General features: G+C 71.2%; 45 protein-coding genes, 1 pseudogene and 1 riboswitch (1 of these 47 running past the window's edge). Of the genes and pseudogenes, 17 read left to right on the top strand and 29 right to left on the bottom strand.

Features of this window, described 5'->3' with window-relative positions; translation table 11 throughout:
- The 6 genes from ACGFU6_RS24130 to ACGFU6_RS24105 all read right to left on the bottom strand — a co-directional run.
- Positions 1-378, bottom strand: the 5' end (the start) of a protein-coding gene (locus ACGFU6_RS24130) for an ABC transporter ATP-binding protein (RefSeq protein ID WP_393613742.1). The gene continues 1,485 nt to the left of window position 1, outside the view; 378 of the gene's 1,863 nt are visible here — the first part of the coding sequence; its start codon is at positions 376-378; its stop codon lies off the left edge, out of view.
- Between the two features lie 725 nt (positions 379-1,103).
- Positions 1,104-1,946 (bottom strand): SGNH/GDSL hydrolase family protein, encoded by an 843-nt coding sequence (locus ACGFU6_RS24125; RefSeq protein WP_393613741.1) that lies wholly within the window; start codon positions 1,944-1,946, stop codon positions 1,104-1,106.
- 118 nt (positions 1,947-2,064) lie between these two features.
- Positions 2,065-3,084, bottom strand: a complete 1,020-nt coding sequence (locus ACGFU6_RS24120; protein WP_393613739.1) for a hemolysin family protein — start codon at positions 3,082-3,084, stop codon at positions 2,065-2,067.
- Positions 3,081-4,418, bottom strand: coding sequence for a hemolysin family protein (locus ACGFU6_RS24115; RefSeq protein ID WP_393613737.1), 1,338 nt, complete (start codon positions 4,416-4,418; stop codon positions 3,081-3,083). Before ACGFU6_RS24115 ends, ACGFU6_RS24120 begins: the two co-directional genes overlap by 4 nt.
- A 205-nt stretch (positions 4,419-4,623) precedes the next feature.
- Complete coding sequence (locus ACGFU6_RS24110; RefSeq protein WP_393613736.1) at positions 4,624-5,049, bottom strand: GNAT family N-acetyltransferase; 426 nt, start codon at positions 5,047-5,049, stop codon at positions 4,624-4,626.
- A gap of 85 nt (positions 5,050-5,134) precedes the next feature.
- On the bottom strand, positions 5,135-6,415 hold the full coding sequence (locus tag ACGFU6_RS24105; RefSeq protein WP_393613734.1) for a cytochrome P450: 1,281 nt from the start codon (positions 6,413-6,415) through the stop codon (positions 5,135-5,137).
- 381 nt (positions 6,416-6,796) lie between these two features.
- On the opposite strand from ACGFU6_RS24105, the gene ACGFU6_RS24100 reads away from it, so the two are divergent.
- Both ACGFU6_RS24100 and ACGFU6_RS24095 read left to right on the top strand, forming a co-directional pair.
- Entirely contained in the window at positions 6,797-7,024 is a 228-nt protein-coding gene (locus tag ACGFU6_RS24100; protein ID WP_030921856.1) for a hypothetical protein, read from the top strand.
- Positions 7,021-7,392 (top strand): fic family toxin-antitoxin system, toxin component, encoded by a 372-nt coding sequence (locus ACGFU6_RS24095; RefSeq protein WP_363023666.1) that lies wholly within the window; start codon positions 7,021-7,023, stop codon positions 7,390-7,392. The genes ACGFU6_RS24100 and ACGFU6_RS24095 overlap by 4 nt, the downstream gene beginning before the upstream one ends.
- 87 nt (positions 7,393-7,479) lie before the next feature.
- On the opposite strand, the gene ACGFU6_RS24090 is transcribed toward ACGFU6_RS24095, so the two are convergent.
- From ACGFU6_RS24090 to bioB, 4 genes are all read right to left on the bottom strand, one after another.
- Positions 7,480-8,193, bottom strand: a complete 714-nt coding sequence (locus tag ACGFU6_RS24090; protein WP_393613733.1) for a class I SAM-dependent methyltransferase — start codon at positions 8,191-8,193, stop codon at positions 7,480-7,482.
- 116 nt (positions 8,194-8,309) lie between these two features.
- The gene (bioD, locus tag ACGFU6_RS24085; RefSeq protein ID WP_393613731.1) at positions 8,310-8,999 is read right to left on the bottom strand and encodes a dethiobiotin synthase; all 690 of its coding nucleotides are present in this window, start codon (positions 8,997-8,999) and stop codon (positions 8,310-8,312) included.
- 1 nt (position 9,000) lies between these two features.
- Positions 9,001-10,305: an adenosylmethionine--8-amino-7-oxononanoate transaminase gene (locus ACGFU6_RS24080; protein ID WP_393613730.1), complete on the bottom strand. Its 1,305-nt coding sequence runs from the start codon at positions 10,303-10,305 to the stop codon at positions 9,001-9,003.
- Positions 10,298-11,512 (bottom strand): biotin synthase BioB, encoded by a 1,215-nt coding sequence (gene bioB / locus ACGFU6_RS24075; protein ID WP_393613729.1) that lies wholly within the window; start codon positions 11,510-11,512, stop codon positions 10,298-10,300. Before bioB ends, ACGFU6_RS24080 begins: the two co-directional genes overlap by 8 nt.
- Before the next feature lie 142 nt (positions 11,513-11,654).
- Between bioB and ACGFU6_RS24070 the strand changes: the two genes are divergently transcribed.
- Entirely contained in the window at positions 11,655-12,797 is a 1,143-nt protein-coding gene (locus tag ACGFU6_RS24070; RefSeq protein WP_393613728.1) for an 8-amino-7-oxononanoate synthase, read from the top strand.
- Between the two features lie 16 nt (positions 12,798-12,813).
- Here the strand turns inward: ACGFU6_RS24070 and ACGFU6_RS24065 are convergent, their stop codons facing one another.
- Positions 12,814-13,020, bottom strand: a complete 207-nt coding sequence (locus ACGFU6_RS24065) for a DUF397 domain-containing protein (protein WP_393613727.1) — start codon at positions 13,018-13,020, stop codon at positions 12,814-12,816.
- A gap of 25 nt (positions 13,021-13,045) precedes the next feature.
- Positions 13,046-13,906: a helix-turn-helix domain-containing protein gene (locus tag ACGFU6_RS24060; RefSeq protein ID WP_393613726.1), complete on the bottom strand. Its 861-nt coding sequence runs from the start codon at positions 13,904-13,906 to the stop codon at positions 13,046-13,048.
- 235 nt (positions 13,907-14,141) lie between these two features.
- Here ACGFU6_RS24060 and ACGFU6_RS24055 point away from each other — a divergent pair, with 235 nt between their 5' ends.
- Entirely contained in the window at positions 14,142-14,573 is a 432-nt protein-coding gene (locus tag ACGFU6_RS24055) for an ATP-binding protein (protein ID WP_393613724.1), read from the top strand.
- Between the two features lie 25 nt (positions 14,574-14,598).
- Here the strand turns inward: ACGFU6_RS24055 and ACGFU6_RS24050 are convergent, their stop codons facing one another.
- A complete protein-coding gene (locus tag ACGFU6_RS24050; protein ID WP_393613722.1) occupies positions 14,599-15,543 on the bottom strand; it encodes a LysR family transcriptional regulator in 945 nt (314 codons plus the stop codon).
- Between the two features lie 72 nt (positions 15,544-15,615).
- Between ACGFU6_RS24050 and ACGFU6_RS24045 the strand changes: the two genes are divergently transcribed.
- Positions 15,616-16,272, top strand: coding sequence for a LysE family translocator (locus ACGFU6_RS24045; RefSeq protein WP_393613721.1), 657 nt, complete (start codon positions 15,616-15,618; stop codon positions 16,270-16,272).
- A 33-nt stretch (positions 16,273-16,305) separates the two neighbouring features.
- Here ACGFU6_RS24045 and ACGFU6_RS24040 read toward each other — a convergent pair whose 3' ends face one another.
- From ACGFU6_RS24040 to ACGFU6_RS24010, 7 genes are all read right to left on the bottom strand, one after another.
- Positions 16,306-16,779 (bottom strand): C40 family peptidase, encoded by a 474-nt coding sequence (locus ACGFU6_RS24040; protein WP_393613719.1) that lies wholly within the window; start codon positions 16,777-16,779, stop codon positions 16,306-16,308.
- Between the two features lie 3 nt (positions 16,780-16,782).
- Positions 16,783-16,979, bottom strand: a riboswitch (cyclic di-AMP (ydaO/yuaA leader).
- 304 nt (positions 16,980-17,283) lie between these two features.
- Entirely contained in the window at positions 17,284-17,595 is a 312-nt protein-coding gene (locus ACGFU6_RS24035) for a hypothetical protein (protein ID WP_393613717.1), read from the bottom strand.
- Between the two features lie 4 nt (positions 17,596-17,599).
- Entirely contained in the window at positions 17,600-18,235 is a 636-nt protein-coding gene (locus ACGFU6_RS24030; protein ID WP_393613716.1) for an ATP-dependent Clp protease proteolytic subunit, read from the bottom strand.
- Between the two features lie 285 nt (positions 18,236-18,520).
- Entirely contained in the window at positions 18,521-21,433 is a 2,913-nt protein-coding gene (locus ACGFU6_RS24025) for an AAA family ATPase (RefSeq protein ID WP_393613715.1), read from the bottom strand.
- A gap of 101 nt (positions 21,434-21,534) precedes the next feature.
- On the bottom strand, positions 21,535-21,768 hold the full coding sequence (locus tag ACGFU6_RS24020) for a hypothetical protein (protein WP_393613713.1): 234 nt from the start codon (positions 21,766-21,768) through the stop codon (positions 21,535-21,537).
- A 131-nt stretch (positions 21,769-21,899) separates the two neighbouring features.
- Entirely contained in the window at positions 21,900-24,998 is a 3,099-nt protein-coding gene (locus tag ACGFU6_RS24015; protein ID WP_393613712.1) for a type 2 lanthipeptide synthetase LanM family protein, read from the bottom strand.
- Positions 24,999-25,249: 251 nt separating this feature from the next.
- Complete coding sequence (locus ACGFU6_RS24010) at positions 25,250-25,990, bottom strand: Type 1 glutamine amidotransferase-like domain-containing protein (RefSeq protein ID WP_393613710.1); 741 nt, start codon at positions 25,988-25,990, stop codon at positions 25,250-25,252.
- A 249-nt stretch (positions 25,991-26,239) separates the two neighbouring features.
- Between ACGFU6_RS24010 and ACGFU6_RS24005 the strand changes: the two genes are divergently transcribed.
- Complete coding sequence (locus tag ACGFU6_RS24005) at positions 26,240-27,235, top strand: LuxR C-terminal-related transcriptional regulator (protein ID WP_393613708.1); 996 nt, start codon at positions 26,240-26,242, stop codon at positions 27,233-27,235.
- Between the two features lie 59 nt (positions 27,236-27,294).
- On the opposite strand, the gene ACGFU6_RS24000 is transcribed toward ACGFU6_RS24005, so the two are convergent.
- Positions 27,295-36,123 (bottom strand): amino acid adenylation domain-containing protein, encoded by an 8,829-nt coding sequence (locus tag ACGFU6_RS24000; protein ID WP_393613706.1) that lies wholly within the window; start codon positions 36,121-36,123, stop codon positions 27,295-27,297.
- Between the two features lie 402 nt (positions 36,124-36,525).
- Between ACGFU6_RS24000 and ACGFU6_RS23995 the strand changes: the two genes are divergently transcribed.
- The 6 genes from ACGFU6_RS23995 (at position 36,526) to sbnB (ending at position 42,661) form a co-directional block, all read left to right on the top strand.
- Entirely contained in the window at positions 36,526-36,996 is a 471-nt protein-coding gene (locus ACGFU6_RS23995; RefSeq protein ID WP_393613704.1) for a cobalamin B12-binding domain-containing protein, read from the top strand.
- On the top strand, positions 36,983-38,296 hold the full coding sequence (locus tag ACGFU6_RS23990; protein ID WP_393613702.1) for a methylaspartate mutase: 1,314 nt from the start codon (positions 36,983-36,985) through the stop codon (positions 38,294-38,296). The genes ACGFU6_RS23995 and ACGFU6_RS23990 overlap by 14 nt, the downstream gene beginning before the upstream one ends.
- Before the next feature lie 73 nt (positions 38,297-38,369).
- Positions 38,370-39,386, top strand: coding sequence for an asparagine synthetase A (locus ACGFU6_RS23985; protein ID WP_393613700.1), 1,017 nt, complete (start codon positions 38,370-38,372; stop codon positions 39,384-39,386).
- A complete protein-coding gene (locus ACGFU6_RS23980) occupies positions 39,383-40,603 on the top strand; it encodes a glutamate synthase-related protein (RefSeq protein ID WP_393613699.1) in 1,221 nt (406 codons plus the stop codon). Before ACGFU6_RS23985 ends, ACGFU6_RS23980 begins: the two co-directional genes overlap by 4 nt.
- The gene (gene sbnA / locus ACGFU6_RS23975) at positions 40,600-41,547 is read left to right on the top strand and encodes a 2,3-diaminopropionate biosynthesis protein SbnA (RefSeq protein ID WP_393613697.1); all 948 of its coding nucleotides are present in this window, start codon (positions 40,600-40,602) and stop codon (positions 41,545-41,547) included. Before ACGFU6_RS23980 ends, sbnA begins: the two co-directional genes overlap by 4 nt.
- Positions 41,548-41,653: 106 nt before the next feature.
- Complete coding sequence (sbnB, locus tag ACGFU6_RS23970) at positions 41,654-42,661, top strand: 2,3-diaminopropionate biosynthesis protein SbnB (RefSeq protein ID WP_393613695.1); 1,008 nt, start codon at positions 41,654-41,656, stop codon at positions 42,659-42,661.
- Between the two features lie 267 nt (positions 42,662-42,928).
- Here the strand turns inward: sbnB and ACGFU6_RS23965 are convergent, their stop codons facing one another.
- Both ACGFU6_RS23965 and ACGFU6_RS23960 read right to left on the bottom strand, forming a co-directional pair.
- Positions 42,929-43,132: a hypothetical protein gene (locus ACGFU6_RS23965; RefSeq protein WP_393613693.1), complete on the bottom strand. Its 204-nt coding sequence runs from the start codon at positions 43,130-43,132 to the stop codon at positions 42,929-42,931.
- A 33-nt stretch (positions 43,133-43,165) separates the two neighbouring features.
- Positions 43,166-43,807: a gamma carbonic anhydrase family protein gene (locus ACGFU6_RS23960; protein WP_393613691.1), complete on the bottom strand. Its 642-nt coding sequence runs from the start codon at positions 43,805-43,807 to the stop codon at positions 43,166-43,168.
- 514 nt (positions 43,808-44,321) lie between these two features.
- On the opposite strand from ACGFU6_RS23960, the gene ACGFU6_RS23955 reads away from it, so the two are divergent.
- Positions 44,322-44,543, top strand: a complete 222-nt coding sequence (locus tag ACGFU6_RS23955; protein ID WP_393613689.1) for a transposase family protein — start codon at positions 44,322-44,324, stop codon at positions 44,541-44,543.
- An 11-nt stretch (positions 44,544-44,554) separates the two neighbouring features.
- Here ACGFU6_RS23955 and ACGFU6_RS23950 read toward each other — a convergent pair whose 3' ends face one another.
- The 3 genes from ACGFU6_RS23950 to ACGFU6_RS23940 form a co-directional block, all read right to left on the bottom strand.
- On the bottom strand, positions 44,555-45,118 hold the full coding sequence (locus ACGFU6_RS23950) for a DinB family protein (RefSeq protein ID WP_393613688.1): 564 nt from the start codon (positions 45,116-45,118) through the stop codon (positions 44,555-44,557).
- Positions 45,119-45,347: 229 nt separating this feature from the next.
- Positions 45,348-45,683 carry a lysine transporter LysE gene (locus ACGFU6_RS23945; RefSeq protein WP_393613686.1) on the bottom strand — a complete coding sequence of 112 codons (336 nt, stop codon included), beginning with the start codon at positions 45,681-45,683 and terminating at the stop codon, positions 45,348-45,350.
- 100 nt (positions 45,684-45,783) lie between these two features.
- Positions 45,784-46,017 carry a hypothetical protein gene (locus tag ACGFU6_RS23940; RefSeq protein WP_393613684.1) on the bottom strand — a complete coding sequence of 78 codons (234 nt, stop codon included), beginning with the start codon at positions 46,015-46,017 and terminating at the stop codon, positions 45,784-45,786.
- Between the two features lie 424 nt (positions 46,018-46,441).
- Between ACGFU6_RS23940 and ACGFU6_RS23935 the strand changes: the two genes are divergently transcribed.
- From ACGFU6_RS23935 to ACGFU6_RS23920, 4 genes and pseudogenes are all read left to right on the top strand, one after another.
- Positions 46,442-46,663, top strand: a complete 222-nt coding sequence (locus ACGFU6_RS23935; protein WP_393613682.1) for a type II toxin-antitoxin system Phd/YefM family antitoxin — start codon at positions 46,442-46,444, stop codon at positions 46,661-46,663.
- The gene (locus ACGFU6_RS23930) at positions 46,660-46,971 is read left to right on the top strand and encodes a hypothetical protein (RefSeq protein ID WP_393613680.1); all 312 of its coding nucleotides are present in this window, start codon (positions 46,660-46,662) and stop codon (positions 46,969-46,971) included. Before ACGFU6_RS23935 ends, ACGFU6_RS23930 begins: the two co-directional genes overlap by 4 nt.
- Positions 46,968-47,435, top strand: a complete 468-nt coding sequence (locus tag ACGFU6_RS23925; protein WP_393613678.1) for a DUF6221 family protein — start codon at positions 46,968-46,970, stop codon at positions 47,433-47,435. The genes ACGFU6_RS23930 and ACGFU6_RS23925 overlap by 4 nt, the downstream gene beginning before the upstream one ends.
- Positions 47,436-47,604: 169 nt before the next feature.
- Positions 47,605-47,860 (top strand): annotated as a pseudogene (locus ACGFU6_RS23920) (transposase); the annotation flags it as partial.
- A gap of 12 nt (positions 47,861-47,872) precedes the next feature.
- Here ACGFU6_RS23920 and ACGFU6_RS23915 read toward each other — a convergent pair.
- From ACGFU6_RS23915 to ACGFU6_RS23905, 3 genes are all read right to left on the bottom strand, one after another.
- Positions 47,873-48,379 (bottom strand): hypothetical protein, encoded by a 507-nt coding sequence (locus ACGFU6_RS23915; protein ID WP_393613676.1) that lies wholly within the window; start codon positions 48,377-48,379, stop codon positions 47,873-47,875.
- A 173-nt stretch (positions 48,380-48,552) separates the two neighbouring features.
- Complete coding sequence (locus tag ACGFU6_RS23910) at positions 48,553-52,545, bottom strand: amino acid adenylation domain-containing protein (RefSeq protein WP_393613674.1); 3,993 nt, start codon at positions 52,543-52,545, stop codon at positions 48,553-48,555.
- On the bottom strand, positions 52,542-57,671 hold a 5,130-nt coding region (locus ACGFU6_RS23905; protein ID WP_393613672.1), incomplete at its 5' end, for an amino acid adenylation domain-containing protein. The genes ACGFU6_RS23910 and ACGFU6_RS23905, both read right to left, overlap by 4 nt.

Genomic DNA, 57,671 nt, shown 5'->3' with positions numbered 1-57,671 from the left:
CAGCATCTGCTCGGCCTCGCGCGACATCAGGGGGCTCAGCCGGGAGGAGAGCCAGCTGACGGTGATCCCCAGCAGGGCGCGCACCCCGGACGCGGTCGCCAGCAGGGCCACGGACGGCCAGGCCTGAAGAAGCCGGTGGTAGACGTCGCCGCCGGTCAGCAGGGCCGTGAGGGTGCCGCTGATCGCGATCAGGCCGAGGGCCTGCATCACGCCCGCTACCCACTGGCACAGCAGCAGGCCGAGGGTGGCCCGCCGGTCGACGCGCCAGGCGAGGGCGAGGGAGCGCCGGACCAGCTGGGGCAGGCGGCGGGCCATGTCACGCATCCGGATGGACCGCCCGGCCGCTTCGCGGCTGCCGGTCAGGTCCACGTACCGCATCTCCGGCGCGGGGGAGGCCTGCTCCGCAGCGGCGGCCGTCGCGTGCTCCGTCGACCCGGGCGGCGGGGGGTGGACGGAAGGGGGGTGGGGCGCGGTCCGGGGACGTGCCCGGTTGTTTCATCGGTCGGCTCACTCATGCCACCCACCCCGTATCCGGACAGGCTGAGCGGCGGGTGCGGTCGGTGCGGCCCACCGGCACGGTGGCAGGTCGCTGTTCGATTCCAGAGGGCTGATGCACGGGAGTGGGGGCGGGGATCACGGTGTTGCTCCATCCGAGCGGCGAGTGGCACTAGTGCTCTAAAAACGCGCCGGATCGGGCTCCGTCACGGCTCATTTTGTGAACGCATGTGCTGATCGGGCCGATTGGGCGGGCAGGGCGCGGCGGTGGGCCCTGAAATCAGTTCGACGCGGTCGCTCACTCCTCCGGGGGATTGCCGTGCCGCCCCCGGACTCGGTGCGGCGGCGTGCTGCGGCATGGCTGAGCGGGCCGTGGCGGGGGAGAGGCCGGCCCTGGAGTGATCTTCGTGCAGGCTGGCGTGCGCATCCCGTGCGCATTCCACGCGGTTCGGCCGGAAGGAGCGGCCGGCGACGCTCAGGAGTGCGGAGTGCGGAGTGGGGACGGGAAGTGGACGCGTACGCCTAGAGCCCGACAGCGCTGCGATGGTGTTGCTATGGCGTCGCGGTACGGCGTCGGCCGGCGGCCACCGCGCCGAGTCGCTGGACGGCTATTCGCCCGCGTCCAACCGGCGCCACGCGGCGACCGGGCCCGGGGCTGCGGCGTCGTCAGGGGTGACCCAGAAGGCCCGTCCGTGCTCGGCGCTGAACTGGGCTCCCGAGCGTCCGTCTCCCGAGGAGCGGCCGGTCAGGCGCCGTCCTATCCAGGGGAACAGGTGCTCGCGTGCGAAGCGGGCGTCGTCGACGCGCCGGGTGGCCCAACGCGGCGGGACGGCGGCGGGCAGCACTGTCTGCCAGTCGTTCTCGGCGGGCAGACCCAGCGTCTGCCACACCGCCTCGGCCACCCTGCGATGGCCCTCGGCGGTCAGGTGCAGCCGGTCGACGTCCCACATCCGGGGGTCGCCCAGGACCTGTGACCCGTACAGATCGACGACCTCCGCGCCGTGCCGGGCGGCCAGATCGTCGATCAGGGAGAACAGCTCCTCCATCCGGGGCCGGAACCGTTCCATCACGGGTCCGTTGCGCCCCGGGCTGCGCATCAGCACCAGCTTCTTGCACGACGGTGCGAGGCGTTCGACGGCCTCTTCCAGCCGCCCCCGGACCATGCCCATGTCGCACTTGGGGCGCAGGGTGTCGTTGAGCCCGCCGACCAGCGTCACCACGTCCGCCCGCAGCGCCGCGGCGACGTCCACCTGCTCGTCGACGATCTGGCCGATGAGCTTGCCGCGTACGGCGAGGTTGGCGTACCGGAATCCGGGGGTCCGGGCCGCGAGCCGGGTGGCGAGGACGTCCGCCCAGCCCCGGTACGAACCGTCCGGCAGTCGGTCCGACATGCCCTCGGTGAACGAGTCGCCGATCGCGACGAGACTGGTGTAGGTGGCATTCAATTCCATGACGATGTGATGATATCGCGCAGCCGGCCCGCCCTGCGCGAGTGCGAGGCGGGGCAGGCCGGGCCCGGGCCTTCCGGGCCCGGTCCCGGCTCGGGGTCCGAGCCGGGACCGGGGCGGGTCAGCGGGCCTGCGGCCGTCCCACGAGCTCCCGGAGCACGTCCTCCATCGTCACCATCCCGGCCAGCCGGTCGTCCTCGTCGACGACCGCCGCGAGGTGCGTACGGCTGCGCCGCAGCGCGGTCAGCACGTCGTCGAGGGGCGTGGAGGCCCGTACCCGGGCGATCGGCCGCATCGCCGTCACCGGGAACGGCTCGTCGCGCGGAGTGACGTCGAGGGCGTCCTTCACATGGAGGTAGCCCAGGATCCGCTGTTCGCTGTCCATCACCGGGAAACGCGAGAACCCGGTCTCGGACGAGAGCCGCTCCAGCTCCTCCGGGCTCGTACCGACCCTCGTGTACATCACCCGGTCCACCGGGAGCACCACATCGCGCACGGGCCGGCGGCCCAGCTCCAGCGCGTGGTGCAGCCGCTCCGCCGCCCGGTCGTCGACCAGGCCCGCATCCCCGGCGTCCTTCACCAGACGGGCCAGCTCGTCGTCCGAGAACGTGGCGGACACCTCGTCCTTGGTCTCCACCCGCAACAGCTTCAGCAGGGCGTTGGCGAAGGCGTTGATCGCGAAGATCACCGGACGCAGTGCCCGTGCCAGCGCCACCAGCGGCGGACCCAGCACCAGCGCGGTCCGCACGGGCTCGGCGAGCGCGATGTTCTTCGGCACCATTTCGCCCAGCAGCATGTGCAGGTACGTTGCCACGGACAGCGCGATCACGAACGAGATCGGGTGGACCAGTCCGTGCGGCATGCCCACGGCGTCGAAGACCGGCTCCAGCAGATGCGCGATGGCCGGTTCGGCGACGATGCCGAGGACCAGGGTGCAGAGCGTGATGCCCAGCTGGGCCGCGGCGAGCAGCGCGGAGACGTGTTCGAGCCCCCAGATGACGCTGCGCGCACGCCGGTTCCCGTCCTCCGCCTGCGGCTCGATCTGACTGCGCCGTACGGAGATGAGGGCGAATTCCGCACCGACGAAGAAGGCGTTCACGACCAGGGTCATCAGGCCGATGAAAAGCTGTACGGCGGTCATCGATCGTCCTCCGACGGCTCGTCGGAGCCGGGCAGCGGCGCGTGCAGCAGCGCCCGTGCGGCGCGGCGCCCCGAGGCGTCCACCACATCGAGCCGCCAGCCGGCGAACTCGACCGAGTCACCCACGGCGGGGATCCGGCCCACCTCCGAGGCGATCAGCCCGGCGAGGGTCTCGTACGGTCCGTCCGGCACGCGCAGTCCGATCCTTTCCAGCTGGTCGGTCCTGGCCGCGCCGTCGGCCGACCACAGGGTGCGCCCGTCGGCGTCCTCGCCGGCGGGCGCGAGGTCCGGCGTCTCGTGCGGGTCGTGCTCGTCCCGCACCTCGCCGACGACCTCCTCGACGATGTCCTCCAGCGTCACCACACCGGCCGTGCCGCCGTACTCGTCGATGACGACCGCCATCGCGAGCTTGCCGGAGAGGCGGTCGAGCAGCCGGTCCACGGTGAGCGTCTCCGGTACGAGCAGCGGCTCGCGCAGCATGTCGCCGATCCGCTTACGGGGCCGCTGCTCGGCGGGGATCGCCAGCACGTCCTTGATGTGTGCCACTCCGACGACGGTGTCGAGGCTGCCCCGGTACACGGGGAACCGGGACAGGCCGGTCGCCCGGGTGGCGTTCGCTACGTCCTCGGCGGTGGCCCGCACCTCCAGCGCGGTGACCTGGACCCGCGGGGTCATCACGTTCTCCGCGGTGAGCTCCGCGAGGTTGAGGGTGCGGACGAAGAGTTCGGCGGTGTCCGCCTCCAGGGCGCCGGCCTTGGCGGAGTGCCGGGCCAGGGCCACCAGCTCCTGGGGGCTGCGGGCCGTCGCCAGCTCCTCGGCGGGTTCGAGCCCGACCCGGCGCACGATCCGGTTGGCGGTGTTGTTGAGGTGGCTGATGAAGGGCCGGAAGAGGGCGGTGAAGACCCGCTGCGGGGTGGCCACGGCCTTCGCGACCGCCAGCGGTGAGGAGATCGCCCAGTTCTTCGGGACGAGCTCGCCGACGACCATCAGGAACACGGTGGACAGGGCCGTACCGATGACGAGCGCCATGGACGACGACACGCCGGGGGACAGCCCGACGGCCTCGATGGGCCCCCGGATGAGTTTCGCGATCGAGGGTTCGGAGAGCATGCCGACCACCAGGTTGGTGACGGTGATGCCCAGCTGGGCCCCGGAGAGCTGGAAGGTGAGGCTGCGTACGGCCTTCATGGCGCTCGACGCGCCACGTTCACCCTGCTCGACAGCCCGTTCGAGCTGGCCGCGTTCGACGGTGGTCAGGGAGAACTCCGCCGCGACGAAGGCGCCGCAGGCAAGGGAGAGCAGTACCGCCACGAGCAGCAGAAGCACTTCGGTCATCGGTTCACCTCCGTCCCATGATCGGGCAGGGACGGGGGGATCGCTCGGTATCGGCGATGTCGGCTACTGGGAGGCTCGCCCATGGATGGACGCTCACACCTTTCGTATGGATCGGCAGGGGGATGCCCATAGTAAAGGATCGGCAAAGTCGCTCGTGGGTCTGTGGCCCTCTACCCCTGAAAGCTTCCGAAGCTCCCCAGTGGCTCTACCCCCGCAGCGGCTTCACCCAGCGCCGCCAGTGGTCCTCGCGCTGATAGCCGGCCGCGTCCCAGGTGTGGTGCGCGCGCTCGTTGGCCTCCAGCACCATGGCATCGACGCGCCGCCCGCCGAGGCCGGCGAACCGCTGCTCGGCCGAGGCCATCAGGGCGGTGGCTATGCCTTGCCTGCGGCAGTCGGGGGCGACGGCCAGCCGGTAGGCGGAGCACCGCCACCCGTCGAATCCGGCGATGACGGTTCCGATCAGAACCCCGTCACGCTCCGCGAGGAGCAGGGCCTCGGGGTCATGTGCGACGAGCCGCGCCACCCCGTCGTGGTCGTCGCTGATGCTCGTACCTTCTGCCGCCGTACGCCAGAACTTCAGTACGGCGTCGATGTCCGTGGGGGTGGCACACCGGATGTGGAGATCGCTCATCCGGTGAGCCAAGCAGAACGGCGCTCTGCGCCGCCAGTGAATAGCCACCCCTGCCGCGCGGTGCGGGCGGGCACCCGCACCGGCCTCAGCGCAGGTGTACCGGCAGGGACTCGATGCCGTAGACGATCGACAGCTTGCGGAAGGCGAGGTCCTGCGGCGGCACGGCGAGCCGCATACCGGGAAACCGCCGTGCCAGCGCCGGGTAGGCCGACCGCAGCTCCATCCGCGCCAGTTCGGCGCCTATGCACCGGTGGATGCCGTGGCCGAAGGCGAGGTGCCCCGGGGCGGTGGCGCGGTCCAGGTCGAAGCGGCCGTCGTCCATGACGTACGACTCGTCCCGGTTGGCGCCGCTCAGCGAGCAGAGGACCATGTCCCCGCGCGGAATGACGACCCCGGCTATCTCGATGTCCTGGCGTGCGAACCGCGGGAAGGCCATCTGCACGGCGGAGAGGTAGCGCAGCACCTCTTCGACGAACGGCGCTGTCGTCGTGTCGTCCTTGCGCAGCCGGGTGAGGACGTCCTCGTTCCGCAGCAGGACGAGCGAGCCGAGGGCGATCGTGCTGGCCGTCGTCTCGAACCCGCCGGTGAGTACGCCGTCGGCGAGGCCCGCGAGTTCCTCGTCGTCGACGCTGTCGCCGTGCTCGCGCACGATCATGCCGAGCAGGCCGTCGCCCGGCTTGGCACGCTGCGCCCTGACGACCTCCCTGAAGTAGTCCAGGGACGCGGACATGGCGCCGAAGGGTGCTGTCGTCCCCCCGAAGAGGTCGAAGCGGTCCATCGCCAGCTGCTGGAAGTCGTTGCGGTCCTCGTAGGGCACGCCGAGCAGTTCGCAGATCGTGAGGGAGGGGATGGGCAGCGCGAACTCGTGCACCAGATCGACCGGGCCCCGCACGGCCTCCATCGCGGCCAGCCGTTCCCCGACGATGGCGTCGATCCTCGGGGCCAGCCGGCGCAGCCGGCGCATGGTGAACTCGGGTGTGAGGATGCGGCGCAGTCGGGTGTGCACGGGCGGATCGCTGAACCCCAGTCCGCCGGGACTCTGCTCCGCGGCTATCCCGGCGTTCGTGGCGAGGTGGGCGAAGTCCGTGCTGAACCCTTCGGCGGAGCCGAGCACGGCCTTCGACTCCTCGTATCCGGTGACCACCCAGGCGTCCATGCCGAACGGCAGCGAGACCCTGGACACCGGCGCGGAGGCCCGCGCCCCGGCCAGTTCCCGGACCGGATCCAGGCCGTCCCTGCGCAGCAGCATCAGGAGATCCTCGGGCAGCAGCCTGATCGTGGAGGAACCGATTCCGTGCTTCTGAATCCTGGCCAGGTAGCTGCGGCCGAACCTGGCGGTGATACGAGAACGGAACGTCGTACTCAATGTGCACTCCATGAGTAGTCGCGGGATCTGGACGGCCGGGCACATGATCCGACGCCGGGATGTGGCCGGGCGAATCGGCGTCGCCTGCCTGACCTGGAATTATGACTACTTGTTCGAACGATGGGGCGATCGGGTGGGGTATCCGTCGGTTATCTACCGACGGTAGGTGCGCCGGGGCGCCGACGCCTGTGCCCGGCCCGGCCGCCGGGACGGGCCCGACGGCCTGCGCGGATGCGCCGGGCGGCCGGCGTACGGGCCTGCCGCCGGAGCCCCGCCCGCCGGGAGACGGCCCCGGTGGCGCGGTCCGGGCAGAGCGCGGTCCGTAAGCGTCCGCGCCGGTTCCTCTTGCCGACGCTAGCGATCCCGCGCTAGCGTGATGGGGTGCCCAAGACTCAGCTGAACGTACGAGTGGACGAGGCCACCGCCGAGGCCGCGCGGCAGCGCGCGCTCCAGAGGGGGATGAGCGTGAACCGCTACATAGAGGAGCTCGTCAAACAGGATGCCGGCGAAGTAGGACATACCTTCGTCGAAGCAGCCGCCGACTTCATGAAGCAGTACGAATCGGTGTTCGCCGAGGAGTTCGGCCCGGAGCGCAAAGGCACCCGTTGAATCTCCGGATCCATCTTTCCTGGCTGCTCATGGTCGCGGAGCACAAGACGCCCGGCGACCCGCAGGTCACCGACTGGGGCGCACTCGTCGCCGCTGTCGCCCGTCACGAGGCGGAGATCTTCGGCAGCCCCGTCTACAGCGACCCGCACTCAAGAGCCGCATCACTGCTGCAGTTGCTGTTGCACGTGCCCGCGCTGGAACGGTCCAACGCGATGTTCGCCTCCGCCGTGGCCTATGGCTATCTCGTCGCATCGGGACTGAAGGTCATCACCTCGCCCGAGCAGGTGCGTGATCTGGCGCTACTGGTCAAGGAGGGCAAGGCGGACGTGCGGGCGATCGCCGACGAACTGCGCCAGTGGAGCCTGTGATCGGCTGACCGCCCCGCCGGCGGCATGGCGCCGGGTCGCGCAGCCACGGGCCCGCGATCCGGTACGGACGACCCGCACGGACACCGGTCAGCAGTCAGCCGACCGTACCGGTTCCTCTTCCTCCGCTTGCGCCGCCCAGGGCCGTCGCGCCACCCCGACCACGCACGCCGAGGTGGGCAGCCGGACACCGGTCTCGGGAATGCGGATGTCCCGGTGCGACTCCACCACGAACCCGGCCGCCTCGATCGCGGCCAGCGCGTCACGCGACGTGTGACAGCCACCGGCGAGCAGCGGCCACACGGTCCGGTCCAGCACCCGCTGCGCGGCGGCCATGCCTCTGGTTGAGGCCCGCACGTGTTCGAAGAAGCGCAGCTCGCCGCCGGGTCGCAGCACCCTCCGGACCTCCGCGAGCGACCGCCGCACGTCCCGCACGGTGCACAGCACCAGCGAGAGGACGGCGGCGTCGAACTGCCCGTCCCCCACCGGCAGTGCCTCCGCCGTGCCCGGCATGACATCCACCGTGACGGCGGCCCCGAGCGCTGACCGCACCGCCAGCTGCCGCAGTGTGCCCTCCGGTTCGACCGCCACCACTTCGCGGACCGTGGACGGGTAGTGGGCGAAGTTGAGACCGTTGCCCGCCCCGACCTCGATGACCCGGCCCGAGAGACCGGACAGCAGCTCCGCCCGCACCGGAGCGATACCCGCCGTGGTCTCCGCGGCCACGCTCATCCGGGCGTAGTAGCGGGCGAAGACGGGATGGTGCACCACGTCCCTGGGCGTCTTCGTGCTCCGCAACCGCATGACGTACCTCCTCGGTGTGCCGGTCGTCCCCCCGTATGACGGACTTCCCCGGTCGGCCTCCCGCTACCCCGATTCTGCCCCGGACCCCGGTGGTCCGTCCCACTCCGCCCGGCCGGTCAGCCCGGCGGACGGACCCCGCCCAGCTCGGCGGCCAGCCAGCCACCGGCCCGCGCACGGAACTCCGCAGGCCGCAGCGCGCCCGCACCCGCCGGGATCACGCCCAGCAGCGGTGCACCCGCGGCCACCGGGAGATCCGTCAGATTGCAGCGCTCCGCCAGATCCGGCTCGGCGGGCATGCTGCCGACCACCACCCCGAGGCATTCGAGCCCACGGGCACGCAGCGCCTCCGAGGTCAGCGCCGTGGAGTTGAGCGTGCCGAGCCCGGCGGGCGTCACCACCAGGACCGGCGCCGACAGCAGCCGTGCCGCGTCCGCCAGGGTGGCCCCCTCGTCGTCGAACCGTACGAGCAGCCCGCCCGCGCCCTCGACCAGGACCAGATCGTGCTCGGCCGCCAGCTTCCCGGCCGCCTCCGCGACCTCGTACGGGCGCACCGGCGGGAGGCCGGCCCGTCTGGCGGCCGTGGCGGGCGCCAACGGCTCGGGGAACCGGGCCAGTTCCACGGCGGTCACATGGCCGCCCGCCAGTCGGACGACCTCGGCGGCATCGCCCGGCTCACCGGGCGCCAGGCCTGTCTGGGCCGGTTTGAGCACGGCCACCCGGCGCCCGGCCGCGGCCGCCGCCACGGCTGCGGTCACGATCGTCTTGCCGATCTCCGTGCCCGTGCCCGTCACTACCAGGACGCTCATCTCAACCCTCCCGCGCCGCCGCGCACACCGCGCGGCAGATCCGTTCCACATCGTCGTCGCCGGTCACGTACGGCGGCATGGTGTAGACGAGATCGCGGAACGGCCGCAGCCACACGCCCTCGCGCACCGCCGCCCGCGTCGCCGCCGCCATGTCCACCTCGTGGTCGAGCTGGACGACGCCGATGGCACCGAGCACCCGCACGTCCCGGACCCCGGGCAGTTCTGCGGCGGCGGCCAGACCGTCGCGCAGCCCCGCCTCGATCCGCTTGACCTCCTGCTCCCAGTCCTGGCCGAGCAGCAGGTCGATGGAGGCACAGGCGACCGCCGAGGCGAGCGGGTTACCCATGAACGTGGGGCCGTGGGCGAGCACCGGCACCTCGCCGCGCGAGATGCCCTCGGCCACCTCGCTCGTGCAGAGCGTCGCGGCCATCGTCAGATAGCCGCCGGTCAGGGCCTTGCCCACGCACATCACATCGGGCGAGACCCCGGCGTGTCCAGCGGCGAAGAGCTTGCCCGTGCGGCCGAATCCGGTGGCGATCTCGTCGAACACCAGCAGCACACCGTTGGCGTCGCACGCCTCACGCAGCACGCGCAGATATCCCGGCGAGTGGAACCGCATCCCGCCGGCCCCCTGCACCACCGGCTCCACGATCACCGCGGCGAGCTCATCGGCGTGGTGCGCGATCAGTTCCCGCAGATGCGTCACGTACGCGGCGTCCGGCTCCGCGTCGAAACCGGCGGGGGGTTCGTCCGCGAAGACCTGTCGCGGCAGCGCTCCCGACCACAGTTCGTGCATGCCGCCCTCGGGGTCGCACACCGACATGGGCTGCCAGGTGTCGCCGTGGTACCCCCCGCGCCAGGTCAGCAGCCGCTGTTTGGCGGGCCGCCCGGCCGAACGCCAGTACTGGAGGCACATCTTCACGGCGACCTCGACCGAGACCGAGCCGGAGTCCGCGAGGAACACGTGCCGCAGCGGCTCGGGGGTGATCTCGACCAGCCGGGCCGCCAGCCGCACGGCGGGCTCATGGGTGAGCCCGCCGAACATCACATGGCTCATCCGGTCCAGCTGGCCCCGGGCCGCCTCGTTGAGTACCGGATGGTTGTAGCCGTGCACCGCCGACCACCAGGACGACATGCCGTCGACCAGCTCGCGCTGCCCGTGGGCCGGTTCGGCGAGCCGGAGCCGTACTCCGGACGCGGACTCCACGACCAGCGGCTCCTGACGGCCCGGCATCGGGCTGTAGGGGTGCCAGACGTGGGCCCGGTCCAGGTCGCGCAGAGCGGCGGGGGAGAGCGGCTCAGGCATTGGGTGCGAGATCCGTTCCCGCGCCGCGACGGCGGACCGACACCAGGTCCGTGCGTGCCGCCGGGACCTCAGCGGACTCGACGGCGTCCGTCTCCGCCCCGGGCCCTTGACCACACGGCGCACACGCGCCGGAGTGCGAACCGCACGCGTCCGACTGCGGACCGCACCCGCCGGAGTGTGAACCACAGCCGTCGCCCGCGTCGGCGCGGTGCCGGGGGAGCGTGGTCGTGCCCGCCCCCTCGACCTCGAAACCGGCGTCGGCGATCATGTCGAGGTCGGTCTGTCCTGCCTGGCCCTCGCTCGTCAGATAGTCGCCCAGGAAGATCGAGTTGACCAGGTGCAGGGCGAGCGGCTGCATCGAACGCAGATGCACCTCGCGCCCGCCCGCGAGCCGTACCTCGACATCCGGGCAGACGAACCGCACCATCGCCAGGATCCGCAGGCAGCGCTGCGGAGTCAGGTTCCACTCCTTGGCGAGCGGGGTCCCCTCGAACGGGATCAGGAAGTTGACCGGCACCGAGTCGGGGTCGAGCTCGCGCAGCGCGAAGACGACATCGACCAGATCGGAGTCGCTCTCACCCATGCCGGCGATCAGCCCCGAACAGGCGGAGAGTCCGGCCGCCTGCGCCTGGTGCACCGTATCCACGCGGTCCGCGTAGGTGTGGGTGGTCGTGATCTCCCCGTACGTCCCCTCGGACGTGTTCAGGTTGTGGTTGTACGCATCGGCCCCCGCCGATCGCAGCCGGCCGGCCTGACCGTCGGAGAGCAGGCCGAGACAGGCGCAGACCTCGACGCCCTCGTGTTGCTCCTTGATCGCTTCGATGGTCTGCGAGACCCGGTCGACGTCCCGGTCGGTGGGACCCCGGCCACTGGCCACCAGGCAGACGCGCTTGGCACCGCCCGCCACCCCGGCGGCGGCCGCCTTCGACGCCTCGTCGGGCTTCAGCCAGGTGTACTTGAGGATCTCGGCCTTGGAGCCCAGCCGCTGCGAGCAGTACGAGCAGTCCTCCGGGCAGAGACCCGACTTCAGATTGACCAGATAGTTGAGTTTCACGCGCCGCCCGAACCACTGGCGGCGCACCTTTCCGGCCGCGGCCACCACGTCGAGCAGATCGTCGTCCGGCGTGGCCAGTACGGCGAGCGCTTCTTCACGGGTCGGCAGCTCGCGCCGCAGCCCCTTCTCCGCCAGCGTGTTCAGGAGGTCCATGGTTGATGATCCTGACGCACGGCACGCCTCCGAGCCAAGGAAGAACCGGACAACAGAGCGGCATCAGGGTGTGTGCATGGCCACACCCTGTCCGGCTTCGCCCCCGGTTAAGGTCTGTGAGTTGCCTACAAAGGGACTGCACATGCCCTTCGCCCCGTTCGACTGGATGGACGACGAGGCCCGCCGCCGCGCGGACACCGGACTCGTCCGTACGCTCCGGCCCCGGCCCGCGGAATCGGACCTGCTGGATCTCGCCAGCAACGACTACCTCGGCCTGACCAGACACCCGGAAGTGACCGGGGCGGCGGCCGACGCCGCCCGTCGCTGGGGTGCCGGGGCCACCGGCTCCCGGCTGGTGACCGGTTCCACCGCGCTGCACGCCGAGCTCGAACAGGAACTGGCCGAATTCTGCGGTTTCGAGGCGGCCCTCGTGCTGTCCTCCGGCTACGCGGCCAACCTGGCCGCCCTCACCGCACTCACCGGCCGGGGCGCCCTGATCGTGTCGGACGCGGGCAACCACGCCTCGATCGTCGACGGCTGCCGGCTCTCCCGTGCCGAGACCGCCGTCGTGCCGCACGCCGACCCCGAGGCCGTGCGCAAGACCCTGCACGCGCACGGCGGAAGGGCGCTGGCGGTCACCGACTCGGTCTTCTCCGTCGACGGCGACGCCGCTCCGCTGGCCGCGCTGGCCGAGGTCTGCCGTGACGGGGGCGCCGGGCTGCTCGTCGACGACGCGCACGGTCTGGGCGTCCTCGGCGAAGGCGGACGCGGCGCGCTCGCGGCCACCGGCCTCGCGGGCACGGAGGGCGTGGTCGGCACGCTCACCCTCTCCAAGTCCCTGGGCAGCCAGGGCGGCGCGGTCCTCGGCTCCGCCCGGGTCATCGACCACTTGGTCAACACCGCCCGCACGTTCATCTTCGACACCGGCCTCGCCCCGGCCGCCGCCGGTGCCGCACTCGGCAGCCTGCGGCTGCTGCGCCGCGAACCGGAACGAGCGGGCCGGGCCCGCACGGTCGCCACCGCACTGTACGAACAGCTCACCGAGGCCGGTCTGATCGCCGTACGGCCCGACGCGGCCGTGGTCTCGGTACGCGCGCCCTCGGCCGACGCCGCGGTCCGCTGGGCGGCCGACTGCCGTGCGGCGGGTATGGCGGTCGGGTGCTTCCGGCCGCCCTCGGTACCGGACGGCATCTCCCGGCTCCGCCTGACGGCCCGCGCCGATCTGACGGACGAGCAGATCGCAACCGCGGTCGCGACCGTACGGCGGACCGCCCCCGAAGCCTGAGCGGTCCGCCGTCGGGTCAGCGGGCCGGGTCGGCGCTCAGCCCGGTGACGAAGGAGGTCCACGCCGCAGTCGTGAACTGCAGCGGTGGCCTGGACACATCCTTGGAGTCGCGAACGGCGAGCCGCCCGCCGCCGAACGCGGCGGTTTCCACGCAGTTGTTCATTCCGGTGCTGCGGCTGCTGCGCCGCCAACGTAACGCGTGCTGTGCGAGGCAATCCGACATGACGCCCCCCTCGGGCAGTCCGTAGTTACTGACCGCCGCGGTCGATCGTGGCGATCAGGTCCAACGAGTGCTCCGGCGACAGCGCGTGCGCCTGCAGAGTGCGGAAGGCCGAGCTGTACGCCTCGAGGTCTTCTTTCCGCTCCAGATAGAGGCTACTCGTCAAGTGGTCAAGAACGACCACATCTAGATCAGAAGTGCTCGGAAAAGAGAAGATTACGAAAGGTCCGGTGAGGCCGACATAGCCGCCGACCGAGAACGGCAGCAACTGAAGGTCCACATGCGGAAGCTGGGCCAGCCGGACGAGATGGCGAAGCTGCTCCCGCATGACCCGCCGGCCGCCGACCGCGCGCCTCAGCACCGCCTCGTCGAGCACCGCGCTCAGCCTCAGCGGCGGCTCGCTCCGCAGCACGCCCTGCCGGGCGAGCCGCACCTCCACCAGCGAGTCCAACTGGCCGGAAGGCAGGCCGTCGAGCGCCGAGCGGGTCACCGCGCGGGCGTAGTCGGCGGTCTGCAACAGGCCCGGCACCACCGACGTCTCCAGGGTGCGGGCGGTGCGAGCCTGTGACTCCAGGCTGATGAAGTCGCGGTACTGGGGCGGGATGAGGCCGCGATAGGCGTGCCACCAGCCCGCGCCCCCACCGCCCGCCGAGCCGGCGAGCGTCTCCAGGACCTCGCGCAACTGCGGGTCTTCAACGGTGTACGCGTCCAGCAGCCGGGTGACGTCCACCGGCCGCACCCCACTGACACCCGTCTCGATCCGGCTCACCTTCGACTGGTGCCAGCCGAGCAGTTGCGCGGCGTCCCGGCTGGTGAGTCCGGACGCGTGGCGCAGACTCCGCAGCTCCTCCCCGAGCTTGCGGCGTCGCACCGCAGGGCCGTGCTGCATGTGGTGCCTCCCTCCCGCTGCGCGCCGGCCACTTCCCGTGCCGGCCACTGCGTACCGAGCGGACAGTGTGCCGCGCCCGCACGGTATCCAGCGAAGAGTTCACCGCTTTGAGCGACAGATATATGCATATCTTGGTGGATCGCCGTCGCAGAGGGCAGCATCAGTGGCAATCTGGCGCGAAGCACAGCACGGACCGATCGCGGGTCGGTTCCGGGCGGGAAAGGGGCGGCCGGCCATGGCGGACCATCAAGAGGCGAGCGTCACTCTGCCGAGCGAGCCGGTTTCGGTCTCCGCGGCCCGCAGGTACGTGGCCCGGGTATTGGCCGAATGGGGACTGCCGGACGGGAGCGACGCCGCCGACACCGTCCGGCTGATCGTCTCGGAGCTCACGACCAACGCCGTCCAGCACACGTTCGGCCAGTCGCCCACCTTCACCGTCGACCTCCGCCTTGAGCGCGAGGAGCAACTGCACCTCGGAGTGACGGACAGTCACCCCCGCTGGCCCCAGCGACTGCCGGCCGCCGTTCAGCAGGACAACGGGCGCGGCATGGTGATCATCCGTTCACTGGCCAAGGAGTACGGTGGCCGGCTGACCGTCACACCCACCGCCGATGGCGGCAAGACCGTCTGGATCGCGCTCCCCTGGAGCGTCCCCGTCCAGACCTGACCGGTCCCGCAGCCGGTCGCCCGGGTCACTGGGATGCGGCGGTCCGGTTCCCCGGGGGCGCGGCGGCCGCCCGGCCGAACCCGCTCCGCAACAGGGCCCGAAGAGTTGCCGCCGCCGCGCTCGACCGGTCACCGCGGTGCACCACCGAAATGGTCCGCCGGAACGCCGCCGGCTCCAGCCTCCGCACCGACAACGGCGTCGGGGACATGGCCGCGACCATCTCCGGTACCACCGCGATCCCGATGCCCGCGCTGACCAGTGCGCACACCAGGGCGTAGCCGGGCGACTCACAGACCACCGCGGGCAGTGCGCCCGCCTCGGCCAGTGCGTTCTCCACCCCGCGCCGAGGCGGATGGGTGGGGGCGCTGCTGATCAGCGGCCGGCCCGCGAGGTCCGTCACCGGGAGCCGCCCGCTGCCGTCGGCCAGGACCTGACCGACCGCGGTGATCAGCACCAGCTCCTCGACCAGCAGCGGCTCGGCGCTGAGCCCCGAGGGGAGCGGCGCCGTGGCGGCCGGTTCGTACGCGTGGGTCAGCGCGAGGTCGACCTCGCCGCCGGCCACGGCCGCCACCCCGCCGGGCGGCTCGTACTCCGTGACGATCAGCTCCACGTCCGGGTGCGCCCGGCGGAAGGCGCTCAGCACGGGAGGCAGCAGATGGATGCCGGCCGTGGTGAAGGTGCCGACCCGCAGGCGCCCGCCGGAGAGCCCGGCCAGCCGCGCCAGCTCGTGGCGCGCCTGGTCCATCTCGTCCAGGACCCGTCTGGCCCGGCCGGCGAGCAGCTCGCCCGCAGCGGTCAGCCGGGCGCCCCGGTGGTGCCGTACCAGCAGTGCGGCACCGGCCTCCCGCTCCAGCTTGGCGAGCTGCTGGGAGAGCGCGGGGGCGGTGTAGCCCAGGCGGACGGCGGCCCGGGTGATCGAACCGGCCTCGGCGACCGCCACCAGCGCCGCCAGCCGTGTCGGGTCGTACATTAAGCGTTCCTTTTGGCAGACCCACAAGATTGCAAGTACATGCTAAAGGCTGTTCGGGTCCAGGGTGGAGCCATGGATGCCCAGCTGACCGCCTTCCTCGGAGTCGCGGCCGTCATGGTCGCGCTTCCCGGAGCGGATTTCACCGTCGTCGTACGCAACGCTCTCGCCTCGCGGTCGGCGGGGGTGGCGACCGCGCTCGGCGTGGCCGGGGGACTGCTCGTCCACACCGCGCTCGCCGTCGCCGGGCTGGCCGCCGTGCTGGTGGCGGTGCCGGTGCTGTTCCGCACGGTGCAGCTCCTGGGCGGGGCGTACGTGCTCTACCTGGGCGTCAGCGCACTGCGCTCGGCCCGAAAGGGGCGGGCGAACGCCACCGGGACCACGGCGGACCACCCGGACGGCAAGGCGGACGCGGAGGCTGCCGTCGGGACCCGGCGCGCACTGCGCCAGGGCTTCCTGACCAACGCGCTGAACCCCAAGGCCCCGGTGCTCTTCCTCAGCCTGCTTCCGCAGTTCGTCCCGGCCGGGGCCGCCCCGCTGCCCAGGACGCTGCTGCTCGCCGCGATCGTCGTGCTGCTGGCCCTGATCTGGTTCCCGGCCGTGGCGCTCCTGGTGGACCGGCTGGGCCGGTGGCTGCGCCGGCCGCGTACCGCCCGCGCGATCGAGGGCGGCAGCGGCGCGGCACTCACCGTGCTGGGGGCTGTGCTGGTGACCGGCACCCTGCTGCACTGACGGGAGCCATGCGTCCGGTGGGGTGCGGCGGCGTCAGCCGACCCGGCCGTAGTAGACGCTCTTCGTCCAGATCCTCTCCAGCCGCACCACGGCGCCGGTCTTCGGCGAGTGCCAGATCTTGCCGCTGCCTGCGTAGATGCCCACGTGGAAGATGCTGCGGCCCGAATGGAAGAAGACCAGATCGCCGCGTTGCCGCTTCGACGCCGAGATGTGGCGGGTCTTGTTGTACTGCTGCTGGGCCGTGCGCGGGAGCTTCTTGCCCGCCTTCTTGAACGAGTAGAGCGTCAGCCCGGAGCAGTCGAAACGGCTGGGGCCGGTGGCGCCCCACCGGTAGGGCGATCCCTTCTTCGACGCGGCGATGTTGAGCGCCTTCATCGAATGAGTCGCGGCCTGGGCGTCGGTCACGGCGCCGGGGACGAACAGCGTGCCGCCGACGGCGGCGAGCGTCATGATCGAGGCCGTCGTGGCCCGAGCGAGGAGAGACGGGACATGAACCTGCGCAGTCATGCGCAACCCTTCGTCAGCCGCCTGTGAAGGATGACCTGTCGGGTTCGGGCCGGCGAAGTCGCCCGGCCGCACAAGGCGGCTTCACCCCGAGGGACGACCGGAAGTCCGGTCGGCCCGTTGTGCTTGGGTCCTCCACTCCTGCCGATCCACTCCTGTCGACCAGGCATCCGGACAGCGGCAGGACTCGGCGTCCGCCCGGACCGCCCCGCCGCGGTGGCGGGGGCTTGTCGTCCCAGGGATCTTGACTCACCGAACGCCGGATTTCCGAGGTGAAACGGTGATATGTGAGGCTCGTCACGACTGACCCGTTCGGGTGGACAGGGGCCTTGCGGGGAGTCGCAGCACTTCTCCAGCCGTTGCGGTATCAGGGGTGGAACGGCGGATTTCACCCATGGCCCACCTCGAAAGCGCAAGTTGACCCGTCCCTCGTGCGAGGTAACACCTGCGCCGAACGAGCGAGAGAAATTGATCCACCCGTCGGGCGTGTCGGTGCGGGGGAGTTGATCAACTCGGCGGGTCGGGTGGCACGGTGAGCCGCCCGGCTCGGCGCTCGCCGTCCAGCACCCGTAACGCCCGCGTCAACGTGTCGGAGTGGATCTGCGTCTCGCCCCGCTCGTGCATCAGCGCGAGCGCCTCCCGCAGCGCCACCGCGTGCGAGGCGAGAGCCTGCGCGGCGCGCAGGGCCCCATAGGTACTGTCCGCGCGGGCCGGGTTGATCCGGCCCAGCTGGTCGACGACCTCCAGATAGCGGTCGATGAACTCGCCCTCCGCTCGGGTGAGGGCGGGCAGTGGCGGGAAATCCGGTGGCTGCGCCATCGGTTCACCTCGTGACGGGCGGCAGCGCCGCGGGCCCGCGGTTCTGCACGATGTGGTCGACCAGCCCATACGCCTTGGCGCCCTCGGCGTCGAGGATCAGGTCGCGCTCGGTGTCGGCGGTGATCTCCTCGGCGGGGCGGCCGGTGTGACGGGCCAGCATGCCCGTCAGCGTCTCGCGCATCCGCAGCAGTTCCCGCGCCTCGATCTCCAGGTCGGACGGCTGTCCCTGCACGGGCTCGGCGAGTTCGGGCTGCTGCACCACGACCCGTGCGCCGGGCAGTGCGTGCCGGCGGCCGGGAGCTCCCGCGGCCAGCAGCACGGCCGCGCCGGCGCCGGCCTGGCCGAGGCAGAAGGTCTCCACCTCGCAGGTCAGGTACGCCATCGTGTCGTACACCGCCGTCATGGCCCCGAACGAGCCGCCGGGCGAGTTGATGTAGAGCTGGATGGGCCGGTCGGGTGCGTCGTACTCCAGGTACATGAACTGTGCGACCAGGTCGCTGGCGGCGATGTCGTCGACCGGGGTGCCCAGGAAGACGACTCGTTCGGCGAGGAGCTTGGAGTAGGGGTCAAGCGTGCGGGTCCCCTGGGACGTGCGCTCGGTGAACTCGGGCAGTACGTGGCGTGCGGCGGGGCGGTGCATGGCGAGGACCTCTCCTCCGGGGCGCGCGGGGGCCCCGGAGGGGCGCCGCGCACACGTCTGTGAAAAACGTACAGGACGTACAGAACGTTCTGATGGGAGCATGGCCCAGTGATCCACTGAAGTCCAGGGCCGGAGGCTGTTGTTGCTGTTCGCCCTGCGTGGACATCCCGCGGATCCGTCACGCGGTTCTGATGGGCAGGCTGCTTGGACGAAGGGGAGTGGGGTGGTCCGGGATGACGCTCTCGAATCCCGGCCGCACCCGGGCGAATCAGGCCAAAGCCGGTATCACGGCTTCGTCAGCCGGGTCGACCACGCACACAGGTCCGCACGGTCGGCCGCGCCCGTCTTGTTCATCAGGCTGGCGATGTGCTTCTCGACCGTGCGGGGGGAGATGAACAGCCGGTCGGCGATGTCCTTGTTGCTCAGCCGGTCGGCGAGTAGCACGAACGCCTCGTACTCGCGCACGGTGACGCCGAGGGCCCGCAGTTGCTCGGGGATACCGTCCGTGCCGCTGCGGTGCTGGTGCACGGGGGCGCCCAGCCTTCGCAGGGCGGCGCGGCAGGCGTTGGTGACGGCGGGCACCCCCTGCTCGTGGAAGTGGTGCTCGGCCCGCCTGAGCCAGGCGACCGGCTCGCCCCAGCCGTCCTCGTGCGCGGCGTCCGCGACCAGCCGCAGGCCCAGGTGCAGGGCGGCCGGGTACACGGCGGCATCGCGCAGCGCGGCACCGATGCGCTCGGCCGCCCGTTCGCCCTGCCCCTGGCGGCCGAGCAGGACGGCGTCCGCGAGCGCGACGAACTGGCGGTTCCAGCGCATCTGTCCGACCGCCGTGGCGGCGACGCGCTCCTGCCTGGCGCGGTCCGCGTCGCCGGCCAGCACGTCCAGCAGCAGCCCCACCCCGTGCGTGCCGCTGAGGTGGTAGGTGGTGGGGTTGTGCCGCTCCAGCGCCGACACCGCCCCGAGCTCCGCCCGTGCCAGGTCCCGGTCCTCCTCCATCAGGGCGCAGAAGGCGCGGGCCATGCCCAGCGTGAGGGGCTCCTCCTGCGAGCCGGCCCCCTCCCATTCGGCGAAGGAGTCGAGGGCGGCCTGCATCGCCCGCCGGTCGCCCTGGTGCGCCTCCAGCGAGGCCAGTGACATCAGGAGGTACCGGACGGCGGGGGCGAGCCCGAGCCGGCGCACGACCGCCAGACCCTCGGTGGCGGCCTCCCGCGTCGCGTCGCGGGCGCCCCGCATCACCCCGTCCAGGACCAGGATGCCGTCCACGGTGTGGACGATGCTGATCGAGCCCAGTCGCAGGGCCTCCTCCCGGGCGGACAGCAGCCCGCTGGTGTCGCCCTCCGCCAGCCAGTCATTGCCGCCGATACGGGTCGCCGCGTACATCCGCCGCAGCGGGAGCTGGTGCCGTTCCGCCGTCGACAGGGCCTTTTCGAGCATGGCCCTGGATTCGGACGGGTCCCGTTCGCGGGCCACGGTCGCCAGCAGCTCCCACGCCTGGCAGGCGACCGAGGGGAGCGCGAAACGGTCGGCGGCGGCGGCCGCCGAGCGGGCGAGCTGCTCCGCGTGCTGGATGCGGTCGGTGCCCGGGGTGTCCAGGGCGAGATAGGCGGCGGTGACGTCGACGGCCGCTGTCGCGGCACCGTCCGGGCTCGACCCCAGTACCTCACGGGCCCGGTCGATCTGCCGGTTCCCGTCGCTCCAGCGCCCCGCCGTGTGCGCCACCTTGGCCAGCCGGGTGTGCAGGACCGCCAGACGTGACGCGCCGAGCCCCGCGCTGTCCAGGGCGTGCAGATGCTCGACCAGGCCCAGGGCCCGGTCGAAGTCACCGGACTCGGCCAGCGCGGGCAGCAGGTGCTCCAGCGCACCCGCCCGCTCCTGCGGGTCGCCGGCCCGCGCCAGCAGGGTTTCGGCCTGGCTGAGCAAGGTCACCGCCGAACCGAGCGCGCCCGCCGCCAGGGCCCGCCGCCCCGCCTCCGTGAACAGCTTGCCGGCCGCCGCGTCCTCGCCGGCCTCGGACCGCAGCCCCGCCGCGAGAGCGCACCACTCGCCGGGCAACTGCGGGTGCAGCTTCTCCACCGCCTCCGCGCCCTGACGTGCCAGTTCCGAACGCTGACTGGGCGTCAGCTGTGTGAACAGAGCTTCCACGGTGGGCGAATGACGAAAGGAGTACCAGTCGGGAGCGGGCTCGTCCGGGACCACCAGGCGAGCGGCGACGCCTGCGTGCAGATGGCTGAGGAGTTCCCGGTCGTCGACTCCCGTCATCCGCTGGAGCACGGTCAGCGGGAACCGTCTGCCCAGTACGGCCGCCGCCGACAGCAGGGTCAGGCCCTCCGCACCCAGGCGGTCGATGCGGCGCAGAATTCCCCGGGCCAGGGCGGAGGAGACATCGCCGCGCGGATCACCGACCGTTCGCCAGCCTTCCGGGCCCTGCACCAGGGTCCCCGCGCTGATCATGGACTGGAGTAACTCCTCGACCAGGTACGGGCTGCCCGCGCTGCCCTCCCACAGCCGCTCCAGTACCGGCGTGGGCACTTCCTCCGTGGAGGTGCCCAACTGGCCCGCCACCAGTTCGCGTACCTGGGGGCGGGTCAGCGGTGGCAGTTCCACGACCGAGGCCGCGCCGCGCCGGCGGGCCGACTGGGCGAGGTCCAGGGCGTCGCTGAAGTCCGTGCGGACGGTGGCGAGCAGCAGGACCGGGCTGTACTCCAGGTTGTCCACGAGATATTCCAGGACGCCCAGTGTCTCGGGATCGGCGTCGTGCAGGTCCTCCAGCACCAGGAGCCGGCCCCGGCCGTGATCGGTGGCCATGAGCAGGCGCAGCACGGCCTCGCCCAGGATCACCATGGAACTGCTGTCGCCCGCCCCGGTGTTCCAGTCGGGTATCAGCCTTCCCAGCACTGGTCTGTACGGCCCGAGCGGCAGTTCGTCCAGTGGTTCACCGGTGCGGAACAGCGACATCAGCGCCTCGGTCAGCGGCCGGAAGGGCACCACTGGGCCGGTGGTGCTGCTGCGTCCCCGCAGGACGCCCATCCCTAACCCGAGCGCACTGCCCACGGCCTCGGCCGCCAGCCGGGACTTGCCGGCCCCGGCCTCGCCCACCAGGAAGACCACTCCGCCGCGCCCCTGCTGGGCATCCGACAACGCGCGCCCGAGCAGACCCAGTTGGGCATCTCGGCCGATGAGGGAAGGTGCTTGGGAACGCATGATCTCGAAGCATAAATCAGAAATTCCGGAACCGTGGTGTGCCGTTCGGATTTCGATTCCGCTTGTCCGGTCGAGACCGCCCGGGATCGGCCACGGGCTGGCTACTGGGGCGCGGAGACCGAGGTGTCGATCGAGCTCAGCGTGATGACGATGCCGCTGGTGAGCACCATTCCGGCCAGGATGCGGGCACGCGCGCAGGCACGGTTGCGGCCCGAGAGGGTGATGCCGCCGGCCACGTCCTGCTCCTCGACGGCAGACGGGAGTGCCTCGGTGTCCGCCGCGTTGGCGGCGTTGGTGGCGGAGACGGACGCGGCGTGGCTGGAGTGCTGGTTCATGGGGAGAGTTCCTTCGTGTGGGAGTGCGTGGGTGAGGGGTTGAGCGGAGACGACGGGAGAGACAGGAGGAGCGGAGGGAAAACGGAGGGAGTTGAGGGGAGCCGGGGACCGGCTGACCGGGGTGCTCGTTGTCAGCAGAGGGGCAAGGGGCTCGGACAGTAGTGCTCCAGCAGGAGCGCGGACGGGACACGGGCGGGGGAGCAGAGGCGGAGCAGTCCGTAGCCGATGCCGGCGAGGCCCGTCAGCATTCCGGGAGAGGACACCTGGTCGGGGGTGGCGCAGCGGTGCTGCTGCGCCTCGACGGTCGCGAGTACCCGGCCGGCGGTGCGGGGCAGAGCGGCGGACGCCGTGGCGTCCCCCCGGCCGGCCAGGACCGTCAGGGCCTCCAGTGCTCCGAAGGCGCCGTGGCCCGCGCTCAGGTCGGGGCCGTGGCCGAGGGCGGCCAGCCGGGCGGCGAGGTCGCCTCGGACCGGCAGGTGCGCGGTGGCCGCGGCGATCCCGGGCAGGCCGGTGGTCCACGAGGGGCCGTGCGCGGCTTCGGGTCCGGCGCCGGCCGAGCGCAGCAGCCCGGCCGCCACCTCCGGGTGCCCCTTTCCGTCCGCCCGGTGATCCGCGTGGCGCCACAGCGCCCAGCCGATGCCGGCGGCGCCCTCGGCGAACTCCGCGGTGCCACCGCCCCGCGCGGCGGCGGGGGCCAGGGCGTCGGCCACCGCGTCGGCCAGCTCCAGGGACCGGTGGAGGCCCGTCGCGTCGTGTGCGGCGACCGCTGCCGCCAGGGCGCCGGCCGCGCCGTCCGCGAACCCGGGGTCCGCGCAGCCCGTCACGGCGTGGCCGAGTGCGGTGAGCGCGTCGGGCAGCGAGTCCGCGAGGTCGGCGTCCAGGAGCGCCGACAGCCGAACCAGGCCGTAGAGGATGCCGCCGATCCCGTTGTACGCTCCCGGCCCCACCGCGGCGCACAGGTCGGGGTCGGCGGCCAGCATCTTCAGCAGGGCCGGCAGCGGCCGTACCGCCTCGTGGGCGAGTGCCGTGTAGCGGTCGGCGCCCGCGAGCAGTCCGGCCTGGGCCAGGAAGAGCGCGACTCCGGTGTATCCCTGGGCGAGTCCGGCGCCCATCGGCAGGACCGACCAGTGCCCGCCCGGCATGCGTTCCAGGCCGATCCAGTTGGTGCGGCCGCCGGACCGCACCGCGCGGGCGGCGATCTCGTCGGCGATCCCGCAGGCCGCGGCGAGCAGCCGGGACGGTTCCGGCACCACTGCCGGCATGGGCGCCGGGACCAGCTCGGAGCGCGGCCGGACCAACGCGGAGCCCGCCTCGCGTGCGGCCAGCGCGGCCGAGACGATCCATTCCTGGTCCCGGCAGTCGACCTCGTCCATCCGGGCGATCTTGGCGCGGACCGCGTTCAGGCTCGGCACCGGCAGTACGTCCGCGACCCAGGTCCCACCGGCCGTCCGCACCGCCGAGCCGGACGGCCGGTGGACGAAGAGGGGGATGTCCCCACGCCACAGGTCCTCGGTCTCGTGCTCCACCAGCCGGCCGCGTGCCGGGTCGTGAGCCGACTCGGTCCACAGCACCGCGAACGCGGCGTCCCGGGCGAGCGCGTCGCCGAGCAGCGCCGGGTGGGTGGATTCCTCCAGCAGGGTCGAGTACAGCCGGGTGGAGCGGACGATCAGGCGTGCGGGGCTGTCGGCGTGCCGGGCCAACAGGCCGCCGGGCTGTGTGAGTTCCCCGCCGTGTGCGCGGATCGCGGCGTACGTGGTGCGGAAGCCGTCCAACAGCGCGGCACGGTGATCGGCGCCCTGGAGGCGCTGCCCGCCGGGCAGTGGCTGGTTCTGCGCGGCCGGACTGACCACCGGGCCCCGAACAGCGCGCATGGTGTCCAGTCCGCTGTCCTCCCAGCGCAGTCCCTCGCTCGGGTACGTGCCTTCCTCGGTGCGGCCCAGCGCGGAGATGTCCAGCGCGCCGTGCTCACCGATCAGCAGGTAGGGCAGCAGGCACGTCCGGTACACGGAGGCCTGGAGGGCGTCGGCCGCCGGGTCGGCCTCGGCGGTGGTGGCCTGCGGCAGCCCGGTGTGCAGCAGGGTTTCGGCGTCCACCAGGACCGGCTGGCCGCCTGCGGCGATGAGGTTCTCGTAGTGCATGTCCGCGCCGTCCACCGCGTACAGCAGAGCCAGCAGCGCGCCCTGGCGCCGGTAGAAGGCGTCCGCCTCGGTCACCGAGGCGCACAACCGGTGCTCGATGAATTCCAGCCAGCCGTGCTCCAGCCGCCGCACCGTGCGCGGGGTGCGCAGTTCGAGTCCCTCGACCCGGCCGGTGAGCCAGTGGGCCAGGTCGTCCAGCAGTGCGTGCTGCCCCAGCGGACGCGGCTTGTAGACCACCCGTGATCCGTCCGCGAACTCCAGCACCGCCACCGAGCGCCCGCCGCAGTGGGCGTCGCCTCGGCCCAGTTCGACGCGGGTGAGCGGGCCGGGGTCGCGTCCGTCGAGCAGAGCGCTCAGCAGTTCCTCGCGGTCGGTGTGCAGCCGCAGGCCCAGTTCGGCGACCGCGTCGGCCGCGTCCAGCGCCGTCCGGGCCAGCATCCGGGCCAGCACCGGATAGGCGGTGAACAGCGTCCGCAGGCCGTCCGCACCGCTGTTGGCGGCGAGGAAGGAGGCGAAGCGGTCACGGGGCGTGGCCCCGGCGAGCCGTCCCGCGCGCCGGGCACCGTCCAGCTCGCGGACGAGTGTGCGGGCCGCCTGCCTGGTCATCCGGCTCAGCAGCGATTGCTCGAACGAGGCGTGCAGGACCGCCCGTTCCGCAGGGGGAAGCGGTGCCAGCCGCTCGTCGAGAACGTCCGAGGCCGGTGCCATCAGCGGTGCCACAACCTGAGCGAACACCTCGGGCCCGGTGGCGTCCCCGCTCGTCGCCGGCCGGCCGGCGACGTGGGCACGGCCCAGGGCCTCTTCGACGTAACCGGCCCAGCGCGGCGTACCGGCGCGGTCCGCCAGCTGCTCCGGAGCCTCCCCGGCGAGGGCCCACACGGCGAGTTCGTCGAGGCCCAGGTGGGCCAGCCGCGCCGCGAAGCCCGCCGAGTCCCCGACGGCCCACGGGGCGCGGCCGGAGGTGACGGTGGTGGATGACGCCGCAGGACGGCCTGGGGCGCCGACGCGCTCGGCGAGGGAGAGCGCTGGGGCCCACCAGGCGAGCGGCAGGTCCGCGCTTCGGGGCATCGTGGGTGCGGCTGATTCGGTCACAGGAGGAACGTCCCAGATACCGCATGGCCTCCACATGGGGGAGTGTCCCCCATGTTCTCCGATCGCCCCCGCCGCTAGTGGGGGGCGGGGGCCGGCGAACCCGTTCGCGCACGGCCCGTATTACCCGCGACAGCGGCGGAACCCGCAGGTCACCGCCCGTACCCCTGGTGCCCGTGCTTCGCACGGCCCGCCGGCACACCCGTCCGGGGGTACCGCCCCCACCTCCTACGGAATCGCCCGCACGGAAGGGGTCAGTACCGGGTCGGCGGCAGCAGACGCGGCTCCAGACGCTCCTCCCGCACCCCGTCGCCCTCGCACGTCACCACGTAGGCCCCCTTGCCCGCAGACTCCGTGACCGCCTCCACGAGCCGGGTGTCGTGATAGACGAGCCCCACTCCGTCGTCGGTGCAGTGCGCCGTCGGAAAGGTGCCGTCCGCGACCAGCCGGTGGATCAGCGGCCGGCGGCCCGGATCGGAGTCGTAATGGACACCGTTGCCGTACGGCAGGAAGCCGAGCGCGTCCGCCACCGGCCGCAGTTCCGGTCCGTACGAGTCGGTCGCGCCGCCCTCGAACCAGCAGATCGACCCGGCGCTCACCCCGCTCAGCACCACCCCCGCCCGCCAGGCCCGCCGCAGCGCCCGGTCCAGGCCGTGCACCCGCCACACCGCCAGGAGATTCGCCACCGACCCGCCCATGACCCACACGACGTCGTGGTCGAGGAGGGCGCCCTCCACGTCGTCCACGTTCGGCATGGGGAACAGGTGCAGCGGCGTCAGGTCGAAGCCCGCCACCCTGGCCGCCTCGTGCATGCGCGCGCTGACGTGCTCCGCGTCCCCCACCGCCGTGCCCAGGTACAGGATGCGCGGACGGCGGCCGTGCACCCCCGAGAGGTCGACCGCGTGATGGACCAGGGAGTCGAACAGCACCCGCGCGCGGGCACCGGCGCGATGCCCTCCGGAGGTGGCCAGGACAGTCGGCTGGGAGGCAGGCATGCGCGCGATCGTAGCCCCGCCGGGCCCCGCGCGGCGCCCCGGCCGCCCCGAACGCAGGTCATGGGGAGCGTCCGCCACAACGTGGGTGGTCCGCCCGCATCCGCCGCCGCCCGGCCCCCGCTCTACTGGGACCAGGCCGACGGAGTCCCGCAGCGGCACGGGACCGTTCCGCCCCGGCCCGTCGAGCGTCGTCCGATTCGACTCGTGACCAACAGGTGCCGTACGGCCGAGACAACAGGAGTGAAGGACATGCGGACCTCTCTGGGTATCGACCCCCTCGCACGGAGTGTCTATCTCGCCATGGTCGACCTGCCCGGGGCCGGAGTCGCCGAGCTGGCAAAGCAGTTGGAGGAGGCCGAGGACACGGTCAGGGAACGGCTGGAACGGCTGTCCGCCCTGCTGCTCCTGGTCCCGGGCGACACCGCCACCGGCTGGCGGCCGGTCGACCCGGGGGTGGGGCTGGCCGCGATGCTCGCCAGACAGCAGGACGAACTCGCCCGCCACCGGCTCCAGGTGGAGGACAGCCGGCTCGAAGTGACCCGGTTGCTGTCCGAGCACGCCCTCGGCGGCCGGGACAGCAAGCCCGGCGTCGAATGGCTGGCCGGTGCGGACGACGTGTGGCGGCGCGTCGCGGAACTCGCCGAGGGGTGCCGGCAGGAGTGGCTGACCGTCGGCCCCACCGAGCGGCTCGCCGCGCCCCTGGCCGAGTCCGCCCGGCCGGTCGACGAGATCCTGCGCCGGCGCGGTACCCCGGCCCGCACCATCGTCCTGGAGAGCGTCCGCAACGACCCCGAGGTGATGGGCCGGGTACGGGGCAACGACGAGCGGATCGGCTCGATCCGCACGCTGCCGTCGCTGCCCGCGTGGATGATCCTCTGCGACCGCACCCACGCCGTGGTCCCGGTCGTCAGCGCCCGGTCCGTCGTCGGCGCCATGGTGTGCGGCGTCGGGTCGGTCACCGAGGCGTTCGCCGCCCTGTTCACCCGCCTCTGGCAGGAGGCGCTGCCGCTCGCCGAGGCGCGCCCCCGGACCCGGGGCGGTCTCTCCCTCCAGGAACAGCACGTGCTGCGGCTCTGGGCCCAGGGACTCACCGACGCCGCCGCCGCCCGAAGGATGGACGTCTCGCTGCGCACGGTCCGCCGGCTCTCCGAGAAGCTGACCGACCGCTTCGGTGCGCAGAGCCGCTTCCAGCTCGGCGCCCTGGCCATCGCCCAGGGCGGCATCCAGGCCGAGGACATGGTCTGAGGCCTGCGCCGCGTGACCGTACGCCCCCACCGCTGCCGCAGCGGCGGGGGCGTACTCCGTCATCCCGCCGGGGCGAACTGTGCGTTGATCGCCGCCATCATCAGGTCCGCGATGTGCTGCGCCAGTCCGGCGGGGGTCGGGTGGTCGAACACCGCCCGTACCGGTACGTCGACCCGCAAGGCCTTGCGCAGCCGCGACGCGACCTGTGTGGCGAGCAGCGAATGCCCGCCCAGCTGGAAGAAGTTGTCGTGGACGCCGACGCGTTCGATGCCCAGGAGCTCCGTCCAGACCGCCGTGATGTGCCGCTCGACGGTATTGCGCGGCGCCGTGTACGACGTTCCGAGGTCCGGCCGGCTGCCGTCCGGGACCGGCAGCGCCGCCCGGTCCACCTTGCCGTTCGCGGTCAGCGGCAGCCGCTCCAGCACCATGAACGCCGCCGGGATCATGTAGTCGGGCAGCCGGCACCCCAGGTGCGCGTGCAGATCCGCGACGCTCGGCGCGCCCCCTCCCGCGGCCACCAGGTAGGCCACCAGCCGCTTGTCGCCCACCGTGTCCTCGCGGACGGTCACGGCGACCTCGCCGACACCCGGATGGGTGAGCAGACTGGCCTCGATCTCGCCCAGTTCGATGCGGTTGCCGCGGATCTTGACCTGGTGGTCGATCCTGCGCAGGAACTCCAGCTGCCCGTCCGCCCGCCACCGGACCAGGTCGCCGGTCCGGTACACCCGCCCGCCGACCTCCTCCGCCCCGAAGGTGACGAAGCGCTCCTGCGTGAGGTCCGGGCGCCCGAGGTATCCGCGCGCCACCTGCACCCCGCCGACGAGGAGTTCACCGGGAACACCGACCGGCTGCGGTGTGCCGTGCTGGTTCACCACGAAGCACCGGGTGTTGGCGACCGGCCTGCCGATCGGCGGGACCGCGTCCCCGGGGACGCACACGGTGGAGGTGGCGACGACCGTGGTCTCCGTGGGGCCGTAGTTGTTGACCACGCGGAACGGCAGCCGGGCGCGCGGCGGCATGCGCAGCCGGTCGCCGCCGGTCAGCACGTAGTCGAGGGTGCTGTCCGGTGCCCAGTCGAGCGCCGACAGCGACTCCAGCATGGGTGTGGACAGGAACGTGGCGTGGATGCCGCGCTCGCCCAGCCAGTCCCGCAGCAGCTGCGGGGCGAGCCGGACCTTCTCGGTGGCGACGCAGCAGGTCGCTCCCCTGGTGAGGCCGAGCCACAGCTCCCACGCCGCCGCGTCGAACGCGATCCCCGCGAGGAGCGCGATCCGCTGGCCGGGCTCGAGGCCGTACTCGGCCGCCGTCCAGTGGACCAGGTTGACCAGGCCGCGGTGCTCGACCTGGACGCCCTTGGGGCGGCCGGTGGAGCCGCTGGTGTAGATGAGATAAGCCAGGTTGTCCGGGGCCGCGGCCGGCTCCGGGTCGGTGACCGCTTCGCCGTCCAGCGGGCCCCCTTCCGCATCGCACTCGTCGAGCAGCAGCAGCGGTACGCCGGGCGGGAGCCGGTCCGCGTACGCGGCGTGGGTGAGCACGACCGGGGTCCCTGTGTCCCGCACCATGTACGCCAGCCGCTCGACCGGGTACTCCGGGTCCAGCGGCACGTACGCCGCCCCGGACTTCAGCACCGCCAGCTCCGCAGTCACCAGATCGGCCCCCCGGCCCAGGCACACCGCCACCGGCATGTCCGGCCGGGCTCCGTACCGGGCCCGCAGATGGTGGGCGATCCGGTTGGCGCGCGCGTTCAGCTCGCCGTAGGTCAGTTCGGCCCCCGGCCACTCGACGGCCACGGTGTACGGCTGCCGGGCCGCCCGCTCCTCGAAGAGGCCGTGCACGGTGGCCGTGTCGGGAGAGGCGGCGGCGGTGTCGTTCCACTCGATGACTGACGTCCGCCGCTCGGCCGGGGTGAGCACGCACAGCTGCGACAGCCGGGCCCCGGGGGCGCCGGCGACCGCATCGAGCAGCGTGCCCAGGTGACCGGCCAACCGCTCGACGGTGTCCCGTTCGAAGAGGTCGGTGCGGTACTCCAGCGTCCCGCGCAGGCGGCCGTCCGGAGCTTCGGACATCATCAGGCTCAGGTCGAACTTGGCGTCCGGCAGCGTCACGGCGAACGGCTCCACCTCAAGACCCGGCAGGCCCCAGGTGTGAGTGTCCGGCGTGTTCTGCAGCGCGAACAGGACCTGGAACAGCGGGTTTCGCGATGGGTCACGGTCCGGTGCCAGCTCCTCCACCAGGCGTTCGAAGGGGAGATCCTGGTGGTCGTACGCGCCGAGCGCGGCTTCCTTGACCCGGCCGACGAGCTCGGTGAACGCGGGATCGCCGGACAGGTCGGTGCGCATCACGAGGGTGTTGACGAAGAAGCCGATCAGCTCCTCGGTCTCGGCCCGGTTGCGGCCGGCGATCGGGCTGCCGACCGCGATGTCGTCCTGCATGGTGTATTTGGCCAGAAGCACCTGGAACGCGGCCAGGAGGACCATGTACAGGCTCGCGTCGTTCGCCGTCGCCGCCGACCGCAACCGAGTGGCGACGCCCACCGGTACCTCGAACGCCACGGTCGAGCCGCCTTCGGGCGGCCCCGCCGGACGGTGGTGGTCGCTCGGCAGCTCCAGGGGTTCCAGCCCGGTGAGCCGGTCCCGCCAGTAAGCGAGTTGCTCCTCCAGCAGGCCACCGGTCAGCCGCTCCCGTTGCCACACGGCGAAGTCTGCGTACTGGACGGGCAGTTCGGGCAGCCCGGCCGGCGCCACCCCTATTGCGGCCGCCCGGTACCTCTCGCGCAGCTCCCGCGCCATGACGCCCTCCGACCACCCGTCGGCCGCGATGTGGTGCACCGTCAGCAGGAGGAAGGCCTCGTCGTCGGCGAGCCGCACGAGACGGGCGCGCAGCAGCGGGCCCGCTGCGAGATCGAACGGCTCGCCCGCCTCGGCCTCCGCGAACCTCCTTGCCTCGGCGCCGCGTTCCGCCGGATCCAGGATGTGGCGCAGATCGTGGACGGTCGCCCTTACCGGCGTCGGGGGGTCGATGACCTGCCCCGGCTCACCGTCCCGGGGGACGAACCGGGTCCGCAGGATCTCGTGCCGCGCCACCATTGCGGTCAGCGCCGTGTCCAGCGCCGTCACATCCAGTACGCCGCGCACATGCAGCGCGAACGGTACGACGTACTCGGCGCGGCCCGGCTCCAGCTGGTCCAGGAACCACAGCCGCTGCTGGGCGTAGCTCAGCGGCAGCGGACCTCCGGTCCGGGGGGCGGGCATGATGCGCTCCGCCTCATCCGGGTCGAGCTCCGCCACGAGGGCCGCCAGCGCGGCGAGGGTCGGCGCCGCGAACACGGCCCGCACCGGCACCTCCACGCCGAGTGCCGCCCGCAGTCGCGAGGTGACCTGGGTGGCGAGCAGCGAATGGCCCCCCAGCTCGAAGAAGTTGTCGTCGACGCCGGTGATCTCCGTGTTCAGCACCTGTGACCAGGCAGTCGCCACGGCGCGTTCGGCCGGTGTGCGCGGCGCGGTCCTCTCCGCCGCGGGGCGGGGCCGGGGGGCGGGCAGCGCACGCCGGTCCACCTTGCCGTTCGCGGTGAGCGGCAGCCGGTCCAGCACCACGAAGGCGGACGGCACCATGTAGTCGGGCAGTTCGCGGCGCAGCCTGGCGCGCAGTCCCTCGGCGGCCGGTGCCGGCCCGGCCGGTACGACGTACGCCACCAGGCGCTTGTCGCCCGGGGCGTCCTCACGCAGGACGACGGTGGCGGCCGTGACCTCCGCGCCGGCCAGCAGCACCGATTCGATCTCGCCCGGTTCGATGCGGTGGCCGCGCAGTTTCACCTGGTCGTCGAGGCGTCCCAGGAACTCCAGCTGCCCGTCGGGCAGCCACCGCACCCGGTCCCCGGTGCGGTACACCCGCCGGGGCGTGCCGTCGATGTCGAGGGTGGCGAACCGCTCCGCCGTCTGCTGCGGCAACCCCTGGTACCCGCGCGCCAGCCCGGCTCCGCCGACCAGGAGTTCTCCCGGGACCCCGATCGGCACCGGCCGGTCGTGCCGGTCGACGACATGGACGACCGTGTTGCGTACCGGCCGGCCGATCGGCGGCACCGCAACCCCTGGTACCACCTCGGCGGAGGTCGTGACCACCGTCGACTCGGTCGGCCCGTAGTTGTTGACGACGCGGAACGGCAGCCGCAGCCCTGGCGGCAGGCGCAGCGCGTCACCCCCGGTGAGGACGTACGCCAGTGAGGTCGCCGCCGGCCAGTCGAGCGCGGCCAGCGCCTCCAGCATGGGTGTGGAGAGGAACGTGCCGTGCACCCGTCGTCCGGCCAGCCAGCGCTTCAGCAGCTCAGGGGTGCGCCGCACCGCGTCGTCGGGCACGCACACGGTGGCGCCGGCCGCCAGCGCGGGCCACAGCTCCCACGCCGCCGCGTCGAAGCCGAGCCCCGCGAGGTGCGCGACCCGGCGGCCCGGCGCCGTGCCGAAGCTCTCCACCGTCCAGTGGACCAGGTTGACCAGGCTCCGGTGCTCGATCTGCACGCCCTTGGGGCGGCCGGTGGAGCCGCTGGTGTAGATCAGGTACGCCAGGTCGTCCGGGGCGGCGGCGGGTTCCGGGTCGTGGGGTGCCAGGTGCTGGACGAGCGGCCAGTCCCGGTCGGTGAGGAAGCGGTGGGGCGTGCGGGGCAGCCGGTCCGTGTGCGCGGCGCCGGTCACCACATGCGCCGCTCCGGAGTCCTCGATCATGAACGCGAGGCGGTCGGCCGGCAGTTCCGGGTCCAGGGGCACATACGCGGCCCCCGACTTCAGCGCCGCGAGCAGCGCGGTGATCTGGTCGGGCCCGCGCTCCAGGCAGACGGCGACCGCCCGGCCGGGCCCGGCCCCGAGCGACCGCAGGTGCCGGGCCAGCCGGTTGGCACGCTCGTTCAGCTCCCGGTACGTCAGCTCCCCGGCCCCCGACAGCACAGCTGCCGTACCGGGCAGCAGCGCGGCGCGCTCCTCGACGAGGCGGTGCGCCGTCGTGGCGGCGCCGGGGGAGAGGGCCGAGGCCCCGGACCACTCGCCCAGCACCCGCCGTCGCTCGGCGCCTGCCAGTACCTCCAGCTCCGACAGCCGCTGCTCCTGGCCCGTGACCGCCGCTTCGAGCAGCGTGGTGAAGTGACCGGCCAGCCGCTTCGCCGTCGCGCGCTCGAACAGGTCCGCGGCGAACACGAGATTTCCGTCGAGCGAACCGTCGGGCCGCTCGGTCAGGAACAGTGTCAGATCAAACTTGGCCTCCTCCGCCCGCACCGCGAACGGCTCGACCTGAAGGCCCGGCAGTCCCCAGGAGTTCCCGTCCGGCGTGTTCTGAAGCACGAACATGCTCTGGAACAACGGGGTGCGCGACAGGTCCCGCTCCGGTGCCAGTTCTTCCACCAGCCGCTCGAACGGCAGCTCCTGGTGGTCGAACGCGCCGAGTGCGGTGTCCCTGACCCGGTCGAGCAGTTCACCGAAGGCGGGGTCGCCGGACAGGTCGGTGCGCAGCACGAGGGTGTTGACGAAGAAGCCGATCAGCTCCTCCGTCTCGGTCCGGCCGCGACCGGCGACCGGGCTGCCGACCGCGATGTCCTCCTGCCCGCTGTACTTGGCCATGAGCAGCTGGAACACCGCCAGCAGGGACATGAAGAGGCTGGCGCCGTGCCCCGCCGCAGTACGCCGGGCCGCTTCGACCACGTCGGCGGGCACGGTGAAGGCGACCGCGTCACCTCGGCCCGACCGCTCGGCGGGGCGGCGGTGGTCGGCCGGCAGCTCCAGCGGCTGCAGACCGGCGAGCCGCTCGCGCCAGTACGCCGCCTGCCCGTCCAGCGCCGGGCCGTCCAGGGCCGCCCGCTGCCAGGCCGCGAAGTCCGCGTACTGGAGCTCCAGCGGCAGGAGTCCGGCTTCACGGCCTGCGGCCGCCGCCCCGTACAGCTCCCGCAGCTCCCGGGCCAGGACGCCCTCCGACCAGCCGTCGGAGACGATGTGGTGCAGCGCGATCAGCAGCAGCCACTCCTCGTCGGCGACCCGTACCGCCAGCGCTCGCAGCAGCGGCCCCGCCGCCAGGTCGAACGGCGTTCCCGCCGCCTCGCGCAGGATGCCGAGCGCCGCGTCTTCGCCGGAGCCCCGAGCGTCGTGCACCTCCACGGCCACGTCTCGCGGCGCCTCGACGAGCTGGACCGGGCGGCCCGTGCCGTCCGCGACGAACCGGGTCCGCAGGACCTCGTGCCGGGCCACCAGTGCGGTCAGCGCGGCCCCGAACACCTCCGGTGCGAAGGGGCCCGTGACCCGCAGCCCGGCCGGGACGACGTATTCGGCCCGTCCCGGCTCCAACTGGTCCAGGAACCAGAGCCGTTGCTGGGCGAACGACAGCGGCAGCGGCCCGGCCGACCGGTCCGCGCGCGGTATCGCCGTCACCGTGCCCGGGGTGAGCGCGTCGACGGCCCTCGCCAGCAGTGCGGGGGTCGGCGCCTCGAACAGGGTGCGGTGCGGCACGTCCACGCCCAGGTCCCGGCGCAGCCGGGAAGCGACCCGGGCGGCCAGCAGGGAGTGCCCGCCCAGCTCGAAGAAGTCGTCGTCGGCGCCCACCGGGTCCACGCCCAGCACCTCGGCCCAGATGCCGGTGACCGCCAGCTGTGTCGGTGTGCCGGGCGCCTTGTACGCGACGGAGAGCTCCGGGCGGTCGCCCTGCGGCGCCGGCAGAGCCTTGCGGTTCACCTTGCCGTTCGGCGTCAGCGGGAGCCGCTCCAGCGTCACGTACCGGCCGGGCACCATGTGCTCCGGCAGCACCCGCGCCAGGGCCCGGCGCAGACCGGAGGCCGCAGGACCGGCGCCGTCCGCCGCCACCAGATACGCCACCAGGCGCTTGTCGCCCGGGACGTCCTCGCGGACCACGACCGTCGCCGCCGCCACGTCCGGCCGGGCGAGCAGGGCGTTCTCGATCTCGCCGAGCTCCACCCGGTGGCCGCGCAGCTTGACCTGGTCGTCGATCCGGCCGAGGTAGACGAGGCGACCGTCCGGCAGCCACTTCACCAGGTCCCCGGTGCGGTACACCCGGGCGTCCGGGTCCGCCGAGAACGGGTGGGGCACGAACCGCTCCGCCGTCAGATCGGGCCGCCCCAGATAGCCGAGGGCCACGTTCACCCCGCCGATCAGCAACTCGCCCGGCACGCCCACCGGCTGGACCTCGCCGTGCGCGCCGACCACGAAGACCTCGGTGTTGTCGATCGCGCGGCCCATCGGCACGTGGTCCGCCGCGGGGTCCACCGACACCGTCCGGCTGACCACGTTGCCCACGGTCGCCTCGGTCGGCCCGTACTCGTTGACGACGGCCGTGTCGTCCACGCCGCTCACCAGCATCCGGTGCGTCAACGCCGGAGTCAGGTCCTCGCCGCCCGCCACCACCGTCGCGATGCCGTGCCGCAGCCCGTCCCGCTCAAGCCGGGCTGCCAGCAGCTCCAGGTGGGAGGGCGTCGCCTTGAGGAAACTGATCCGCGCGCCGCCCGCCAAGAGATCCACGGCCGCGTCGAACACCGTCTGCCCGGGACCCGGGCTCGGAACCGTCAGCCGCAGCCCCTGCACCAGCGGGAGGAAGAGCGCGGTGACCGTCAGGTCGAAGGCCGCCGACGAGCACAGCAGCGAGCCGGTCCCGGCCCCGGGCGCGGCCGGGTAGTTGCGGTCGCACCAGTGCAGGTAGTTGACGACGCCCCGGTGCGCCACCCGGACGCCCTTGGGGCGGCCCGTCGAGCCCGAGGTGTAGATGACGTAGGCCAGGTCGTCGGCGCGCGCCTCGACCGGCGGGGCCGATCCGTCGCCCTGCGGCCAGCCGCTGTCGGTGAGCAGCAGTTCGGGGCCCGCCGCGAACAGGGAGGCGTGCGCGGACTGGGTGACCACCACCGGCGCCGCACTGTCACCGACCATGTAACGCAGCCGCTCGGCCGGATAGGACGGGTCCAACGGCACATACGCCGCGCCGGACTTGAGGACCCCGAGCAGGGCGCACACCAGATCGGCGCCGTGGTCCAGGCACACCGCGACCAGTGCGCCGGGCCCGACGCCCCGCTCGCCGAGGTGGCGGGCGAGCCGGTTCGCCCGTTCGTCCAGCGCACGGTAGGTCAGCAGATGCCCGTCATGCTCCAGGGCGACCGCGTCCGGGTGCCGCGTGGCGCTCTCCTGGATCAGCCGGTGGACGGTGGACGTGTCCGGGAACGCGGAGCGCGGGCCGTTCCACTCGGTGAGGATCCGCGTCCGCTCGGCCGCCGTGAGCATCTCCAGCGCGGACTGCCGCGCGCCCGGTGCCTCGGCGGCGGACCGGGCGAGGACACCGAAGTGGTCCGTCAGACGTTCCGCCGTGGCCCGGTCGAACAGGTCCGTGCGGTAGCCCAGGACACCATGCACCGCGTCGCCGTCGGCGGCGAGCTCCAGAGTCACCTGCGCCGCGGGCGCGAACACGGCCGGAGCCCCGCCCGCCGGGTGCCACGCGAAACCCGGGGCGCCGTCCAGCGCACCGCCGGCCGCCGCCGCGAGCTGCGCGAACGGCAGCCCGCGCCGCGCACGCAGGGCCGCCGCGACATGTGCCAGCGCGTCCTCGAACAGCGGGTCGCCGTCCGGACCCCGTACGGCCCGTGTCCGTCCGTCGTCACCCCGCACGACCACCGGGACATCGGCCCGGCCGCTGTGCCGTGCGATCAGGGCCTGGAACACCGTCAGCAGGGCAGCCGGGAGATCCGTCCCCCGCTCGTGCGCCGTGGCGGACAGCGCCCGTGCCGTCATGGCCGGTACGTCGAAGAGGACCCGGTCCAAGGGGCCGGGCCCGTCGTCCGACGGCCGCCGGTCCGCCGGCAGCTCAAGCGGCTCCAGGCCCTCCAGCGCGTGTCGCCACTCCTCCACCTGGTGATCAGCCACCGTTCACTCCCCATCATCGTCAGCACGTTGTCAGCGGTACAAGCGGTACAAGCGGCGGTCGCAGCAGAAGCGGCACAAGCGGTGTGAGCGGTGTGAGCGGTTCGGTGCCGAGGACGTCCGCGCTCAGCACGTTAGGACGCGTGCGCGGGCGCCCCCAGTGGGCACAAGTGACGCCCCGGCGGCTGGCCACAAGTGCCCAGTGCCGCCAGGGATCACCGCTGACCACGATGGACGACGTCACCCGCCGACAGCCCGGACGTCCGGAGCCGACTCCCCGAAGTGCCGCCTAACACCCGTAACAAGCAAGGGACTTCGGGAACCCGACCAGGACCGGGCACGCCCCGGATGACCGGCCCGATCGCAGCGATCGCGGCCCCTACGGCGTCGAGAGGAAAGCCGGTCTTGTACCAGCGTCATCAGCCCCCGGAGAGCCCGCCCCGCGCGGTCCTTAGCACCATCCCCTCGGACGCGCACACCTGGAACCTGCTGTTCCTCCACCTCCTGCTGGAGGAACAGGGATGGGAGGTCACCAACCTCGGAGCCTGCGTCCCGGTCGACACCCTGGTCACCGAGTCCGCCGCACAGCCCCCCGGCCTCGTCGTCGTGAGCACCGTCAACGGCCACGGCGCCGAGGAGGCCCCGGCCTTGGCCCGCGCACTGCGTGCCGTGCCCGCCCTGGCCCGGGTACCGCTCGTCATCGGCGGCAAGCTCGACACCGAGGGTTCCGTCGCCCCCGACGCCCATCCCGCGCTCACCGAGGCCGGCTTCGACGCCGTCCTGACCGGGCCGAACGCCGTACCCCGCCTGCTCGCCCTGCTCGACTCCCTCTCGCAGCGCGGGCACGGAAGGGCCTACGCCGATGCCGTCCGCTGACTCCGCCACCGGCAGCGCGACACCGCGCCCCGGCCCCGTCCAGGGCGGGGTCTTCCACCGCTTCATGGCCGACGCCGCCCGCTCCGGCACACTCGTCGTCCAGCCCCGCATGGGGTTCGCCGACCCCGCCAGGATGCGCGCCGGACTCCTCGCCACCCGTGGCGCCGCCGCCACCACCGTCGGCACCCTCACCCTCGACAGCTTCACCCGCGTAGGCGACTACGCCGCCGCCGCCCGCGCCGCCGCCCGGGGACACCCGCTCAACGGATACCCGCTCGTGAGCATGCCCCTCACCACCACCACCGGGCTGCTCGACGGCGTCCGGGGCGAGGACTTCCCCGTCCAGGTACGGCACGGCTCCGCGCAGCCCGGCCGCATCGTCGAGGCACTGATCGACGCCGGACTCGACGCCACCGAGGGCGGCCCCGTCTCCTACTGCCTGCCCTACGGGCGCACCCCGCTGGCCACCTCCGTGCGGGCATGGCGCGAGGCCTGCCGCACGCTCGCCGCACTCCGGACCTCCGGCATCGAACCGCACCTGGAGAGCTTCGGCGGCTGCATGCTGGGCCAGCTCTGCCCGCCCTCGCTGCTCATCGCCCTCTCCGTGCTGGAAGGCATGTTCTTCCGGCAGCACGGCCTGCGCAGCGTCTCCCTGAGCTACGCCCAGCAGACCAGCGCCGAGCAGGACGAGGAAGCCGTCCACGCGCTGCGCGCCCTGGCCGCCGACCACCTCCCGGACACCTCGTGGCACGTGGTCGTCTACGCCTACATGGGCGTCTACCCGGAGACCAGGTCCGGCGCGCTCGCCCTCGTCGCGGACGCCGCCCGCCTGGCGGCAAGGACCGGAGCCGCACGCCTCATCGTCAAGACGGCCGCCGAGGCCGCCCGCATTCCGTCGGTCGCCGAGAACGTCACGGCACTGGAGACGGCCACCGACGCCGCGCGGTCCGTGCGGCGCTCCGGGCCACCGCCGTCCACCGGCATCGAGGAGGAGGCCCGCGCCCTGGTGGAGGCCGTCCTCGGCCTGCACGACGACATCGGCCAGGCCCTGATCCGGGCCTTCGCCCGTGGCTACCTCGACGTCCCCTTCTGCCTGCACCCCGACAACGCGGGCCGCACCCGCAGCGTCATCTCCGAACAGGGCCGGCTGGAGTGGTCCCGCACCGGCTCCCTGCCGCTCGGCCCCACCACAGCCGTGCACAGCTCCCGCCGCCTGACCTCGTCGGGACTGATGTACGCGCTCCAGCACGTCAAGACCCGCTACGACGCGCCCGCCGGCCCGCTCGCCCGAGCGAACTGACCGCGCGTCACCCTTCCCCCTCCGGTGCCCCTCCCGGGCCGGTGAACCGTACGTCGACCGGACAAGGACCGACATGACACTCCAGATCGATCACTCCCTCACGTTCCCCGCCGCCCCCGCCCTGCCCTCGCCGCTGGAACACCTGCGTGACCCGCGCACCAGGGCGGCCCTGCGCGTCCAGCAGGCCCTGGTCGCGGGCGCCCGCGCCTACCTGCGCGCCGGCGACGCGGTGGAAATGGCCCACCCGATCATCGGACCCGTCACCGACCCCGGCTCACGTGGCGCCAAGCAGGTCGACGTCGACTTCTACGGTCACCGCTACAAGCTGATGACCAGTGCCATCCTCTACAAGCAGGCGTCCCTGCTGGCGTACGACCGCATCTTCCTCATCGCGCCCAACGTCCGCCTGGAACCCGTGGAGACCAGCACGACCAACCGTCACCTCGCCGAGTTCCGGCAGATCGACGTCGAGTACGCGGGCGCCACCCGCGACGACGCCATGGACACCGCCGAGGGTCTCGTCCGCCACGCGGTCACCACCGTCGCCGACGAGTGCGGCGCCGAACTCGCCGTACTGGGACGCGATCCCGACACCCTGCGCCGGTTCGTCGCCCGCCCGTTCGCCCGCGTGCCGCACGGCGAGGTCGTCGAACGGCTGCGCCGCGACGGCTACCCGCAGGCCGAGGGAACGGAGATCGAGTGGGAGGCGGAGGAGCGCATCTCCCGCCAGGCCGATGCCCCGTTCTTCGTCGTCGGATACCCCAAGGGCTCGCGCGGCTTCTACGACAAGGAGAGCCCGGCCGAGCCCGGCACCCTCCTCAACTTCGACCTGATCGCCCCCGAGTCCTGCGGTGAACTGTGCAGCGGCAGCGAGCGCGAGAGCGAGTACGCCGCCCTCGTCACCCGGATGCGCGAGACCGGCGAGAACCCCGCCAAGTACGCCTGGTACCTCGATGTCGCCCGGCACGGCATCCCCCGGAGCGCGGGCTTCGGCATCGGCCTGGAACGGCTCACCCGCTGGGTCGCCGGCCTCGACTCCGTCTGGCAGGCCACCGCCTTCCCGAAGCTCGCGGGGGTGGTGTCCCCGTGACGTACCTGACCGCACCCGGCCTGCCCGAAGACACCATCCGCGCCCGTGCCCGCGACGGGGCCGCCGCCGTGTTCCCGCCCCTCGACAGCTACGGCACCGCCGTCTTCGGCGGGACGCGCGAGCAGGGCGACGAGATCGACGCCCTGCGCCTCGCGCCGCCCGTCTTCATGCCCGGCCGCCTCGCCAAGCTCATCGACCTCGGGCGCGAGCCCCTCTACTCCGACGTGAACCTCGCCACCGGCCTCGGCGGCTTCGACGCCCCGCTGCCGGTGTACGTCTCCGCCCTCGGCTCCACCCGTGTCGCCGGCACCAGCCTCGCCCTCAGCCGCCAGGCCGGGCGCCTCGGCATCCCCATGGTCATCGGCGAGAACGTCGCCCCGATGAACGGCTTCCGCAGCAGCGGCGACGACCACCGCAAGGGCCTGCTGGAACGCATCCTGGCCTACTGCGAGGAACTGCCCGACGGAGTCGGCGGCCTCTGTGTCCAGCAGAGCACCGAGGACGCCGACTCCGAGGTCTGGAACCACGTCTACAGCGACTCCGCCGTCTCCGGACTCCTCGCCTCGGGCCGCCTCGGCTTCGAGATGAAGGTCGGTCAGGGCGCCAAGCCAGGGCTCGGCGGCCTCACCATGGTCAGCGAGGCGGTCGCCGCCGACCTCGAAGGACAGTACGCAATCGAACGCCTCACCGACGGCGGACCGGTCCTGCGCTGCTCAAGCCCCGGCACCTTCACCGACGAGATCTTCCGCCGGCAGATCCAGCTCATGCGCAACAACTACCCGCGCGCCCGCTGCTGGGTGAAGCTCTTCCCCGGCCGGGACGTCGGCCGCGCCGCGCGCATCGCCTGGGACGCGGGTGCCCACGCCGTCACCGTCGACGGGGCCGAGGGCGGCACCGGGTGGGCCCCCACCGGCTTCCTGGGGCATGTGGGACTGCCGCTGGCCGAATGCCTGCGCCGCGTCGAACCCGCCGGCCGCACCCTGCTCGCCAGCGGCCGCGTCTGGGACGGAATCCGCGCCGTGAAACTGCTCGCCCTCGGCGCCCGCGCGGTCGGTCTCGGCCGCGCCGCGCTGGTGGCCGCCGACGAGGACCCCGTACACGGGCTCGAACGCCTCCTGGAAGCCATGGCCCTGGAGATGCGCATGGCCGTCAGCTCCCTCGGCAGGTACGCGGCGGACGAAACCGGCCCCGAGGACCTGTGGAGGCCCGAGTCATGATCTACGAGCACACCTACGAGATGGTCACCGACGACATCTTCGTCCGCCTGCCACGGATGGCACCGGGTTGCGAGGTCTTCCTCAAGATCGAGGGGCTCAACCCGGCCGGCTCCGTCAAGCTCAAGACGGCACTGAGCCTGGTCGAGGACGCCGAGCACCGCGGCGTACTCACCCCCGGCGCCCGCGTCATCGAATCGTCCTCCGGAAACCTCGGCATCGCCCTCAGCTCCATCTGCGCCACCAAGGGATACGCCTTCACCTGCGTGGTCGACCCCAACACCAACGCGACCAGCATGGACCACATGCGCGCCCTCGGCGCCGAGGTCGTCGTCGTGGACACTGTGGACGCCAACGGCGGCTTCCTCCAGTCCCGCATCGCCCACATCCGGCGCCGTGTCGAGGCCGACCCCGCCATGGTGTGGCTCAACCAGTACGCCAACCCCGCCAACCCGCACGCGCACTACGCGCAGACCGCGAGCACCTTGCTCAAGGAGCTCCAGCACATCGACTACCTGTTCGTCGGCGCGGGCTCCACCGGCACGTTCGTCGGCTGCTCCCGGTATCTGCGCGAGTTCTCCCCGGAGACCCGGATCGTTGCCGTGGACGCCGTCGGCTCGGTCATCTTCGGCGCACCGCCCGGACCGCGCCTCATCCCCGGAATCGGCGCCAGTCGCATCCCCGAGCTCTTCGAGCCGGGTCTCGCCGACGACGTCGTGTTCGTCGCCGAGGAGGACGCGGTCCACGAGTGCCGACTGCTGGCCCGCACCCACGGCCTCCTGGTCGGCGGCTCCACCGGCTCCGTCCTGGCCGCGATCCGCCGGTACGCCGACGGGTTTCCCGCCGGCTCCCGTATCGCCGCGATCTCACCCGACCTGGGCGAGCGCTATCTCGGCACGGTCTACAACGACGCCTGGGTGAAGGAACACCTCGGCGCCCTCGCGTGAGCACAACCGCAACCGCAGCCACAACCGCATCCGTAGTGACAGCCGCAGCAACAACCGCAGCCACCGCCCCGCGGGGCCCCGCGCCCGCCCGCGAAAGGGAACGCCCATGCCCGCATTTCATGTGATTGACGGTGCCGTCGCCCGAGACGTCATCACTTCCGCACCGTCCGAGATCCTGGAGATCGTGCGGGACACCTACCTCCAGCACAGCCGCGGCGACACCGTGAACCCCGACAGCTACTTCCTGCGCTTCCCCGAGAACCCCGGCGCCCGCATCATCGCCCTCCCCGCCCACCTGGGCGGCGAGGCACCGGTCTCCGGTCTGAAGTGGATCGCCAGCTACCCGGAGAACGTGCGGCACAACCTGCCCCGCGCCTCGGCGGTCCTGCTCCTCAACGACGCCGAGACCGGCTACCCGTTCGCCTGCCTGGAGGCGTCCCGCATCAGCGCCGCCCGTACCGCGGCCTCCGCCGCACTCGCCGTGGAGACCCTGGCCCCCGACGACGCGCCCCGCACCGTGCTCTTCGTCGGCGCCGGCGTCATCGGCCGTACGGTCTCCGACTTCCTGGCGGCCCGCGGACTCAACGTCCGCGAATGCCTCGTCCACGACCACGTGGAGTCGTACGCCGAGAAGTTCGCCGCCTACGCGGCCGAAGCCCACGGGTGGCGGGCCAGAGCGGTCTCCGAGATCGACGCGGCCCTGGCCACCGCCGACCTGGTGGTCCTCGCGACCACAGCCCCGGCGCCGTGGCTGTCGGACGGCCAGCCCCTGCTGCCGGACCAGCTCATCCTCAACCTGTCCCTGCGCGACATCCACCCCACGGTCATGATCAAGTGCCACAACGTTCTCGACGACATCGACCACTGCCTCACCGCTCAGACCTCGCCCCACCTCACCGAGACGGAGTACGGCACCCGCGACTTCATCGACGGCACCCTCGCCGACGTCCTGCGAGGCAAGGTCATCCTCGACCGCGACCGCCCCATCGTCTTCTCCCCGTTCGGTCTCGGCGTCCTGGACCTGGCGGTCGGCTGCCACATCTACCGGACGGCCCTGGAGAGCGGCCGCGCCACCGAGGTGCCCAACTTCATCCCGGAGCTGACACGGTGGTGAGCTGACCGGTCCGCCACGGTCAACGACTCGCCCCGGCCCCGGCCTCCTCCCGCATGACGCGGAGGGAGCCCGGGGCCGGGGCGTTCGGCGTGGGCGGACGCCGATACCGCCCCTCCCCACGTCTCCGCGCCCCGTTATGTTCTTCGCGGTCCTGCAGTGGGACCGTCGGCAATGTCTGCCTTGTCGACGACGGCGCGTAGGCGCTGGTCATCGATGTGGCGGTTTCGCCCGTGTTCGGCCCACTGCTTCCCGGGGCGGGGCGGGGCATCAGGTGGGGGCGAACTCGCCCATGAAGTCGCTGACTTCGTGCTCGTCGTCCTCGGGTATGACCTCGCCATCGGCGATCGCGTGGAGGTGCTCGACCCGCGCCTTCTCGGCCGCGTGGTCGGGGTCGCGGGAGGCCTTCCAGGTCTTCGGACGTCGAAAAAAACTTGCCGAACGTGCGCCGCCGGAGTGGACTCCCGACGGCACGTCACCACAGCACAGGGGTCGCTGATGCGGCGCCTAGCCGAGATTCAGAACCTCATCGGCCGCGTGCGTGCCGAACTCGGCGACGCGCACCTCCGCGATGTGCTCGTACCGGCTGATCCGGTCGGTCCACTCCGCGTCAACACCGAACGCCACCTGCGCGAAGCCCACCCGGCGGACGGCCTCGGCCAAGCCCGGATCGCCGGCGGCCAGCAGGCGCACGGGTGCGTCAAGTGCCACGTTGTGCGGTGGCACGAAGAACTCGTCCGGCAGAACGGTGCGCGCATGAACGAGCGCGCCGACAGCGACAACCGAGCCGGACCCCAACCGTGCGCCCTGCAGGACCGTTGCCGCGGTCGCCACATAGGCGCACCTGCCGACCTCGCAGCCCAACAGCGTGGCATGCGGCCCCACGAAGACGTGGTCGTCGACAAGCACCGGCTGAGCGCCGGCGACCGCAGACCCGCGCAACACCGCGTTCTCGCAGATCACCGCAGCCTCCCCGACCTCGATCCGGGACCCCTCGGCATCGAGCACCGCACCGTACATGACCCGCGCCCTCGACCCCACGCGGACATCACCAACCAGCGTGGCCGTCGGGGCGATGTAGGCGGTGGGATGGACCTGCGGTTCATGCCCGCGGTGCCGGATACGGATTCCCTGCGTTTCAGCGATCATTGGCGGATTCTCGCCTGATCGACCGCAAGCATACTGGCGGGTTTCAGACGTCGCGTTCATTGCAGCCCGCCATCTTGAAGTCGCAGGTCATTGGGGTGGCGGGCGCGGTGTGCTGCTGGTCCCGCACCGGGAGGCGGGCGCGGGCGAGGAGGTCCTGCCGCCGGACTACCAGCGGCTCATGAAGATCGTGCGGAACGTCGGTGGCCAATGGCCGGCGGCAACGCCGTCGGCGACACCACCGTGCGCCGCTGGCGCGACGAGCTGATATCCCTGCTCGCCGCCCGCGCACCCCCTGGACCGCGCATGCAAGAAGATCGCGCAACGGGGTGGCGAGGTCGTCCTCATCGACGGCACCCTGGTCCCCACGGCCCGCCGCACCGGAGCCGCGAACCGGCCCAACTACTCCGGCAATCACCGCAGTCACGGCCTGCACTTCCTCGCCCTCACCGACGAGAACGCGGCCGGCCTCGGCGTCCTGGCCGACCTCGGCTTCCTCGGCCTCACCGACGACCCGGTGATCGTCACCGGCTACAAGGCCACCCGCGCCCGCAAGCTCACCCCCGGCGAGAAGCAGGCCAACCGGGTCCTGGCCGCCGCACACGCTCCCGTCGGACACGGCTTCGCGCACCTGAAGACCTGGCGCATCCTCACGAAACTCCGCACCGACCCCACTCGCGCGCCCCCCGACCTTCTGCGCGCTCTCCCGGTCCTCTCGAACCTCGAGCTCTCACGCTGACAGATGATCAGTCATATTCGGCGCGGTACGGCTCCGTCCTGCCGGCGGTAGAGGTCGCGCAGCAGGGAAATCTCGGCGCCGTGATGGATCAGCTCCCTGTTGACGTGCAGGACCCTGTTCTCCATGGGAAACCGCTCGGGGCCCACCGTGGGCGGATTGTCCAGGTCAGCGTCCGAGAGCTCGCGGACCCCCGCGTTCCATCTCCCATACATCTCATCGAGCTGTTTCAGCGCCTCGTCAGCGGTCCCCGCGTAGGCGAATGCCTGGGACTCGAGGTTCTGGCCGCCGAAGTGCCATCCGACCCGATAGCCCAGACAGGAGACGATGATGTGCGCCAGCCGCCAGGCAATCGTGGTCACCGGCGCAGGCACCGGGGCAGGGGACGCGAAGTCCATCGTCCATTCCCCCGCACCTTCCGACATCGGTGCGGCCGACGTACCACGTGGGCGGATGCTCCAGCAGCCGCGCACCGGCTCCCAGAAGTACTCCTCGTCGGTAAGACCCTCCAGCCGTGGCCGCAGGTTCTTGCTCCAGTACCAGTCCAACTGGTCCGCGAGTCGCTCGCTTCTTGTCATTTCCGCACGTTACATACAACGGAGAACTGGCTGCGCCCCTCGCACTCATTCGGTTTGCGGATCAGGTCGGCCGGGTCCTCGCGGGGTTCATCACCGCTGGCCGGCGAGCCGTTCGAGACTCCTGACGGGCTCAAGAGTGATCACTCGGTGCCAACAAGCGTGTACCACCGTCCAGAAACCATCAGCTCGCCGAGCCTCTCTGGTTCCAACCAGCGTGTCCTGGCCTCACTCACAGGCAGTCGCAGCCCGTGGCGTAGAGCAGCAGGAAGAGGGCCGTCATGGCGATCAGGGTGAAGCCGCCAGTAGTCAGGACGGCGAAACCCCGACGGCGCCTTTTCGCGGGAGTGCGGAAGGTCCGCCAAGCGCCGTGGGCAAGGAAGAGGCTGAGCAGCCCTACCCCCGCGATGGTCAGGCGTGGGCTGAAGAACCAGCTGAGGTAGGCGATCAGAGCCAGGCAGCCGAGCAGGGCGCAGGCAAGCAGGCTGAGGATCACTTCGGCGACGGCATCTCCCACCGTCTCGCTCAGGAAGTCGCCGACGCCCTTCGCTGCCCTGCGGACCCCCATAACGCTCCTTCATCCTCGCGCCCGATGGCCCCGAACGGGGCCTGGTATGGAGGACCCCCGCCGAGCCGGATTGGTTGTCGTGGTCCTCGGCAGTGCCCAACTACGGCGCCCCGTCACAGCTTGACGAAGGACTTACGCGGATGGTGTGGCCCCACAACTCGGCGTGACCACCACGCTTCACGACTGCGGTCAGAAGTTCCCGTTGCGTCTCCAGGACGTCCTGGGCGGCCACCTGCCGGCGAACCAGGTTGGAGACGGTGCAGCCGCCGTCGCGCTTGACGACCCGTACCTCGTACAGCGTGGGCACGGGGAGTGCGGACGGTCCGAAGACCACGTAGGCGATGAAGCCGAGGGTGCGAATGGCGGCGGCCAGGCGGCGCTGCTCGGCGTTCTCCGCGACAAGCTTCTCGGCAACGATCTGGGCGCGGGCCCGGCAGTGGGTGAGCTGGGTGGAGGCGTTCCACTCGGCCTCGACGCCGTGGAATTAGCCGATGGCGAATCGGCCGGCCAGGGCGTTGGTCTGGCGGCTGAGGGCGGAGTTCGGTTTCGAGGTCGCGGTCGGCGTGGAAGCCGAGGTTGTCGATCACAGGAGCCTCCTCGGGTGGTGTGAGCCTCGGGACCTCCCCCGCGATTTCCTTACGAACCTTACGATTCAAACCGAGAGGATTGCGAGGTCGATGCGAAACTTACAAAACATGAACTTCGTAAGGTGTGAACCTGTCATTCCGTACAGACCTCCAGCGGCTTACGCTCCTTGCATGAAGAAGCCTCAGAGCATCCCCGTCGAGCAAGCACGTAAGGAGTTCGCCGACCTGCTGGACGGCAGCCAGCACAAGGGCGAACACGCCGAGATCACCCGGCGCGGCAAGCCGGCGGGGATCCTCGTTCCGCCTGACTGGTACGGGGCCGCAATCGCCGCGCTGGCCGAGGTGAAGGAGCTGCGCCGCAAGGTCGCCGAGCAGGCGGACAGCCCCTCATGACCGCTGCCCTGGCCGCGTTTCTCCGGGCCCGGTTCGCCGAGGAGCTGGAGAAGGCCCGCTACGCCGGCAACGTGGTGGTCCAGGACCCAGACCGCTTCGGGGTGAAACCCCAGGATGCCGCCGCCCACGCCCGGTTCACCATCGCCACCGCCGAAGTCCACCTCGCGCTGCTGGACGACACCGTCGTACCGAACCTCGGAACAGAAGGGGCAGCCGGCCGAACCGCCGAGTACCAGCTGCGGCTCCTCGCCGCCCCGTACATGGAGCACCGCGAATACCCGCACGACGAGCCTGGAAGCACCTCATGAACGACGCCCTGGTGCAGTTCCTCCGCGCCCGCCTCGACGACGATGGGGAGGATGCGCGGGCGGCGGATCCGGAGCTGAGCACGGTGTTCACCCGAATCGCCACCTTCGACCCCGAAATGGCAGCGGACGAACGCCACATCATGCGGCACCGTCCAGCCCGCGCCCATTACGAGGTAGTGGCGAAACGGCTCATGCTCGACGAAGTACTGTCCAGCCGTCACCTCGTCACTGGCGACCATTGCATGGACTGCCCGCGCGTCACCGAAGCGGACGGGGTGGGCACAGCCACGGCGGATCGGATCAGGGCGCTCAACGACGCCTACCGCAAGAAACTTGGCCGCGACCTGAGGTGCGCCGAGCGGTGTGGCCGGGACGCCCGGGTGCACCGCACCCTGGAACTCCTGGCCCTGCCTTACGCCGACCACCCGGACTATATGCAGGCCGTGGCGGCTAACCGGGCGTAGCTTCCGGGTTCTCCCAGAGCCGCCCGATTCCCCGCGTCAGACTGTGTGGCGCCGGCGATCTTGGTCGGCAGGGTGTCCTGCATGCGTGCTGATCTTGTTCCTGACGACCTGCGGGAGTGAGTGGCCCCGCTTTTGCCGCCCGCTCCTGAGAGGCGCCGCCGCTACCAAGGTCATCGAGCGCGGCGCCACCCTCGGCATCGACGTCGAAGTCACCCGCCGCGACCCCGCCCGGAAAGGCTTCAAGGTGATTCCGCGACGCTGGGTCGTCGAGCGGACCTTCGGCTGGCTCAAGCACCACCCGCCGCCTCGCTCGCGGCTACGAGACCCACCCCCACCGCTCCAAAGCCATGATCAAGCTAGCGATGGTCGACCTGATAAGCCGCCGCCTGACCAGGGAATCAACCCCGAACTGGCGCGATACCTGAACTCGGAGTGCGTCAATGGAACCGGTGGGATCGCTGACTCGGACCAGGAGGGTCAAAGCTGATCCCGTTCTCGTCGAGTGCGTTGAAGACAGTCACACGACCCGTCTCGAAGGCGAAGCTGATGTCTACGTTTCCCTGAGCGGCGTCCCTGCCCGTCCATACGAGCAGTTCGGCCGCCTTGAGCGGCAGCCCCCGCAGAGCCTGCAGCTCAGGAAAAGGTTCGGGGCGCCACTGCAGGTCGAAGCCGGGCCACCGGACTGGAGAGGTGGGGTCGATCATGTTCCACGTCAGGGAGAGATCGCCCAGCTTGTGATGGTTGATCTCTACCTGCTGGCCATCGAAGTCGAACAGCATCGGGCAGTCGCAGAACCACTCGTCATCCCTGAGGTCCCAGACCACCCAAGCGCTCGTGAGCGTCCGGCCAGCAAGACCACGCAGCCGATGCCCGTGCCCCTGCGCGACATCACCACGGCCGTTGAGCCATGCCGGCTGGTAGCCCGCAATGCCGAAATCGAACATGACGCCATCTTGCCAGAGGCGCCCTTCCTGGCATCAGAGCAGTCCCGAGCCGCGACCAACCGTCGACTTCCCAAACAACCCTGTCGGGACAAGACGCTCTTTTAGAAGCCCCCCGACGAAGGGAAGCCGCCCCCCGCACGAGCGGAGGGCGGCTCGGGGCGGCGCGGTACCCATCAGGCCGGCAGGAGCACCCCCGTCTCCCGGCCGAGGCCGTCCGTCACGGCCCCGCGTACCGCGGCGACGAGCAAGGACAGCTGCTCCGCGCCCTTGACCATCTCCATGTGGCGACCCGGCAGCGGACGGATGTCCAGGCCCATCGGGTAGAGCTCGCGCCAGCGCGCGACGTACCGCGCGTACGGGACCTCGTCGCCGCTGCCCTCGCGCACGGTGTCGCTGACGAACAGCGTGGCAGGGGCCGCCGACACCACGGGCCGGTAGGCGGCGAGCGAGTCCACCTCGGCCTCCAGCACCGCGTAAGGCAGCCACTCGTCGAGGGTGACCGCGGCTTCCTCGATGTTCATCTCCGGGGCCAGGCGCTTCATCTCACCTTCAGTGCGGGCGCGTTGCGCACCGGACTCGTCCTGCCCCCGCCGCCACAAGTCGTTCACCCGGCGGTACACGTCCGCATGCCGCTCGAATCGCTCCTGCTGGTCGTTACCGGTCACCGCCGGCTCCAGCAGAAGCAGCGCGGCCACCGCCTGCGGGTCCCGCACCCCCATCGCGTGAGCGATGACGGCACCGGTCGACCACCCCAGGATCGTGCACGGCCCCTCCGGCTGGACCCGGCGGATCTCCCGCCAGTAGCGGTCCGCGATTGCCTCGAAGCCGAGAAGCGGCGACTCGCCCGCGTCCAGCCCCGGTGCCTGAATGCCGTACACGGTGAACGCTCCGGCCAGGCGCTGCGCGAGCGCCTTGTACGGATGAGTGCTCCCGCCACCCGGGTGCACGCAGAACAGCCGGGGAAGGGCGAGGTCGGCCTCGGGTGAGAGCAGCACGACCAGTCCGCCGTCGGCCCCGGCTTCCGGGCCGTCCAGCACGGCGGCCAGCCCGGCCACCGTGGGATGCCGCATGATCTGCTGAACGGTGATCGGCAGACCCGCCTCCCGGACCCGGGAGGCCACGCGCACCGCGCTGATGGACTGCCCGCCGAGATCGAAGAAGTTGTCGTGGACGCCGACCGTCTTGATGCCGAGGATGTCGGACCAGATGGTGGTGATGATGCGTTCGGTGTCGGTGCGGGGGGCGGTGTAGGCGTTGGCGAGGGTGGGGCGGTGGTGGTCGGGTGCGGGGAGGGCTTTGGTGTCGACCTTGCCGTTGGGGGTGAGGGGGAGTTCGTCGAGGGTGATGTAGGTGGCGGGGATCATGTGGTCGGGGAGCTGTTGTTGGAGGTGGGTGCGTAGTTGGTGTGTGGTGGGGGTGGTGGTTCCGGGGGTGGTGGTGATGTAGGCGGTGAGTCGTTTGTCGCCGGGGGTGTCTTCGCGGAGTGTGATGGCGGTGGTGTGGACGTGAGGATGAGAGATGAGGGCGTTTTCGATTTCGCCGAGTTCGATGCGGTAGCCGCGGAGTTTGATTTGGTTGTCGATGCGGCCGATGAATTCGAGGGTGCCGTCGGGGCGCCAGGTGAGGAGGTCGCCGGTGTGGTAGGTGCGGGGGTCGTTGGGGGTGTGGAGGGGGTTGGGGGTGAAGCGTTGGGTGGTGAGGTTGGTGCGGTGGTGGTAGTTGCGGGCGAGGCAGATGCCGCCGAGGAGGGCGTGTCCGGGTATGCCGATGGGTGCGGGTTGGTTGTGGTGGTCGAGGATGTAGGTGGTGGTGTTGGTGATGGGTCGGCCGAGGGTGGTGGTGTGGCCGTTGGGGTCGGGTGCGGTCGTCAGGCTCATGACGTTGGCGACGGAGCCTTCGGTGGCGCCGTATTCGTTGCTGATGGTGGTTGTGGTGGTGCTGGTGTTGAGGAGTTGGGTGACGAGGTTGGGGGTGAGGTTTTCTCCGCCGGCGACGATGGTGGTGATGTGGTGGGTGGCGTTGCGGGTGGTCAGGTGGGCGGCGAGGATTTCCAGGTGGGAAGGGGTCGCCTTGAGGAAGCTGATCGGAACGTCCGTAATGATCAGATCGATCGCCGCGTCGAACGCGTTCTGACCGGGCTCTGTCTGGGGGATGGCGAGCCGGGTGCCCTGGATGAGGGGGAGGAAGAGTGCGGTGATGGTGAGGTCGAAGGTGATCGAGGAGTAGAGGATGGTGCCGATTCCGCCGGGTTCGGTGACGGGGTAGTTCTGGTCGCACCAGTGGAGGTAGTTGACGACTCCTCGGTGTTCGAGGGCGACGCCCTTGGGCCTGCCGGTGGAGCCTGAGGTGTAGATGATGTAGGCGAGATCGTCGGGCGTCGCGAGCGGCGGGGGGTTTTCGGTCGGTCCGTCGGGCCAATGGGTGTCGGCGAGGAGGATCGGGATGTCCGCAGGCAGCCGGTCGGTGTGGTTCGTGCTGGTGATGATGAGTGGTGCTTGGGCGTCTTCGACCATGTAGGTGATGCGCTCGGTCGGGTACTCCGGATCCAGAGGGACGAACGCCGCCCCTGCCTTCATGATGCCGAGGAGGGTCGCGATGAGCTGGGGAGACCGGTCGAGGCAGACGGCGATCAGGGTGTCGGGGGTGATGCCGGTGGTGCGTAGGTGGTGGGCGAGTTGGTTGGCGCGGGCGTTGAGCTGGGTGTAGGTCCACTGTTCGGTGCCGTGGGTGAGGGCGATGGCGTGCGGGTCGGTGGCGGTCCGGTCCTCGATGAGCGAGTGGATGGTCGCCGTGTCCGGATACGGGCCAGTCGCCCCGTTCCAGTCGACCAGGATCTCCTGCCGCTCCCGGGACGTCAGCATGTTCAACTCGCCGATGCGCGCTTCGGGAGCCGCGACGACTGACTCCAGCAGGGTCCGCAGGTGACCGGCCATCCGCTCGATGGTCGCCGCGTCGAACCGGCTCCGGTCGTACACGAACCGGAGCTCCAGGGCCCGGCCCGCCGACGCCACCAGCGTGAGCGGATAGCCTGTGCGCTCCACGCAGTTGACCAGGCGCCGGGTCAAGCCCTCTGGGAAGTCCGACGGCTTCTGGACCACCGGGTAGTTCTCGAAGACCAGGATGGACCGGAACAGCGGCTCCCCTCGCGGAATGCTGCTGTGCTTCTGTACGTCGACCAAATGGCAGTACTCCCACTGCCGCATCTCCAACTGCTCGTCCTGGAGATCCCGCAGCCAGTTTGCGACCCCCAGCTCACCTGTGAGCCGGCCGCGCACCGGCAGCGTGTTGATGAACAGACCCATCATCGAGTCCACACCCGGCAGCGCGATCGAGCGGCCGGAGATGGTCGAGCCGAACAGCACCTCGTCGCGACGGCTGTACCGGGAGAGCAGGATCGACCACAGCCCCTGCACCAGCGTGTTCATCGTGATCCGCTGGGACCGGGCGTAGTCGCGGGCCTGCGCGAACAGGTCGGGGGAGGCGTGCACCTCGAACTCCCCGACACCGGCGTCACCGGTGTCACGGTCCACGTGCAGGTCGGTCGGTTCGGAGATGCCCGCCAGATAGTCCGTCCAGAAGTCCGCCGAGGCATCGCCCCGTTGGGCATTCAGCCATTCGATGTAGCGGCGGTACGGCACGGTGGGCGCAAGTGCGGCCGGCGTACCGTCGAGCAGTCTTCGGTAGAGGGCGAACAGCTCCTTCTGGAGGATCTGCACGCTCCAGCCGTCCAGCAGGATGTGGTGGAACGACCAGACGACGAAACGCCGTTCCTCCGCCGTCCGCAGGACAGTCACCCGCACAAGCGGCGCCCGGGACAGGTCGAATCCGCGCTCCCAGTCCTCCGCAAGGAAAGCGTCCAGCTGTGCTTCCTGGTCGGGCAGGCCGCGCAGGTCCCGTACCGCGAACGGCACGGGAGCCTTGCGCTGCACAACCTGTACGGGTTCGGACACGCCCTCCCACACGAACGCGCTGCGCAGGATCGAGTGCCTGTCGACGAGTTGCTGCCAGGCCTGCGCGAACAGCTCGTCGTCGAAGGCGCCTTCGACCTCCTCCGTCATCTGCACCATGTACGGCCGGGTGTCGGACGTGTCCTCCAGGGAGTGGAAGAGCATCCCGAACTGCAGGGGCGAGAGCCCGTAGACGTCTTCCACGTTGTGCGTGCTCATATCGAGAACCTCTTCAGGATCGCGGCCATGTCGGTGTCACCGACGTCGGTGAGGGGGATGCCCGGTGTGGTCCGGGAGTCGGCGGGGCCTTCGGCGCTGCCGGCGATCAGCCCGCGGAGGTGGTCGATCATTGCGTCGGCCAGCCGTTCGATGGTCTGCCGGTCGTGCAGCGCGGCCGAATAGCCGATGTACACCCCGAACGTGTCGCCCTCGACGGCCGCCGTCACGTCGAGGACGTTCCAGCGGATGCCGTCAGGGCTGATCGAATGTCCCTTGGGCTCGTTCGCGGCGGCGTACCGGCCGATGCCCGGAAGGTCTCGGGCGAACTGTCCCAGGTAGTTGAAGTTGACCTCAGGGACGGGCTGTTCACCCAGGACGGATGCCACCTCGGGCACCCCGAGATAGCGCAGGATGCCGTACCCGACGCCGTTGTTCGGGACGCGGCCCAGCTGCTCCTTGACGGATTCGAGCGAAGCCAGCGGCCCGGCGCCGGGCGTCAGCCGCAGCGCGACAGGGAACACGGACGTGAACCACCCGACCGTTCTCGACAGGTCCACGTCGGGGAAGAGGTCCTCGCGGCCGTGTCCCTCCAGACCGATCAGGGTCTCGTCGTCACCGGTCCAGTCCCGTAGCGCGTGGGCGAGAGCTGTGAGGAGCGCGTCGTTGATCCGCGTGTTGAAGACGCGTGGCACGTCCCGCAGCAGGGCGCGCGTCTCCTGCGCGGTGAGGGACGCGGCGACGGTGGACGCCGAGCCCAGATCGTTCCGTCCGTCCCGGTCACGCGGAACCCGTCCGCCGGGCTTCGCCTCCGCCCAGTACGCGAACTCGGCGCGTGCCGCGTCCGACGTCGCGAACCCGCGAAGTCGCTCGGCCCAGGCCCGGAACGACGTCGTCTTCGCGGGAAGCTGTGGTGTCCCGCCCGAGGCGCGCTGTTCGTAGCAACTCCCCAGGTCCTCCAGGAGAATCCGCCAGGAGACCCCGTCGACCGCCAGGTGGTGCACGGCGAGGAGCAGCCGCTGCCCCCGCGCCGCACCGAGCTCCAGCAGCGCGCACCGCATCAGCGGCCCCTTTGCCAGGTCGAGACTCTGTTGCGTCTCCTCCGCGATACCGAGCGACACCGCGCTGAGGTCGCTGTCGGAGACAGCGGACAGGTCGTGTACTTCGAGGATGCCCGTGTCCACCGACTCGTCCAGCTGCTGCCGCCAGCCCTCCTCACCGCTCTCGCACCGCAGACGCAAGGCGTCGTGGTGCTCGATCAGGTCGGCCAGCGCCAGCCGGAGGGCATCGGGGTCCAGGGCGTCGGTGGCCAGCAGCTCGGCCTGGTTGAAGTGGTCGAAGGCCGGCAGCTCCTTCTCGAAGAACCAGTGCTGGATCGGCGTCAGGGGCACGTCACCCACCACGCGCCCCTGTTCCGCGTCGACCAGCGTCGTCGCACCGGCGTGGACCGCGATCTCGGCGATCGTCTGATACTTGAAGATCATGCGAGGGGTGAGGTGCAGGCCGAACTTCTTCGCCCTGGCGATCATTTGGATACTGATGATCGAGTCGCCGCCGAGCTCGAAGAAGTTGTCGTGGATACCGACGGTCTCGATCCCGAGGATGTCGCCCCATACCGAGGCGAGGGTGCGTTCGGTGTCGGTGCGGGGGGAGGTGTAGGCGTTGGCGAGGGTGGGGCGGTGATGGTCGGGTGCGGGGAGGGCTTTGGCGTCGATCTTGCCGTTGGGGGTGAGGGGTAGCTGATCCAGTGTCACGTAGGTGGCGGGGATCATGTGGTCGGGGAGCTGCTGTTGGAGGTGGGCGCGTAGTTGGTGTGTGGTGGGGGTGGTGGTTCCGGGGGTGGTGGTGATGTAGGCGGTGAGTCGTTTGTCGCCTGGGGTGTCTTCGCGGAGGGTGATGGCGGTGGTGTGGATGTGGGGGTGGGTGGTGAGGGCGTTTTCGATTTCGCCGAGTTCGATGCGGTAGCCGCGGAGTTTGATTTGGTTGTCGATGCGGCCGATGAATTCGAGGGTGCCGTCGGGGCGCCAGGTGAGGAGGTCGCCGGTGTGGTAGGTGCGGGGGTCGTTGGGGGTGTGGAGGGGGTTGGGGGTGAAGCGTTGGGTGGTGAGGTTGGTGCGGTGGTGGTAGTTGCGGGCGAGGCAGATGCCGCCGAGGAGGGCGTGTCCGGGGATGCCGATGGGTGCGGGTTGGTTGTGGTGGTCGAGGATGTAGGTGGTGGTGTTGGTGATGGGTCGGCCGAGGGTGGTGGTCTGACCGTTGGGGTCGGGTGCGGTCGTCAGGCTCATGACGTTCGCCACTGATCCCTCGGTGGCGCCGTATTCGTTGCTGATGGTGGTTGTGGTGGTGCTGGTGTTGAGGAGTTGGGTGACGAGGTTGGGGGCGAGGTTTTCTCCGCCGGCGACGATGGTGGTGATGTGGTGGGTGTTGTTTTGGGTGGTGAGGTGGGCGGCGAGGATTTCGAGGTGGGAGGGGGTTGCTTTGAGGAAGCTGATCGGGGTGTTGGTGAGGATGAGGTCGATGGCGGCGTCGAAGGCGCTCTGTCCCGGTGCCGGCTGGGGGATGGCGAGCCGGGTGCCCTGGATGAGGGGGAGGAAGAGTGCGGTGATGGTGAGGTCGAAGGTGATCGAGGAGTAGAGGATGGTGCCGATTCCGCCGGGTTCGGTGACGGGGTAGTTCTGGTCGCACCAGTGGAGGTAGTTGACGACTCCTCGGTGTTCGAGGGCGACGCCCTTGGGCTTTCCGGTCGATCCTGAGGTGTAGATGATGTAGGCGAGGTCGTCGGGCGTCGCGAGCGGTGCCGGGTTCGCGGTGGGCCCGCCGGGCCATTCGGTGTCGACCAGGAGCCGGGGGGTGTCGGCGGGGAGCCGGTTGCTGTGCTGCGTGCTCGTGATGATCAGTGGTGCTTGGGCGTCTTCGACCATGTAGGTGATGCGGTCGGTGGGGTATTCGGGGTCCAGTGGTACGAAGGCCGCCCCGGCTTTGAGGATGCCGAGCAAGGTGGCGATGAGTTCCGGTGAGCGGTCGAGGCAGACGGCGATCAGGGTGTCGGGGGTGATGCCGGTGGTGCGTAGGTGGTGGGCGAGTTGGTTGGCGCGGTCGTTGAGCTGGGCGTAGGTCCACTGTTCGGTGCCGTGGGTGAGGGCGATGGCGTGCGGGTCGGTGGCGGTCCGGTCCTCGATGAGCGAGTGGATGGTCGCCGTGTCCGGATACGGGCCCGTGGCACCGTTCCAGTCGACCAGGATCTCCTGCCGCTCCCGGGCCGTCAGCATGTTCAACTCGGACAAGCGGGCGTCTGGGGTGGCGGCGACGGAGGTGGCGAGGGTGGCCAGGTGGCCGGCCATCCGCTCGATCCGCGCCCGGTCGAACAGATCCGTCCGGTACTCCAGCGCCGCCAGCACCTCACCGCCCGACTCCGCCGCCGTCAGCTGAAGGTCGAACTTCGCGTCCTGGCCGCCTACGCCGACCTGTTCGACATCGAGACCGGGCAGGCTCCACGTGTCCCCGTCCGGCGTGTTCTGGAACACGAACAGGGTCTGGAACAGCGGGTTGCGGGACAGATCACGGTTCGGGGCCAGCTCGTCGACGAGCCGCTCGAAGGGCAGGTCCTGGTGGTCGTACGCGCCCAGGGCCGTGTCCTTGACGCGGTCGATCAGCTCGCCGAAGGTCGGGTCCCCGGACAGGTCGGTCCGCATCACCAGTGTGTTGACGAAGAAGCCGATCAGATCTTCGGTCTCGGCCCGGTTGCGGCCCGCGATGGGGGTACCCACCGCGATGTCGTCCTGGCGGCCGTAGCGGGCCAGCACGACCTGGAACAACGACAGCAGCGCCATGAACAAACTTGCCCCCTGCCGCCCCGCCGCCTCCCGCAACCGCTCCGCCACCTCGGCCGGCAACGTGAAGTGCACGGTGCCCCCTGCGGCGCCTTCACGCTCGGCAGGGCGTGCGTGGTCCGTGGGCAGCTCCAGCACCGGCACACCCGTCAGACGCTCACGCCAGTAAGCCAGCTGCTCGTCCAGGAAGTCGCCGGTGAGCCGGTCGCGCTGCCAGACGGCGAAGTCGGCGTACTGCACGGGAAGGCCCGGGAGCGTCGCGTCTCGACCGGTCAGGGCCGCCGCGTACAGGGCACGCAGTTCGCGGGCCAGGATGCCGGAGGACCAGCCGTCCGACACGATGTGGTGCAGCGTGATCAAGACGTACTGGTCATCCTCCGCGACACGCACCAGGTCCACACGCAGCAGCCGTCCGCCGTCCAGCTCGAACGGTCGACGTGCCTCGGCTCCCATGATCTCCTGTGCGGTGCGCTCCCTGTCATCGAGGGCGGCGACGGTCCGGACGTCGTGCACCACCGGGGTGACCGACCACGGCGCGTCCACGATCTGCGAAGGCCGTCCGGAGTCGTCGGTGACGAACCGGGTCCGCAGGATTTCGTGCCGGGCCACCAGCGCCGTGAACGCCGTACCCAGGGCGTCGGCGTTCAGCTCGCCCCGGACACGCAGGCCGAAGGGCACCAGGTACTCGGCACTGCCAGGCGTCAACTGGTCCAGGAACCAGAGACGTTGCTGAGCGAAGGACAGCGGGAGAGAGCCGTCGGCACGGTCGACGGGTACGAGCGGTGCCTCGTCGGCCGCCGCCAGCTCACGTATGGCCGCGGCCAGGGTCGCCGGGGTGGGCGAGGTGAAGAGGGTACGCACCGGTACGTCGATACCGAGCTGCTGCCGCAGCCGGGACGTCACCCGCGTCGCGAGCAGCGAATGCCCGCCGAGCGCGAAGAAGTTGTCGTGGATGCCGACGGTGTGGATGCCGAGGATCTCGGACCAGATGGTGGTGACGACGTGCTCGGTGCCGGTGCGCGGGGCGGTGTAGGTCGCATCGAGCTCGGGGCGGTGGTGGTCGGGTGCGGGCAGGGCCTTGGTGTCGACCTTGCCGTTGGGGGTGAGGGGCAGCTGATCCAGTGTCACGTAGGTGGCGGGGATCATGTAGTCGGGGAGCTGCCTCTGGAGGTGGGCACGCAGGTCGTTGGCGTCTGGGCCGGCCCCGGGGGTGGTGGTGATGTAGGCGGTGAGTCGTTTGTCGCCTGGGGTGTCTTCGCGGAGGGTGATGGCGGTGGTGTGGATGTGGGGGTGGGTGGT

The organism is Streptomyces sp. NPDC048462 (genome assembly GCF_043200175.1).
GTDB lineage: Bacteria > Actinomycetota > Actinomycetes > Streptomycetales > Streptomycetaceae > Streptomyces.
This window is presented reverse-complemented; position numbering and strand designations above follow the sequence as displayed.

Excerpts from the sequence above, each read along its gene's own strand:
- ACGFU6_RS24125 (WP_393613741.1), bottom strand. The coding sequence starts at position 1,946 with ATGGAATTGAATGCCACCTACACCAGTCTCGTCGCGATCGGCGACTCG.
- ACGFU6_RS24120 (WP_393613739.1), bottom strand. The coding sequence starts at position 3,084 with ATGACCGCCGTACAGCTTTTCATCGGCCTGATGACCCTGGTCGTGAAC.
- ACGFU6_RS24115 (WP_393613737.1), bottom strand. The coding sequence starts at position 4,418 with ATGACCGAAGTGCTTCTGCTGCTCGTGGCGGTACTGCTCTCCCTTGCC.
- ACGFU6_RS24110 (WP_393613736.1), bottom strand. The coding sequence starts at position 5,049 with ATGAGCGATCTCCACATCCGGTGTGCCACCCCCACGGACATCGACGCC.
- ACGFU6_RS24090 (WP_393613733.1), bottom strand. The coding sequence starts at position 8,193 with ATGCGGTTGCGGAGCACGAAGACGCCCAGGGACGTGGTGCACCATCCC.
- bioD (WP_393613731.1), bottom strand. The coding sequence starts at position 8,999 with ATGAGCGTCCTGGTAGTGACGGGCACGGGCACGGAGATCGGCAAGACG.
- ACGFU6_RS24080 (WP_393613730.1), bottom strand. The coding sequence starts at position 10,305 with ATGCCTGAGCCGCTCTCCCCCGCCGCTCTGCGCGACCTGGACCGGGCC.
- bioB (WP_393613729.1), bottom strand. The coding sequence starts at position 11,512 with ATGGACCTCCTGAACACGCTGGCGGAGAAGGGGCTGCGGCGCGAGCTG.
- ACGFU6_RS24070 (WP_393613728.1), top strand. The coding sequence starts at position 11,655 with ATGCCCTTCGCCCCGTTCGACTGGATGGACGACGAGGCCCGCCGCCGC.
- ACGFU6_RS24065 (WP_393613727.1), bottom strand. The coding sequence starts at position 13,020 with ATGTCGGATTGCCTCGCACAGCACGCGTTACGTTGGCGGCGCAGCAGC.
- ACGFU6_RS24060 (WP_393613726.1), bottom strand. The coding sequence starts at position 13,906 with ATGCAGCACGGCCCTGCGGTGCGACGCCGCAAGCTCGGGGAGGAGCTG.
- ACGFU6_RS24055 (WP_393613724.1), top strand. The coding sequence starts at position 14,142 with ATGGCGGACCATCAAGAGGCGAGCGTCACTCTGCCGAGCGAGCCGGTT.
- ACGFU6_RS24050 (WP_393613722.1), bottom strand. The coding sequence starts at position 15,543 with ATGTACGACCCGACACGGCTGGCGGCGCTGGTGGCGGTCGCCGAGGCC.
- ACGFU6_RS24045 (WP_393613721.1), top strand. The coding sequence starts at position 15,616 with ATGGATGCCCAGCTGACCGCCTTCCTCGGAGTCGCGGCCGTCATGGTC.
- ACGFU6_RS24040 (WP_393613719.1), bottom strand. The coding sequence starts at position 16,779 with ATGACTGCGCAGGTTCATGTCCCGTCTCTCCTCGCTCGGGCCACGACG.
- ACGFU6_RS24035 (WP_393613717.1), bottom strand. The coding sequence starts at position 17,595 with ATGGCGCAGCCACCGGATTTCCCGCCACTGCCCGCCCTCACCCGAGCG.
- ACGFU6_RS24030 (WP_393613716.1), bottom strand. The coding sequence starts at position 18,235 with ATGCACCGCCCCGCCGCACGCCACGTACTGCCCGAGTTCACCGAGCGC.
- ACGFU6_RS24025 (WP_393613715.1), bottom strand. The coding sequence starts at position 21,433 with ATGCGTTCCCAAGCACCTTCCCTCATCGGCCGAGATGCCCAACTGGGT.
- ACGFU6_RS24020 (WP_393613713.1), bottom strand. The coding sequence starts at position 21,768 with ATGAACCAGCACTCCAGCCACGCCGCGTCCGTCTCCGCCACCAACGCC.
- ACGFU6_RS24010 (WP_393613710.1), bottom strand. The coding sequence starts at position 25,990 with ATGCCTGCCTCCCAGCCGACTGTCCTGGCCACCTCCGGAGGGCATCGC.
- ACGFU6_RS24005 (WP_393613708.1), top strand. The coding sequence starts at position 26,240 with ATGCGGACCTCTCTGGGTATCGACCCCCTCGCACGGAGTGTCTATCTC.
- ACGFU6_RS23990 (WP_393613702.1), top strand. The coding sequence starts at position 36,983 with ATGCCGTCCGCTGACTCCGCCACCGGCAGCGCGACACCGCGCCCCGGC.
- ACGFU6_RS23985 (WP_393613700.1), top strand. The coding sequence starts at position 38,370 with ATGACACTCCAGATCGATCACTCCCTCACGTTCCCCGCCGCCCCCGCC.
- sbnA (WP_393613697.1), top strand. The coding sequence starts at position 40,600 with ATGATCTACGAGCACACCTACGAGATGGTCACCGACGACATCTTCGTC.
- sbnB (WP_393613695.1), top strand. The coding sequence starts at position 41,654 with ATGCCCGCATTTCATGTGATTGACGGTGCCGTCGCCCGAGACGTCATC.
- ACGFU6_RS23960 (WP_393613691.1), bottom strand. The coding sequence starts at position 43,807 with ATGATCGCTGAAACGCAGGGAATCCGTATCCGGCACCGCGGGCATGAA.
- ACGFU6_RS23950 (WP_393613688.1), bottom strand. The coding sequence starts at position 45,118 with ATGACAAGAAGCGAGCGACTCGCGGACCAGTTGGACTGGTACTGGAGC.
- ACGFU6_RS23945 (WP_393613686.1), bottom strand. The coding sequence starts at position 45,683 with ATGGGGGTCCGCAGGGCAGCGAAGGGCGTCGGCGACTTCCTGAGCGAG.
- ACGFU6_RS23935 (WP_393613682.1), top strand. The coding sequence starts at position 46,442 with ATGAAGAAGCCTCAGAGCATCCCCGTCGAGCAAGCACGTAAGGAGTTC.
- ACGFU6_RS23930 (WP_393613680.1), top strand. The coding sequence starts at position 46,660 with ATGACCGCTGCCCTGGCCGCGTTTCTCCGGGCCCGGTTCGCCGAGGAG.
- ACGFU6_RS23925 (WP_393613678.1), top strand. The coding sequence starts at position 46,968 with ATGAACGACGCCCTGGTGCAGTTCCTCCGCGCCCGCCTCGACGACGAT.
- ACGFU6_RS23915 (WP_393613676.1), bottom strand. The coding sequence starts at position 48,379 with ATGTTCGATTTCGGCATTGCGGGCTACCAGCCGGCATGGCTCAACGGC.
- ACGFU6_RS23910 (WP_393613674.1), bottom strand. The coding sequence starts at position 52,545 with ATGAGCACGCACAACGTGGAAGACGTCTACGGGCTCTCGCCCCTGCAG.